Source organism: Sphaerotilus sp., from assembly GCF_034519685.1.
GTDB lineage: Bacteria > Pseudomonadota > Gammaproteobacteria > Burkholderiales > Burkholderiaceae_C > Sphaerotilus.
Map to the genome: position 1 here is coordinate 1 of NZ_JAXHOF010000001.1, position 57,298 is coordinate 57,298.

Genomic DNA, 57,298 nt, shown 5'->3' on the forward strand with positions numbered 1-57,298 from the left:
GAAACCAAGTACCTCTGCATCGCCGACGTGCTGCGTTGAGGCTGCGGCGGCTGCAAACCGCCACCCGCGGCGGCGGCGGCCGTTAGACTGCCGCGCATGCGCAGACATTTCCTCTCCTGGCTGGGCGGCTCCGCCCTCGGCACCGTGCTGGGCGGAGGGCTGGCCGCACCCGCGTTCGCCCAGAAGCCAGCCCGCACGCTGACGGTCGGCATCGTGCCGCAGCAGTCGGCCAGCGAGCTGGCGCGGCTGTGGATCCCGGTGCTGGGCGCCCTGAGCGAACGCTCGGGACTGGCGCTGCGCTTTGCCACCGCGCCGGACATCCCCGCGTTCGAGAAACGCCTGGCGGCCGGCACCTACGATGTGGCCTACATGAATCCCTACCACTACAGCGTCTTCGCGCAGAAGCCGGGGTATGTGGCCTTCGCCAAGGAAAAGGGCCGTCGCCTGCGCGGGCTGGTGGTCGTGCGCAAGGACTCGGCCATCAAGGACATGCGGGAGCTGGCCGGACAGCAGATCGCCTTTCCAGCGCCAGCGTCCTTCGCCGCCACCGTGCTGGTGCGCGCCGAGTTCGAGCGCACGGGCGTGCCGATCAAGCCCGTGTTCGTGAAATCGCATGAATCGGTCTATCTGAACGTGGTGCAGCGCCAGTTCGAGGCCGGCGGCGGCATCACGCGCACCCTGCAGACGATGGACGCCCCCGTGCGGGACGAGTTGCGCGTGCTCTGGCAGACCAAGGACTACACGCCGCACACCTTCGCCGCCCATCCGCGGGTCGCGGCGGCCGACCTGCAAGCCCTGCGGTCGGCCATGTTCACCGCCGACAGCGACCCCCGCGCCCGCAGCGGGCTGGAAGGCCTGGGCTTCAAGGGCTTCGATCCTGCGCAGGACGCCGAATGGAACGACGTGCGCGCACTCGGCATCGACACGCTGGCCGCCCTCCTCAGGGAATGACGCACAGGATGACCTGGAGTTTCCGGCTCAAGACGATCGTCGGCATTGCGCTGATCGAGGGGGTGCTGCTGGCCATCCTGGTCTATACCGGCGTGCGCTTCATCTCGACCACCGCCGAGACAGAGTTCGAACAGCGCTCGCAGGCCACGGTCAAGGCGTTTTCGGTCGTCGCCAAGGACGCGCTGATCGCCAGTGACCTGGCCGCCCTCAACGCCCTGGTGCGCGAGATGCTCACCTACCCGGGCGTGGTGTTCGCCCGCGTGCGCGATGAATCCCAGCAGACCCTCGCCCAGGCCGGCGATGCCCAGCGGCTGCTGACCGCCGAGGCCGCCAGCACCGGGCTCGACAAGGTGCAGGACGGCGTCTACCGCCTGAGCAACGACATCGTCGTCGACGGCCAGAACTTCGGGCGGGTCGAGATCGGACTGTCTGCCACCGATGTCCAGAGCCTCAAGACCACCGCCAGCCGCTACGGGCTCGGCCTGGCGGCGCTGGAGATGCTGCTGGTGGGCCTGTTCTCCTGGGCACTGGGCGCCTACCTGACCCGCCAGCTGGGCGAGCTGGCCAATGCCGCCAAGCAGGTGGCCAGCGGCGATCTGGGCTACCAGATGCCGGTGCGCGGACAGGACGAGCTGGCCGACACCGCCCGGGCCTTCAACCGCATGTCGCTGCGCCTGGGCGACAACTACACGGAACTGCAGCGCAGCGAGCAAGGCATGCGCCTCGTGCTGGAGAACATCCAGGACGGCATCCTGACGCTCGACCGCAACCTGCGGATCCTGACCATGAGCCCGGCCGCCCAGCGCATCCTGCACCGGCAGGTCTCGCAGTCCGAAGGCACCTTGCTGGCCGAGTGCTTCACCCCGCGCGCCTGGTCGCAGCTGTGCGACACGCTGGTGCTGGACGACGCTGCACTGCTCGGCGAGCCGCTGGTGCTCGACGGCGTGCTGCCGGACGGGGTGCTGGTGCCGCTGGAGGTGCGGCTGACCCGGATCGAGGGCCCTGGCGCCGCCACGCTGCTGGTCGTCCTGCGTGATGTGAGCGAGCGGCTGGAATCCGAGCGGGCGCTGCGCCTGCGCAGCCGGATCATCGACGCGATCGGCATCGGCGTGCTCATCGCGGACGCCCGCAAGCCCGACCAGCCGATCCTCTACACCAACGTCGCCTTCGAGCGCATGACCGGCTGGCGCTTCGAGGAAGTGGTGGGCCGCAACTGCCGCTTCCTGCAAGGCCCGGACACGGACCGCGCCGAGATCGCCCGCCTGCGGGTCGCGATCGACCAGGGACGCGACATCGAAGTGCTGCTGCGCAACTACACCAAGGACGGCCGACCGTTCTGGAACGCGCTGCGGGTGATGGCGATCTACGACGCCGAGGGGCAGCTGTCGCATTTCTTCGCGCTGCAGGAGGACGTGAGCGCGCGGATCGACTCCCAGCAGCAGATCGCGCGCAGCGAGGCCCAGCTGCGCCGCGTGCTCAACGCGACCCACGACGGCATCATCGTGATCGACGAGCGCGGCACCATCGAGACCTTCAACACCGGGGCCGAGCAGATGTTCGGCTACGAGGCCAGCGAGGTGCTGGGGCGCAACGTTTCCCTGATCGTGCCGCAACCCCACCAGCGCCAGCACGACGCCTACCTGTCGCGCTATCTGCAGACCGGCGAGTCTCGCATCATGGGCACCGAACGCGAATTCGAGGCCCAGCGCAAGGACGGCGCGGTGGTCTGGATCGCACTGCGCATCGGGCCGCTGGACGAGGCGGGGGCGCCGCCGGTGTCGGCCGACGGCCGCCGGCGCTTCATCGGCGTCATCCACGACATCACCGACCGCAAGCGCGCCGAGATCGAGCTGCGCCACGCCAAGGAAGCCGCCGAGGACGCCGCCAGCGCCAAGTCCGAGTTCCTGGCCAACATGAGCCACGAGATCCGCACGCCGATGCATGGCGTGCTGGGCGCCATCGAGATGCTGCAGGACACGCCGCTCAGCGGCCAGCAGGAGCGCTTCCTGGAGACCGCGCGGACCTCCGCCTCGCTGCTGCTGGGCGTGATCGACGAGATCCTCGATTTCTCGCGCCTGGAGGCCGGCAAGCTGCGCATCGAGGCACTCGATTTCGACCTGCGCCGCACGGTGGAGGACGTCACCGCCATGCTCGCCCAGCGCGCGCACGCCAAGAAGCTGGAGCTGGCCTGCTACATCGCGCCGGGCGTGCCCGAGATGGTACGCAGCGACCCGATCCGGCTGCGGCAGATCCTGGTCAATCTGGTCGGCAACGCCATCAAGTTCACCGAACGTGGCGAGGTCGTCGTCAGCGTCGGCGTGGCGCCGGAGGAGGCGGGCGGGCTGGTGCTGCGCTTCGAGGTGCGCGACACCGGCATCGGCATCGCCAAGGACAAGCAGCCCACGCTGTTCCAGCCCTTCACGCAGGCCGACAGCTCGACCAGCCGTCGTTTCGGCGGCAGCGGCCTGGGGCTGAGCATCGCGCGGCGGCTGGTGGAGCTGATGCACGGTCGCATCGGGCTGGACAGCGAGGAGGGCCAGGGCTCGCGCTTCTGGTTCACGCTGCCGATGCTGCTGTCCGGTCAGTCGCTGCGCACGCCGGACAGCCGCAATTTTCCGGGCACGCGGGTGCTGGTGGTCGACGACAACGCCACCAACCGCATCATCCTGCACCGCTACCTGAGTTCCTGGAGCAGCCAGTCGAGCAGCGCCGCCAGTGGCGAGGAGGCCCTGGCCAAGCTGCAGGATGCCGCCATTTCAGGTCGCCCCTACGAGGTCGCCCTGCTCGACCTGAACATGCCCGGCATGGACGGCTACACGCTGGTGCGGCGCATCCAGTCCGATCCGGCGCTGGCCGTGATGCCGCTGATCATGCTCAGCTCGTCCGTGCAGGACCCGGAGCGCATGGCGGGCCTGCGGGTCGACATCTGGCTGGACAAGCCGGTGCGGCAGTCGGACCTGCACGACGCGATCTCCACGGTGCTGCACCGCGATGTGCCGGTGCCGCAGATGCCCGATCGGCGGGTCGCGGTGCAGTTCAACGGCGAGCGCGTGCTGCTGGTCGAGGACAACCCGATCACCCAGGAGGTCGGCGCCGAGATGCTGCGCAAGCGCGGCCTGGCGGTGACGCTGGCAGAGGACGGCATCAAGGCCGTGCGGACGATCCAGGAGCAGTCCTTCGACGCGGTGCTGATGGACATCCAGATGCCGGGGATGGACGGATACGCCGCGACGCGGGCCGTGCGCGAGTGGGAGCTGCTGAACAGCCACCCGCGCACGCCGATCATCGCCCTGACGGCGCACGCCCTCCCCAGCGACCGCCAGAAATGCCTGGCCGCCGGGATGGACGACTACCTCGTCAAGCCCTACAGCACGGAAGCGGTCAGCACGGTCATCGCACGCTGGCTGATGCCACCGGGCAAGCTCGCCGCCAGCAGCGCGCATCCCGGGGCCGCGGCCAACCCGTCCGCCCCGACCCCTGACACCGCGTCCAGCCTGATCGACCCGGAACGCTATGCCCAGGTCTGCGCCATCATGGGCAACGCCATGGCGACGCTGCTCGACAAGGTGCTGGAGACGCTGGACAGCGAGATCGCGCAAACCCGTGCAGCGGCCGCGGCGGGTCAGGCGGATACTGTGCGCGAGCTGCTGCACCGCCTGAAGAACACCGCTGGCGACATCGGTGCCATGCATCTGCACGAACTGGCGGCACAATTCGAACGCGACATCACAAGGGAGAACGCGCCAATGCCCGACATCGGCCCACTGGAATCCGCCTGCACGGCCACCATGGCGGCCGTGCGCCGCTTGATCCACGAATTGCCCCCGTCTTGATGCCCATGAGCTTTCCTGCCCAGACCGCCGTGCCCGGCGCCAGCGGCACCCACGGCGCCCGCATCCTGATCGTCGACGACGAAGGGGTCACGCGGATGATGATCCGCCGCGTGCTGGAAGACTACGGCTACCGCGTGCTCGAAGCCCAGGACGGCCAGACCGCCACCCTGCTGTGCGACAGCGAGTCGCCCGATCTCGTGCTGATGGATGTGCGCATGCCGGTGATGAACGGCTTCGACGCCTGCCGCAGCATCCGCCGCTCGCTGCGCAGTGGCCACACCCCCGTGCTGATGCTGACCGCGCTCGACGACGTCATGGCCGTCACGCTGGCCTTCGAGGCGGGCGCCACCGACTTCGTCACCAAGCCTATCAACTGGGCCTTGCTGGCACAGCGTGTCCGCTATGCGCTGCGCACCAGCCTCACCGAGCGGGAGCTGCGCGAAAGCCAGCTCGCACTCGCGCGGGCGCAGAAGATCGCGCGGCTCGGCCAGTGGCGGCTCGACTTCGACACCGGCCGTGTCCACTGTTCACGCGAGCTGCGCGACATGCTGGGCCTGACCACGCCGGACCAGCTCTCGGTGCGCGAGGTGCTGGCCAGCGTCTTCGTCGAGGACCGTGCGCGTCTGCACCGCTTCACGCGCGACCTGCGGCTGACGCAGCGCGAGCGCGAGGTGGAAATCCGCGTCAACGGCCCCGCTGCGCCGGCGAAGTTCCTGTTCCTGTCGGGCGACGTGATGCTGGACGAGGCGGGCAAGCCCTGCGCGATCTTCGGCGTGGCCCAGGATGTCTCGGAGCGTCGCCACGCCGAGGCCCGCCTGAGCTACTACGCCCATTTCGACGAGCTGACCGGGCTGCCGAACCGGGTGCTGTTCCGGGACCGGGTGAGCACAGCCGTGACCGCGGCCATGCAGGGCGGCCGCCCGTTCGCGGTCATGAACATCGAGGTCGACGTGCTGCAACGCACGCAGGCCTCGGTGGCACAGGCCGCCAGCGACCGCATCCTCAAGGCCGTGGCCCTGCGCCTGGCCTCGGTGCTGCGCGACCGGGACTCGCTCTGCCGGCTGGAGGGCGACAGCTTCGCCCTGCTCGTCACCGACGTGGAAAACGAGCTGGAGGTGGCGGCCAGCGCCAAGCGGCTGGTCGATGCGTTCGCGGTGCCGCTGCCGGTGGACGACTGGGAGCTGCTCGCCGCGGTGCACATCGGCGTCGCGCTCTACCCCTCGGACGGGCAGGAAGTGGACACGCTGCTGCAGCACTCCGGTGCTGCCCGCAGCCGGGCCCGCGAGACCACCGGATCGGGCTACCACTTCTACACCGCCGACATGCACGACCGCGTGATCAACCGGCTGAACACGGAGGTGGCGCTCTACCGCGGGCTGGAGCGGGGCGAGTTCGAGCTGCACTACCAGCCCAAGGTCGATCTGCGCTCCGGGCAGGTGACGGGTGTGGAGGCCCTGCTGCGCTGGAACCGGCCGGGCATGGGGCTGCAGATGCCGGACCAGTTCATCGACATCCTGGAGCAGACCGGGCTGATCATGGAAGCTGGCGACTGGGTGCTGCGCGAGGCGTGTGCGGCCATCCGGTCGATGCCGCTGTCGCTGGCGGTGAACATTTCGCCACGGCAGTTCCTGCACCCGAACCTGGCCGACCGGCTGATCCGCATGCTCGACGAGATCCAGTTTCCGGCCGACCGGCTGGAGCTGGAGATCACCGAGCAGATCGTCGTCGAGGACGAGGAGCGCGCCATCGCCACGCTGCACGACCTGGCCAGCCGTGGCATCCGGGTGGCACTGGACGACTACGGCACCGGCTTCTCGTCGCTGCAACGGCTGAAACGCCTGCCGCTGCACACGCTCAAGATCGACAAGTATTTCGTCATCTCGCTCGTGAACAGCAAGGCGGATGCGGCCATCGTCCGTTCGACGATCGACCTCTGCCACCAGCTCGACATCCATGTCGTTGCCGAGGGGGTGGAGGACGATGTCGCCATGGGCATGCTGCGCGACTACGGCTGCGACGTGGCACAGGGCTATGGCATCTGCCGGCCCCTGTCGAAGCCACGCCTCGTCGAGTGGATGGCCAACGCGACCGTCGCGTCGCTGACCGGCACGGGGCACCACACCTTCCGCCCGGTGTGGTGAGCCGTACCGGAGGCGGGACCGGGCCGTGCTGCGTCAGTCGTCGTTGGCAACCGGCGCGCTGCCCCGCTCCAGCCGATCGGCAAATCCCTGCCGCCCCAGACCACGGCGCGCAGCCGCAGCCGACAGCGCCAGCTTGAGCAGCTCCTCGGGCTGGCGGCTGTCGGTCGGGTAGTTCGCCAGCCCGGTCGACACGGTCACCACCGCGGTCTGTGCACTCACCATGAACGGCTCGCGCAGCAGCTGCGACAGTTTCTGCGCGACGCGGTCGCCGTCCTGCGGCGCTTCCAGCCAGGTCAGCACCACGGCAAACGCGTCCGGCGCCAGCGCGGACACCACATCGCTCGCCCGCAGTCCCGTGCGCAGCCGCACCGCGAGCTTGCGCCGCAGAGCCTGTGCAGCGGCCACGCCAAGACGGGCCTCCGTGCTCGCGAGCCCCTCCACCCGCAGCACCAGCAGCGCCATCGGCGCCGGTTCGCGCTCGCGCAGCGCGCACAGCTGGTGCAGCAGCTCCATCAGCTGGACACGGTTGGGCAGCCCGGTCGCCAGATCGATCGACCAGGCGCGGCGCAGTTCCTGCTCCTGGCGTTTGCGCTCGATCGCCAGACACAGGCTGCGGCCGATGGATTCATCGTCGGACTGCTCGGACGGCAGCACATCCTGCACCCCCGCCCGCAGCAGGCTGAGCATCAGCTCGCGCGACGGCCTCGGCGTGCGCACCACCACCGCTGCCGCCAGCACGGCCTGCGTCCACGCCGCCCAGTACGGCAGCGTCTTCGCCTGCGCCTCGTCGGTGCAGGAAATCAGGATCGCCTCGGGCGTGGACTCCGCCAGTGCCGCCTGTGCCAGCTCCAAGGTCGGACACAGGCGCCAGACACAACGCCCGAAACGGGAATCCGAGGCCTGAGGCGCATCGGCACCGACGTGGAGGACAGAGATGAAAGCACTCATGAAACGCTCGGAAGTGGTGCCGGGATCATGCAATAAACCTGTCTGTACCAAGGTTGGAATTGGCAGGCATAGCCCGTGCAATACCGCACAGACCATGCGAGAAACAGGGAGATTCTCGCAATTTCGGACGTGGATAGTTCACAACCGGCGAAAAACCGCTGGATGCCCCCTGGGGTGTCTTGCCTGCCCATGACAAGGCCGGTACGATCGCCGCCTTTGCCTTGACCCACGACAACATGACCCTCGACTGGATTCACTTCACCCCTGGGGCCGCACTGGCCGGAGGCGCCCTGATCGGCTTGGCTTCCGCCCTGTATCTGCTGGGCAATGGCCGCATTGCAGGCATCGCGGGTCTGGTCGGAGAGCCGCTGTCCGCCCTGCTGCGTGGTCGCCCGCTGGCCGTGCACGCCACCCGGCTGCTGTTCCTGCTGGGTCTGCTGCTGTCACCGTGGCTGTGGCAGCTGGCCGCGGAACTGCCGGCACGCCAGGCGGGCACCTCCACCGTCGGTCTGGTCATCGCGGGACTGCTGGTGGGCTTCGGCTCGCGGCTGGGCAACGGCTGCACCAGCGGTCACGGCGTGTGCGGGCTGAGCCGGCTGTCGGGTCGCTCGCTGGTCAATGTGCTGGTGTTCATGGCGGCGGGCTTCGCCACCGTGGCCGTCACCCGCCACCTGCTGGGATGAGCGCCATGTCCAACATCACCCCCCTGCGCGCCGTGTCCGCGCTCCTGGCCGGACTGGTCTTCGGCATCGGCCTGATCGCCGCCGGCATGACGCAGCCGCTCAAGGTACAAGCTTTCCTCGACCTCGGCGGCGCCTGGGATCCCAGCCTGGCGCTGGTGATGGGCGCGGCCGTGGCGGTCGGCCTCGTCAGCTTCGCCTGGGCCCGCAAGCGTGGCAAGACTCTGGACGGCGAGACCATCGACTGGCCCCGCGCCACGCAGATCGACGGCCCGCTGGTGCTGGGGGGTGTGCTGTTTGGCGTGGGCTGGGGCATCGGCGGCTTCTGCCCGGGGCCGGCGATCGTCGCGCTGGGCAGCGGCTGGGGCGATGCGGGCATCTTCGTGGCGGCCATGCTGGTCGGCATGGCCGCGCACGACCGGTTCAAGCGCTGACCGTCCTCAAGCGCTGACGGCAGCCGCCTGCACCGGCTGCGGGGACGGCGTCTGGATGCGGTCCAGCGCCGCTTCCAGCGCGGCCACGCTGCGGTCGATGTGGTGCAGCTTCTCCAATCCGAACAGGCCGATGCGGAAGCTGCGGAAATCCGCCGGCTCGTCGCACTGCAGCGGCACGCCCGAGGCGGTCTGCAGGCCCTGCGCAATGAACTTCTTCGCCGACTGCAGGTCCGGATCGGTCGTGTAGCTCACCACCACGCCCGGCGCCTGGAAGCCTTCGGCCGCCACGCTCGGGAAACCTCGGCGCACCATCAGCTCGCGCACACGCCGGCCGAGTTCGAGCTGCTGTGCCTTGAGGTACGCGAAGCCGTCAGCGCGGGTTTCTTCCATGGCCTCCAGGCACTTGGTCAGCGCGTCGGTCGGCATGGTGGTGTGGTAGATGTGGCCGCCGCCTTCGTAGGTCTCCATGATCTGGAGCCACTTCTTCAGGTCGCAGGCAAAGCTGGTGCTGGTCGTGCCATCAATGCGCGCACGCGCCAGCTCGCTCAGCATCACGAACGCGCAGCACGGCGAGCCGCTCCAGCCCTTCTGCGGCGCGCTGATCAGCACGTCCACGCCGGTCGCCGCCATGTCCACCCACATCGCACCCGACGCGATGCAGTCCAGCACGAACAGGCCGCCGACGGCATGCACCGCGTCTGCCACCGCCTTCAGGTAACCATCCGGCAGGATCATGCCGCTGGCGGTTTCGACGTGCGGCGCGAAGACGACGCCGGGGCGGAACTCGGCGATCGCCGCCACCACCTCGTCGATCGGGGCCGGGGCGAACGGCGCCTGCGCACCGCTGGCGACCTGGCGAGCCTTCAGCACGCGGGTCTCGGACGGGATGCCGCCCATGTCGAAGATCTGCGACCAGCGGAAGCTGAACCAGCCGTTGCGGATCACCAGCACACGCTGCTGCGTGGCGAACTGGCGGGCGACGGCCTCCATGCCGAACGAGCCGCTGCCGGGCACGACGATGGCCGAGCGGGCGGTGTACGCCTCCTTGAGCACGCCGGCGATGCCGCGCATGACGCCCTGGAAGCGCTGCGACATGTGGTTGAGGGCGCGGTCGGTGTAGACGACCGAGTATTCGAGCAGGCCGTCGGGATCGACGTGGGGCAGCAGACCGGGCATGGGACAGGCTCCGTGAAGAGGGGGTATGTTGTTTGAAAATGCTTTTCTGAGCGAGGAAGCATTCAACCACAGCGACCCGCCGACTCGCCATGGCAATGACCCCGACCCCGTCGCGGCCCGTCTGGCTCAGCCCTTCTTCGCCACCAGCGTCAGGATGTCGTAGCTCGCCACCAGCTCCCCGTGCTGGTTGCTGACCTCCACGTCCCACGCCACCACCCCCTGCCCCACACCGCTCGGATCGACCCGGTTGCGGTCGATCTTGCGCTTGCAGGTCAGCCGCGCGCGGATCGTGTCGCCGATGGCCACCGGCTTGACGAAGCGCAGCGTGTCCAGCCCGTAGTTGGCCAGCACCGGCCCCGGCGCGGGCGAGACGAACAGCCCGGCGGCGGCCGACAGCACGAAGTAGCCGTGTGCGATGCGCTGGCCGAACTGCGTTTCCTTGGCCGCGATCTCGTCGAAGTGCATGTAGAAGTAGTCGCCCGAGATGCCGCCGAAGTTGACGATGTCGGCCTCGCCCACCGTGCGACGGTGGGTCAGCAGCGACTCGCCGATCTGCAGATCCTCGAAATGGCGCCGGAACGGATGCACCTCGGTCTCGATCACCCGGGCGCCCCGCACATGCTCGCCCGTGACCGCCGCCAGCATCGTCGGCGAGCCCTGCACCGCCGTGCGCTGCAAGTAATGCTTCACCGCGCGCACGCCGCCGAGTTCCTCGCCGCCGCCGGCGCGGCCCGGGCCACCGTGCTTGAGCACCGGCAGCGGCGAGCCGTGGCCGGTCGATTCCACCGCCGATTCGCGGTCGAGGATGTGCAGCCGGCCGTGCAGCGCCGCCGCTTCCGGGATCACGCGGGCGGCGACCTGCGGATCGCGCGTCACCAGCGTGGCCACCAGCGAGCCGCGGCCGCGTGCGGCCAGTGCCACCGCCTCGTCCAGCCCGTCGTAGGCCATCAGCGTGCTGACCGGGCCGAACGCCTCAACATCGTGGACCGCGTCGTGCGCCATCGGCTGACGGCACAGCAGCAGGGTCGGCGCGAAGAAGGCGCCGCCCGCCGTGCCCTCGCCCACCGGCCGGACCGCGTCCACGCCGCCGCAGACCAGCTCGGCGCCGTCCGCCAGCAGCATCGCCACGCGCTCGGCCACGTCGGCCTGCTGCGCATGCGAGGCCAGCGCGCCCATGCGCACGCCCTCGACCGACGGGTCACCCACGACCACCTTGGCCAGCCGCGCCTTCAGCCGCTCGGCGACGGCCTCCAGGTGCTGCCGGGGCACGATGGCGCGGCGGATGGCGGTGCATTTCTGCCCCGCCTTGACCGTCATCTCGCGGGCGACTTCCTTGACGAAGAGGTCGAACTCCTCGTCGTCCGGTGTCACGTCCGGGGCCAGGATGGCGCAGTTGAGCGAGTCGGCCTCGGCGTTGAACGGGACCGCGTGCCGGACCAGGTTCGGATGGACACGCAGCCGCGCCGCCGTGTCGGCCGAGCCGGTGAAGGTCACCACGTCCTGCCCGTTCAGGCGGTCGAGCAGGTCGCCCGTGCCGCCGATGACCAGTTGCAGCGCGCCGTCCGGCAGGATCCCCGACTCGACGATCAGCCGCACCGCCGCTTCGGTGACGTAGCTGGTCGCCGTGGCCGGCTTGCCGATGCAGGGCATGCCGGCGAGGAAGCTCGGCGCGAACTTCTCCAGCAGGCCCCAGACGGGGAAGTTGAACGCGTTGATGTGCACCGCCACCCCGCGCCGCGGCACCAGGATGTGCGTGCCGGCAAAGCCGCCCTTCTTGCCCAGCGGGATGGCCGGGCCTTCGTGGACGACATTGCCCGAGGGCAGCTCGTTGCTGCCGAGGCTGGCGTAGGCGAACAGCGTGCCCGCGCCACCCTCGATGTCGATCAACGAGTCGGCCCGCGTCGCCCCGGTGTGCGCGGAGACAGCGTAGAGCGGCTCCTTGCGTTCCATCAGGAACTTGGCAAGCGCCTTCAGCCGCTGCGCGCGCTGCTGGAAATCCAGCGCCAGCAGGTTCGGCAGACCGACCCGGCGGGCGTGGTCCACCGCCTCGGCGAAGTCGATCGCCTCGGCGTGGGTGGTCGCGACGACGTGACCGTCGAGGGCGCTGCGCAGGGGCTGGGCGGGGGACTCGCCGACCCAGCGGCCGGCGATGTGGCTTTGCAATGTCACGGTCATGTGCGGTTCCGGCGCCTTCGACTTACTTGACGATCGACCAGGCGCCGTTCTCGATCTTGACCATCACGCGGGCGCGCTGGTCGAGGCCGAGGTGGTCCTTGGCCGACATGTTGAAGATGCCGTGCGCGCCGGGCACCTCCCTGACCGACTCCAGCGCATCACGCAGCGCAGCGCGGAACTCCGGCGTGCCGGGCTTGGCCTTCTTCAGCGCGGCGGGAACGGCTGCGGCCATCAGCACGCCGGTGTCCCAGGCATGGGCGCCGAAGGTGGAGACGGTGCCCTTGCCATACGCTGCCTCATAGGCACTGACATAGGCCATGGCCGACTTCTTCACCGGATGGCCGTCCGGCAGTTGTGCGGCCACCAGCACCGGGCCGGCGGGCAGGAAGGTGCCTTCGACATCCTTGCCGCCGACGCGCAGGAAGTCGGCATTGGCGACGCCGTGGGTCTGGTAGAACTTGCCGGTGTAGCCACGCTCCTTGAGCGCCTTCTGCGGCAGCGCGGCCGGCGTGCCCGAGCCGGCCACCAGCACCGCATCCGGCTGTGCCGACATCAGCTTGAGCACCTGCCCGGTGACCGAGGTGTCGTTGCGGGCATAGCGCTCGCTGGCGACGATCTTGAGCCGCTTCAGCTCGGCGGCCTTGGTGAACTCCTGGAACCAGCCTTCGCCGTAGGCGTCCGCGAAGCCGATGAAGGCCACCGTCTTCACGCCGCTGTTGGCCATGTGCTCGGCGATCGCCAGCGACATCTGGATGTCGTTCTGCGGCGTCTTGAAGACCCAGCGCTTCTTGGCGTCCTGCGGCTCGACGATGCGGGCGGAAGCCGCCATCGAGATCATCGGCGTCTGCGCTTCAGACACGGCGTCGATCATCGCCAGCGAGTTCGGCGTAGTGGTCGAGCCGAGGATGATGTCGACCTTGTGCTCGGTGATGAGCTTGCGGGTGTTGGCCACCGCCGCCGTCGTGTCCGAGGCGTCGTCGAGCACGATGTAGTTGACCTTCTCGCCCGCGATGGTCTTGGGCATCAGCGCGACGGTGTTCTTCTCGGGGATGCCGAGCGAGGCGGCCGGGCCAGTGGCCGACACGGTGACGCCGACGGTGATATCGGCCAGGGCGGCGGCGCTGGTGAGTGCAGCGGCCAGCAGGGTCAGGATCTTGTTGAGCTTCATCGGGATGTCTCCTCTTTGGGTCGGGGTCGGGGTCAGGATCGGGGTGAAACTGGGGCCAGGGAAATCTGGTGGAGTCCACCAAAGAACAGGTCCGCCACGATCGGCGCCATCTGGTCGTAGCCCAGCCGCCCGTCGGGCTTCAGCCAGGTGAACATCCAGTTGATCATGCCGAACAGCAGCATCGAGACGGGGGTGGCGAGGTGGGCGTCCTTGAACTCGGGGCGCAGCTCGACCAGCGTGCGCGCGAAGCCGTCCACCACCTGCCGCTCCATCACCAGCACGCGCGCACGGTCCTCGGGCTCCAGGAAGCGCACATCCTCGGTCAGCACGCGGTGGGCGTGCTGGGCGTGGGCGTATTCCTCGACGAAGCGGACGATGAGCCGGTGCAGACGCGGCTCGGCGGGCAGGCCTTCGGCCTCGATGCCCCGCACCAGCTCGGCCAGCCGGGCCACATGCCCCTCGGCGATCTGCACCAGCAGCGCGTACTTGTCGCGGTAGTAGTGGTAGAGCGTCGGCTTGGACAGCCCGCAGGCTTCGGCGAGCTGGTTCATGGACGTGGCCGGGTAGCCGCGCTGCGAGAACAGCTCGGCGGCGTGCGCGAGGATCATCTCGCGCTGGTCATCGTAGGCAGGGGATCGTGTGCGGGCCACAGGGGTCGGTTCAGCGTTCGTCGTAGGAAAGCACGACCCGCTCCGTCAAGGGATGCGACTGGCAGGTCAGCACGAAGCCGGCAGCCACCTCGCTGGCATCGAGCGCGAAGTTGCGGTCCATCCGCACCTTGCCCTCCAGCACCTTGGCCCGGCAGGTGCAGCATACCCCCGACTTGCACGAGAACGGCACGTCCAGCCCGGCCGCGGCGGCCGCGTCCAGGATGCTCGGATCGGTCTTGCGGAAGGCGATCTCGCGCTTCAGGCCGTCGCGGATGATGACGACGCTGGCGTTGTCCGCGTCTTCCGGGCGGACCTCGTGGACCGGCGCCTCGCCCGGCTTGGCCGCCGGCACGCCGAAGCGCTCGACATGGATGCGCTCGGCCGCGACGCCCGCCGTCTTCAGCGCAGTTTCCACATCGTCGTTGAAGCTGTACGGCCCGCAGACGAAGACCTCGTCGATCGACGCCGCCGGCACCAGCACGCGCAGGAAGGTCGCGAGCTTGTCGGCGTCGAGCCGGCCGGTGTTGAGCGGCGTGTCGGTGTGCTCGTCGGAGAAGACGTTGTGCAGCACCAGCCGGGTCAGGTAGCGGTTCTTCAAGTCCTCGATCTCCTCCTTGAACATCGTGGACTTCTGGCTGCGGTTGCCGTAGATGAGCGTGAAGGTGCTGCCCGGCTCGCGGGCCAGCACGCTCTTCATCAGCGACAGGATCGGCGTGATGCCGCTGCCGCCGGCGATGCCGACCACATGGCGGCGCGCCGAAGCGTCCAGCGGCACCGTGAAATGGCCCTGCGGCGGGAAGACCTGCAGCGTGTCGCCCGGCTGCAGCCGCTCATTGACCCAAGTCGAGAACACGCCGCCCGGCACCTTGCGCACGCCCACGCGCAGCGCGGCGTCGTCCAGCCCCGCGCAGATCGAGTACGAGCGGCGCAGGTCCTGGCCGTCGATGTCGCCGCGCAGCGTCAGGTACTGGCCGGGCTGGAAACGGAAGGTCTCGCGCAGGTCGTCGGGCACGTCGAAGGAAACCAGCACGGCTTCTTCGGTGTCGGCTTGCACGGCGCGCACGCGCAGCGGGTGGAAATGCAGGCTCATGGCGTTCTCGGATGGCTCAGATCGGCTTGAAGTGTTCGAAAGGCTCGCGGCAGCTCAGGCAGCGGTAGAGCGCCTTGCACGCGGTCGAGCCGAAGGCGGACAGGCGCTCGGTCTGCGCACTGCCGCAACGGGGACAGGCGATGGCCGCGGCCGCCGTGCGGCGCACCAGCCGGATCGGCACGTCCGCACCAGCGGCGACCGGGCCGGGTGGCGCGATGCCGTATTCGCGCAGCTTGCGGCGGCCGTCCTCGCTGATCCAGTCGGTGGTCCAGGCCGGCGCACGCTGCAGCGACAGCCGCACCGGGCCGAGGCCGGCAGCGACGAGCGCAGCGCGGGCGTCCTGCTCGATCTGCTCGGTGGCGGGGCAGCCGGAGTAGGTCGGCGTGAGCACGACCTCCAGCACGCCGTCCTCGCCGCGCCGCACGTCGCGCACGATGCCGAGGTCGCACAGCGAGATCGCCGGCACCTCCGGATCGGGCACCCCATGCAGCACCGCCCAGGCGCGGGCGATGTCGCCGCAGGCGTCGAGCACCGGCGTGCTCACCACGCGCCCCCGGGGAAGCTGCGCTGCAGGGACTGCATCTCGGCCAGGATGAAGCCCATGTGCTCGCTGTGGACACCGCGCTTGCCGGTGGTCAGGAAGGTGGAGGCCTTGGGCGCCTGCAGGCCGGCTTCCGCCAGCAGCGCCAGCATCTCGGCCTCCCAGTCCTCGCGCAGATCCGACCAGCGCGGCCCCAGCCCGCAGGCGGCGGCGGCCTCGTCCACTGCATCGGCGTCGAACAGCTCGCGGCCGTAGCGCCAGAGCGTGTCCACGGCGGCGGCCATGCGGCGGTGCGACTCGTCGGTGCCGTCACCCAGGCGCACGACCCAGTCGCCGGCGTGCTGCTCGTGGTAGCGGGCTTCCTTGACCGCCTTGCCAGCGATCGCGGCCAGCTCGGTGTCGCTGGAGGCGGCCAGCCGCGTCCACATCAGGCGCAGGAAGGTGGCGACCATCGCGTTGCGCAGGACCGTGAAGGCGAAGTCGCCGCGGGGCAGCTCGACCAGCGTCGGGTTCAGGTAATCACGCTCGTCACGCAGGAAGGCGAGCTGGTCCTCATCGAGTGCTGCGGCGCCACGCTCGGCACCGAGCTGACCGGCGCGCGTCAGCAATGCCCGCGACTGGCCGATCAGGTCGAGTGCCATGTTGGTCAGCGCGATGTCCTCTTCGAGGATGGGCGCGTGGCCGCACCACTCGCCCAGGCGCTGGCCCAGGATCAGGCAGGTGTCGCCCAGGCGCAGCAGGTACTGCACGGACGGGTCGCGGCTGGGTTGCACGGAGGCAGCAGTCATGTCGAAATCCTCTGGCTCAGGTCGCGGTGGGTCATGGTCACATGTGGTCCACGGACTCGGGCAGCACGTAGAAGGTCGGGTGGCGGTAGACCTTGTCCTCCATCGGATCGAAGTACATGTCCTTGTCGCCGGGATCGCTGGCCGTGATCTGGTCCGAAGGCACCACCCAGATGCTCGATCCTTCCTGACGCCGCGTGTAGACCTCGCGGGCCATCTGGATCGCCAGCTTGGCGTCGGGGGCGTGCAGGCTGCCGCAGTGCTTGTGGTCGAGTCCGGCCTTGCTGCGGACAAAGACTTCCCACAGAGGCCATTCGTTCTGAGTTGTCGTGGTCATGCGGATGCCTTCAGAGGTTGAGATTGCTTGCGGGCATGGGCCAGCGCGGCCTCGCGGACCCAGGCGCCATCGTCCCAGGCCTTGACGCGCATGCCCAGTCGCTCGCGGTTGCAAGGGCCGTCGCCGCCGACCACGCGCCAGAACTCGGCCCAGTCGATCGGGCCATGGTCGTGGTGACCCCGTTCGGCGTTCCATTTCAGATCGGGGTCCGGCAGCGTCACGCCGAGCACCTCGGCCTGCGGCACGGTGGCGTCGATGAACTTCTGGCGCAGGTCGTCGTTCGAGATGCGCTTGATGCCCCAGCGCATCGACTGCGCCGAGTTGGGCGACTGGTCGTCCGGCGGGCCGAACATCATGATCGACGGCCACCACCAGCGGATCACCGCGTCCTGCACCATGGCCTTCTGGGCCTCGGTGCCGTTCTGCATCATCACCAGCAGGCTGTCGTAGCCCTGGCGCTGGTGGAAGCTCTCCTCGCGGCAGATGCGCACCATCGCCCGCGCATACGGCGCATACGAGCAGCGGCAGATCGGCACCTGGTTCATGATCGCCGCCCCGTCCACCAGCCAGCCGATCACGCCGATGTCGGCCCAGGTCAGCGTCGGGTAGTTGAAGATCGAGCTGTACTTGGCCTTGCCGGTGTGCAGCGCGTCGAGCAGCTGGTCGCGGCTGGTGCCCAGCGTCTCGGCGGCGGCGTAGAGGTAGAGGCCGTGGCCGCCCTCGTCCTGCACCTTGGCCATCAGGATCGCCTTGCGCTTCAAGGTCGGGGCGCGGGTGATCCAGTTGCCCTCGGGCAGCATGCCGACGATCTCGGAATGGGCATGCTGGCTGATCTGGCGCACCAGCGTCTTGCGGTAGTGCGCGGGCATCCAGTCCTTGGCCTCGATGAAGCCACCATCGTCGATGCGGGCGTCGAAGCGCGCTTCGAGCTGCGCTTCCTCGACCGAGCGGACCGCCTTCGGGCTGCCTTCCTCGCGGCCCATCGTGTCCATCGCTTGTGTGTACATGGGGGGTTCCTTTCAGCAGGGGATTCAGCGCTTGCGCTGGTCGATGACGCGGCGGGCCTTGCCGACCAGCGTGCGCTCGATCGAATCGGTGGGCAGCACCTCGACCTTGGTCGAGATGCCCACCAGCGTCTTGATGCGGTGCGTGACCCACGCGACCACCTCCTGGTGGTCCTGCGGCGACAGCACCACGCCCGGCTGCAGCTCGCAGCGCACGCCCACCTTGTCCAGCGGGCCGTCGCGGCTGACCTGGATCTGGTACTGGCCCGAGAGCTGCGGGTGGGCGAGCACGATCTCCTCGATCTGGGTCGGGAAGACATTGACGCCCCGGATGATGAGCATGTCGTCGCTGCGGCCGACGATCTTGCCGATGCGGCGGAACGAGCGCGACGTGGGCGGCAGCAGGCGCGTCAGGTCGCGGGTGCGGTAGCGGATGACCGGCAGCGCTTCCTTGGTCAGCGTCGTGAACACCAGCTCGCCCTCCGAGCCGTCGGGCAGCACCTCGCCCGTCTCCGGGTCGATGATCTCGGGGTAGAAATGGTCCTCCCAGATCACCGGGCCGTCCTTGGACTCGATGCACTCGCTGGCGACACCCGGCCCCATCACCTCGGACAGGCCGTAGATGTCCACCGCGTCGATGCCCGCCTTGCCCTCGATCTCGCGGCGCATGGCTTCGGTCCACGGCTCCGCGCCGAAGATGCCGACCTTCAGCGATGACGCCACCGGGTCGAGCCCCTGGCGCACGAACTCCTCGACGATCACCTGCATGTAGCTGGGAGTGACCATGATGATGTCGGGCTTGAAATCGGTGATGAGCTGGACCTGCTTCTCGGTCTGGCCGCCGGACATCGGGATCACCGTGCAGCCGAGCCGCTCGGCACCGTAGTGCGCACCCAGGCCGCCGGTGAATAGGCCGTAGCCGTAGGCGACGTGGACGATGTCGCCCGCCCGGCCACCCGCGGCGCGGATCGAACGCGCCACCAGGTCCGCCCAGCGGTCGATGTCGCCCTTGGTGTAGCCGACCACCGTGGGCTTGCCGGTCGTGCCCGACGAAGCGTGGACGCGGGCCACCTGCGTGCGCGGCACGGCGAACAGACCGAACGGGTAGTTGTCGCGCAGATCCTTCTTGGTCGTGAACGGAAACTTCGCGAGGTCAGCCAGCGATTTCAGGTCGCTCGGGTGCACGCCCTTGGCGTCGAACGCGGCGCGGTAGTGCGGCACGTTGTCGTAGGCGTGCTGCAGCGTCCAGCGCAGGCGGTCGAGCTGCAGCGCGGCGACTTCGTCGCGGCTGGCGGTTTCGATCGGTTCCAGATCGCCGGGGGCGGGTTGGCGCACGGGCATGGGCAGGGTCTCCTCAGACGGCGGGCGGCACGGTCGGCCGACCCTTCATGCGGTACGAACGGCCGCGGAACACCGCGATGCGCTCGCCGCGCTGGTTGGTCACGTTCACGTCGTACACGCCGGTGCGCCCGGCGAGCGAGACTTCCTCGGCGACGGCGGTGAGCACGTCGCCCTCGCGGCCGGGCGCCACGAAGTCCACCGACAGGCCCGAGGCCACGGTGAGTTCGTTGTACGAGTTGCAGGCGTAGGCGAAGGCCGAGTCCGCCAGCGTCGTGATCAGCCCGCCGTGGCAGATGGCGAAGCCGTTGAGCATGTCGGGGCGCACGGTCATCGTCATCGTGGCGCGGCCCGGGGCGATCTGCGTGACGCGGATGCCGAGCGACTGGCAGGCCAGGTCGTTGGCCATCATCCCGGTGCCGACGTGGTCGGCGGTGTCTTGTGGGGTCATGTCGGAGGGGTGTTCCAGCAATCGGTTCAGCGGTCGGTGAAGGTCGGGGCGCGCTTGGCCATGAACGCGGCCACGCCTTCCTGGTAATCGTGTGCGGCGCCGAAGTGGCGCTGCAGCGTGCATTCGGCGTCGAGGGCTTCGGAGAGGTCCATGCCCTGCGCGGCGTCCATCGCCTGCCGGGTGGCGACCAGCGCGGCGGTCGGCATCGCGGCGAGCCGCTGCGCCAGCGCCTGTGCGTCGGCCTGCAGCGCAGCATCGTCCACACAGCGCCAGATCAGCCCGAGCCGCTCGGCCTCCGCCGCCGGCAGCTTGTCGCCCAGCAGCGCCAGCCCGAGCGCCTGCGCCCGCCCGACCAGCCGCGGCAGCAGCCAAGTCCCGGCCGTGTCCGGCACGAGACCGATCTTGGTGAAGGCCTGGATGAAGCTCGCCGAGCGCCCCGCCAGCACCAGGTCACAGGCCAGCGCCAGATTGGCGCCCGCCCCCGCCGCCACGCCATTGACCGCCGCGATCACCGGCACCGGCATCGAGCGCAGCCGCAGCACCAGCGGGCGGTAGTAATGTTCGATCACATGGCCGAGATCCTTCGGCGCAGCGCCCGGCGTCAGGTCCGGGGCCACGACCGGGTCCGACAGATCCTGCCCGGAGCAGAACGCCCGCCCAGCCCCCGTCAGCACCACGCAGCGCACACCCGCATCCGCCGCGGCTTCGTCCAGCGCGGTGAACAGCTCGCGGTGCAGCGCCGTGGTGAAGCTGTTGAGCGCCGCCGGGCGGTTCAGCGTCAGCGTCAGCACCGCGCTTTCGCGCACCTGGAGCAACAAGGGTTCAGACACGGGACATTCCTTTATTGACCGACCGTTCGGTAGAGAATAGATTGTTTTGATTCACCTCAACACCCAGGAAATCCCGAACATGCCCTGCTACAGCCTCGAAGGCGTCACCCCCGTCGTGGACCCCAGCGCCTACGTCCACCCCACCGCCGTGCTGATCGGCGACGTGATCGTCGGCCCGGACTGCTACATCGGCCCCTGCGCCAGCCTGCGCGGCGATTTCGGGCGCATCGTGCTGCACCGGGGCGTGAATGTGCAGGACACCTGCGTCATCCACGGCTTCCCGAACCAAGACACTCTCGTCGAGGAAAACGGCCACATCGGCCACGGCGCGGTGCTGCACAGCTGCACCGTGCGGCGCGACGCGCTGGTCGGCATGAACGCGGTGGTGATGGACGAGGCGGAGGTGGGCGAGGCGGCGATCGTGGCGGCGTGTGCCTTCGTGCCGGCGGGCAAGAAGGTGGCGCCGCGCACGCTGGTGGTCGGCTCGCCCGCGCGCAAGCTGCGCGACCTGACGGACGACGAGGTGGCATGGAAGCTCGAAGGCACGCAGGTCTACCAGGAACTGAGCCGCCGGTGCATGGCGTCGATGGTGGAGGTCGCGCCGCTGACCGAGATCGAGGCGGATCGGCCGCGGCTGCAGGGGGCGGTGGTGCAGTCGCTGATCGCGACGAAGCGGGGGTAAGCGGAACGGGAACGCGCCGCCGCCGCCGCCGGCCAAGCCGACTGATCGCCTCGATTCGTGCGGTTTTTCGCACGGCGTGCGGGGCCGTGGTCTGCGGCCGACCCGGCCTTTTGCACTTACAGTGGCGCCGCGCCGTCGCGTTCTGCTGTCCCGTTCCGCTGTCCCATGACCAATCCATTCTTCGAAAAGCCGATCCTCAATTCCCCGTATGCCTACCCGGGGCGGCACTGGGAACTGGATGCCAGCGGACAGCCCACCCAGCGCATCGTCGAGAGCCGGCGCGTCGCCGAGTTCTTCACCCCGATCCCGAAGGCCAAGAAGCGCAAGACCGCACAACAGTCCGACCTGATGTTCGACGACGGGCTGTCGACTCAGGCCCAGGGCTATGCCCACACGGGGTTGCTCAACGGGCTGCGCGCCGAGGTGGACAAGTGGCGCTCGCTGAAGAACCCGAACGACTGGCAGGTCACCCCCGTCACCCAGCGCCTGCTGCAGCACTGGCGCCACCATGCGTTCAGCGCCGTGCGGCCGTTCTTCTGCCAGATTGAAGCGGTCGAGACCGTCATCTGGCTGACCGAGGTGGCGCCGAAGCGCGGCACGGTCGGTGCGATGTACCTGACGCATCTGCAGGATGCCGGTGCGGAGGCCAATCCTGGATTGGTGCGACTGGCGCTGAAGCTGGCCACGGGCGCTGGCAAGACGACGGTGATGGCGATGCTGATCGCCTGGCAGACGCTCAACGCGGTGAGCGGGGCCAACCCGGCGGGCCGAGGCCGGAAGAGCCGGATGTTCACGCACGGGTTCCTCGTCGTGGCGCCGGGGCTGACCGTCAAGGAACGGTTGCGGGTACTGCAGCCCAACGACCCCGACAGCTACTTCAAGACGCGCGAGCTGGTGCCCGGCGACCTGATGGCGGACCTGGGCAAGGCCAGGATCGTCATCACGAACTACCACGCGTTCAAGCTGCGCGAACGGCTGGAACTGGCCAAGGGCGGCCGGCTGTTGCTGCAGGGGCGCGGAGGTGCCGCCCTGGACACGCTGGAGACCGAAGGCCAGATGATCCAGCGCGTGATGCCGGATCTGGCGAACCTGTCGAACATCCTCGTCATCAACGACGAGGCCCACCACTGCTACCGTGCCAAGGCCACCGCAGAGGACGACGACCTCAAGGGCGAAGACAAGAAGGCCGCCGACGAGAACAACGAAGCGGCCCGGATGTGGATCTCCGGGCTGGAGGCGGTGCAGCGGCGCATCGGCATCACGCAGGTGGTCGATCTGTCGGCCACTCCGTTCTTCCTGTCCGGGTCGGGCTACCGGGAAGGCACCCTGTTTCCGTGGACGATGTGCGACTTCTCGCTGATGGACGCGATCGAGTGCGGCATCGTCAAGCTGCCGCGCGTGCCGGTGGCGGACAACATCCCCGGGGCCGAGGTGCCGAAGTTCCGCAACCTGTGGGAGCACATCGGCAAGCGCATGCCGAAGAAGGGCCGAGGGGCTGGAGCCAAGTGGCTCGATCCGGAAAGCCTGCCGGTGGAGTTGCAGACGGCCCTGGATGCGCTGTACGGGCACTACGAAAAGACCTATGACGCCTGGCAGGCGGCGGGCATCCGCGTGCCGCCCTGCTTCATCGTGGTCTGCAACAACACGGCCAGCTCGAAGCTGGTCTACGACTTCATCTCGGGGTTCGATCGACCCAACGAGGACGGCACGAGCACGCCGGTGCCGGGCCGGCTGCCGCTGTTCCGCAACACGGACGAGCACGGCAACCCGCTGGGCCGCCCGCGCACGCTGCTGATCGACAGCGAGCAGCTCGAATCCGGCGAGGCGCTGGACGACACCTTCCGCACGGCGGCTGCGGCGGAGATCGCGCAGTTCCGTCAGGAGGTGCTGGCGCGTGGCGGGTCGCTGGCCGAGGAGGTCCGCGCCGGCAAAGGCTTCGACGATGCGCGGCTGCTGCGCGAGGTGATGAACACGGTCGGCAAGGTCGGGCGGCTGGGCGAGTCGATCCGCTGCGTGGTGTCGGTGTCGATGCTGACCGAGGGCTGGGACGCCAGCACGGTGACGCATGTGCTGGGCGTGCGCGCCTTCGGCACACAACTGCTGTGCGAGCAGGTGATCGGGCGGGCGCTGCGGCGGCAGTCCTACGACCTGAACGAGGACGGGCTGTTCGATGTCGAATACGCCGACGTGCTGGGCATTCCGTTCGACTTCACGGCCAAGCCCGTGGTGGCCAAGCCGGCGCCGCCGCGCGAGACCGTGCAGGTGCGGGCACTGGAGGAGCGCAGCCACCTGGCCATCGAGTTCCCGCGGGTGCAGGGCTACCGGGTCGAGCTGCCCGATGAGCGGCTGACTGCGCAGTTCACGGCCGACTCGCTGCTGCGGCTGACCCCGGATCTGGTCGGGCCGTCACACACCCAGAACGCTGGCATCGTCGGCGAGACCGTCGATCTGAGCCTGGTGCACCTGAAGGACATGCGGCGCTCCACGCTGCTGATGCACCTGACCAAGCGGCTGCTGTACGCCAAGTGGCGTGACGCGAATGGCGAGCCGAAGCTGGCCCTGTTCAGCCAGCTCAAGCGCATCACGAAGGAGTGGCTCGACCACCATTTCGAATGTGTCGGCGACACCTACCCCTGGCAACTGATGTACCAGGAGCTGGCCGACCTCGCCTGCGAGCGCATCACCGAGGCGATCACCCGCGCCGAGATGGGCAACAAGCCGATCATGGCGATCCTCGACCCGTACAACCCGACCGGCTCGACGATGCACGTCAACTTCAACACCTCGAAGCTGGAGCGCTGGGACACGGCGGGGCCGCCGCCGAAGTGCCACCTGAACTGGGCGGTGCTGGACAGCGACTGGGAGGCCGAGTTCTGCCGGGTCGCCGAGGCGCACCCGAAGGTGCTGGCCTACGTGAAGAACCACAACCTCGGGCTGGAGGTGCCATACCGGTGCGGCTCGGAGCTGCGTCGCTACCGGCCTGACTTCGTCGTGCGGGTCGATGACGGGCACGGCGCGGCCGATCCGCTGAACCTCGTCGTCGAGATCAAGGGCTACCGGGGCGAGGACGCCAAGGACAAGAAGCTGACGATGGAGACCTACTGGATTCCGGGCGTCAACCGCGTGGGCACGCACGGGCGCTGGGCGTTTGCCGAGTTCACGGACGTGTGGCAGATCCAGAGCGACTTCTCGGCCAAGGTGAGCGAGCAGTTCGAGCAGATGCTCGACACGGCCTGCCTGCCTGCGTGAAGTGGCTCGCGGCCAGTGATCCCTTCTGAGAACCTTTTGCGTCACGCATGACATCAATGGCGTACATTAACCCCCTTATCCGCCCCTTGGCAGTAAGCCCTCTCACCCATCCCGAGAGTGTGCCGACCCCCTGGGGCTTTTCCATTTCCGGGGTGACTGCATGAGTGGCGCCCGCATTGCGATCCTGATCGATGGGGGCTTTTTCCTGAAGCGCCTGCCGCATCTGGTGGCTGCGAATCGCTGCGACTCACCGCTCAAGATCGCGGCCTGCATCCGTCACCTGTGCCGCAACCACATCAAGATGCTCACCGGGCATCAGGGCGAGCGGTGGCAACAGCACCTCTACCGCATCTACTATTACGACGCGGTGCCGTATGACGGCAAGGCCCACCACCCGATCGACAACCGGCCGATCGACTACAGCAAGACCCCTGTGGCCCAGGAGCGGCATGCGTTGTTCGATCTCCTGCGCAAGGAGCGGAAGTTGGCGTTGCGGCTGGGCAAGGTGGCCAGGGACCATGACTGGACGCTCTCGCCCCGGCTGACCAAGCGGGCACTGAAGTCGCGTGTGGCGGTGCGGGCACTGGACGGGCTGACGGTGGCGCCCGGCGGCGCGGACTTGCCCACGACGTTGACGCTGACGCCCGAGCAGGTGCGCCAGCTCGTCGAGCTGCGCGACTTCTGGACGCAGGAGGTCCATGGCGGTGCCGTGAGCCTGGGCTTGAAGCAGAAGGGGGTGGACATGCGCATCGGGCTGGACATCTCGACCCTGACCTTCAAGGACCAGGTGGACACCATCGTGCTGGTGGCGGGTGACAGCGATTTCGTGCCGGCCGCCAAGCTGGCGCGGCGTGAGGGGGTTGAATTCATCCTTGACCCGCTGTGGCAGCAGGTGAACGCCGATCTGTTCGAGCACATCGATGGGCTGCAATCGGGCCTGAAGAAGCCTGGGGCTGCCGCAGAGGCGGTTGCCGAGCTGGCTCCGCCGCTGCCTGCTGCGCCCGATGCGGCTGACCACTGACCGAATGCCCGACGCGCACCGACCAAGAAGACATTCCGGAATCGACATGCCCTCCAAGAAAAATACGGCTTCCTCTGCCTCGCTCACCGTCGAAGCCTTCAAGCACGACGACGCGACCCGCCGCAACATCCCCACCGCCGAATACCAGTCGGTGATGAAGCGCGATGAGCAGAACCCGATCCGCGTGGCGTATGCGCGGCGCAACCGGGATCTGGACCCGCAACTGGTCTGGCGCGGCAAGGATGCGCAGGATGAATCGGATCTGATCGTCTCGGCGCCGCCGCTCTATATCCAGGAGAAGGTTCACCCGAAGGTGCTGATCGACGACCTGAAGCGGCAGACGGAGCGGGCGGCGGCCGAGAAGCTGGATGCGCAGGCGGCGGCGTTTGGTGGGTCCACGGTGGACATGTTTGCCGATTTCAACGGACTGCCGAGCGAGGAGGCGCGCACGGAGTTCTACCAGCACGATGCGCATTGGCAGAACCGGATGATCCTGGGCGACAGTCTGGGGGTGATGGCGTCGCTGGCGGAGCGGGAGGGGTTGAAGGGCAAGGTGCAGTGCATCTATTTCGATCCGCCTTACGGGATCAAATTCAACTCGAATTTCCAGTGGAGCACGACCAGCCGCGACGTGAAGGACGGCAACGCGGAGCACATCACCCGCGAGCCGGAGCAGGTGAAGGCGTTCCGGGACACGTGGCGGGATGGCATTCATTCGTACCTGACTTATTTGCGCGACCGGCTGACGGTGGCGCGTGAGCTGCTGACAGACTCCGGGTCGATCTTCGTGCAGATCGGGGATGAGAATGTGCATCGGGTTCGGGCGGTGATGGATGAGGTTTTCGGGGACGATAATTCTTGCGGGCAAATAACTGTTTTGAAGACTGCCGGACAGACCTCTGAATTAATTGCAGGTACCGCAGACTATATACTTTGGTTTGCCAAGCAAAAATCTTCAGTTAAATTTCGAACCCCATTTTTAGAAAAAGGACTAAGCGCAGACAAATCAGGCGTTTATCGATGGGTCAGGCTGGAAGATGGTTTGAGCCGACCAATGACCGAGTCAGAGCGAGCTGCAGGATTAACCGCTTCAGTATTCAGCACAGACAATCTTACATCACAGCGCCCTCCCGGTAATTTTCCTGTAACTTTTTTTGGAAAAATATTCCAATCCGGCAAGGGTTACTGGAAAACAGGTGAAATCGGGATGGCTCGCCTGATAAAGGCAAATCGTATTGCCCAAGCGGCCAACAGCCTCCGATATGTTAGATATCTTGATGATTTTCGTGCTCAAGCAATAGGCAATGTCTGGAGTGACACCGGGACCGGTAGCTTTACAGATGAAAAACTCTATGTGGTTCAATCTGGGACAAAACTTGTTCAACGGTGTATTTTGATGGTTACCGACCCAGGGGATTTAGTCCTTGATCCGACCTGCGGTTCGGGAACGACGGCTTATGTGGCGGAGCAATGGGGTAGGCGGTGGATCACGATTGATACTTCTCGGGTGGCGCTGGCCTTGGCTCGGGCGCGGATCATGGGCGCACGGTATCCGTATTACCTGCTGGCCGACAGCAAGGAAGGCCAGCTCAAGGAAGCCGAGGTCACCCGCAGCGCCCCCGCCACCACCCCGACCCGCGGCAACATCAACCACGGCTTCGTCTGCGAGCGCGTCCCGCACATCACCCTCAAATCCATCGCCAACAACCCCGAGATCGACGACATCTGGCAACGCCACCAGACCGAGCTGGAACCCCTGCGCGCCCGACTCAATGCCCTGCTCGGCAAGACCTGGCCCGAATGGGACATCCCCCGCGACGCCGACCCCCGCTGGCCCGACGACGCCAAGACCACCCACGCCCGCTGGTGGCAACAGCGCATCGCCCGCCAGAAGGACATCGACGCCTCGATCGCCGCCCGCGCCGAATTCGAGTTCCTGCACGACAAGCCCTACGAAGACAAGAAGCGGGTCCGCGTCGCCGGCCCCTTCACCGTCGAGAGCCTGTCCCCCCACCGTATCCTCACCGTGGACGAGGACGACGAACTCATCGACGGCGCCGCCGAACAGGAAGCCCGCTACCGCGCCGAGCGCGAGGGCCGCGATTTTGTCGCCATCATCCTGGAGAACCTGAAGACCGCCGGCGTCCAGCAGGCGGACAAGCACGCCCGGATCGTCTTCACCGCCCTCACCCCGTGGCCCGGCGAATACGTCTGCGCCGAAGGCCGCTACATCGACGCCACCGGCCAGGACAAGCGCGCCGCCATCTTCATCGGCCCCGAGTTCGGCACCGTCTCGCGCCCCGACCTCGTCTCGGCCGCCCGCGAGGCCGGCGACGGCGGCTTCGACGTGCTCATCACCTGCGCGTTCAACTACGACGCCCACTCGGCCGACTTCGGCAAGCTCGGCCGCATCCCCGTGCTCAAGGCCCGCATGAACGCCGACCTGCACATGGCCGAAGACCTCAAGAACACCGGCAAGGGCAACCTGTTCGTCATCTTCGGCGAACCGGACATCGACATCCTCGACGCCCCCGGCGACCGCCTGCAGGTCAAGGTCAACGGCGTCGATATCTTCCACCCCGGCACGGGAGAAGTCCGCAGCGACGGCCCCGACGGCATCGCCTGCTGGTTCATCGACACCGACTACAACGAAGAAAGCTTCTTCGTCCGCCACGCCTACTTCCTCGGCGCGGGCGACCCGTACAAGGCGCTCAAGACCACGCTGAAGGCCGAGATCGACGCCGACGCATGGGCCACGCTCAACAGCGACACCTCGCGGCCGTTTGCGCGGCCGAAGTCGGGGCGGATCGCGGTGAAGGTCATCAATCATCTGGGGGATGAGGTGATGAAGGTGTTCAGGGTGCGCGCATGACAGCGTTGCGCGCTATGGTTCACGCACTGGCGCATGCCGGCATTGGTTGAATGGGTGAACGACATGACGACAAGCTATCCGCTGCGACAGATCGAGATTGATGGTTTTCGCGGTTTTCGCAATTTCACGCTGCCAGATCTTGGCGGCGTGAACGTGCTCGTGGGCGGGAACAATTCGGGCAAGACGAGCGTGCTGGAGGCGATTTCCATATTGAGTTCGCCGATTGAGCCTGAATCATGGTTGAAAATGATTCATCTGCGAGACCCAGGAGGCATTGATGAATCAAAGATGCATTCTCTTCGATGGTGTTTCCATCGAGCAGTGCCCTTTGATGATACTGACGACCTAGTTACAGCAAAATGCGAGTTTCGCGTCAAGGGCGCATTCCATCTGGAGAGATTGATCGTCGATCTGAAAGAGTTCTACGGAGAACCTGACGAGTCAGAACTTAACAGACTCGGGCGGTCCATGCGAGCCATGAATTTCGACAGGTCTGAGATTGGCTGGCGTGGAGCAGATTTAACTCATGAGTCTCATTGGTCGCAGCTCATTCCGGACAATGTAATTTGTCCGCCAGTTTCATTGAGAATCTGGAATGATCTGCCTGCGATGAGATACGCGAAAGCCCGCAAATTTACTCCACCCGGATTGGTATGTGAGGCGCTGTACCCCTACTCATACCAAATGAATTCATTGCAGGTCAAGAAGATTTCCAGGCTGAAGTCATCTGATGGCGCCGAGTCCGATGTGGATTTGCTTCGGCAATTTGACCCGGATGTTTTGGACATTGATATTCGATCAAACTCAGGCTATCGTCCCGCAATATACCTCTCACATCGGCGACTAGGTAATGTGCCGCTGTCCATTTTTGGCGATGCCATGCGGCGATCTGTTTTGCTTTCATCAACGCTAAGCGGGTTGCCTCCAGGAGGCGTGTTGTTGCTCGATGAAGCTGAGGCTGGAATCCATGCTGGAGCGCAACCTGAATTTTTTAGATGGTTGATCACTGCCGCGCAGCAAAAGCAGGTTCAGGTTTTCCTGACCACGCATAGCCTTGAGGCCGTTGATGCGCTGCTGTCTGGATTGCCCGAGGCTGCTACGGAGGACAGTCTGGTGGTCTTCAAGCTGGAGCGCGACGATCAACAAGGCGTGCATGCCAAACGGCTGGCTGGGGATCTGCTTCATCGGCTGCGATTCAATCGTGGCCTGGATATCCGGTGAGTCAACGCATGCGCCGCTTTGGTTATCTGGTCGTCGAAGGCCCCCATGATGTCGAATTCTGCTATCGGCTGTTGAGTCACGCGAAGCTGGAGCGCATCCAGAAGCTGGGCAAGCTTGATCCGTTCTTCAAGCCGCTGATCCCGAACAGCTTTCCCCACGACGACGATTTGCAGAAACGGATGCCCATCCCGTTGTTCCTGCAAAACGATCAGTTCACGATCGGCCTGCACAGCGCCATCGGTGAAACCAACCTCGTGTCCACGCTGGAGGAAACGCTGAGTGTCTTGCCTGTGGCTTCCTTCTGTGGTGTGGGGATGCTGCTGGATGCGGACAGTGCCATATCGCCAGCGCAGCGGTACGAATCCCTCCGCCAGCGCGTGAGGGAGAAAACCAGACTGGAGTTGCCGGACGGTGCCGGGCAGGTGCGGACATCCAGTTCGGTTCGGCTGGGTGCATTCGTGCTGCCAGACAACGCCAGCCCCGGAACGCTGGAAGATCTGCTGCTCGAAAGTGCCGCCACGCAATACGCAAAGCTCTTGCCACTGGCTCAACAGTACGTACGTATTCAGCCCCCCGGCATTGACAACATCGTCAAGCCGGTGAAGTCCGGGTAGCGCGCGGAGCGAGCGAGGCGGAGAGTGCTGGGATGGACCAACCCGAAGCCCCTGGCCGTGAGGCCACCGCAGTGCCGAACAAGCCCGAGACGCTGGAGCAATGCCACGCGGTGATCGAGCAGATGGGGCAGGAGCTGGCGAAGCTGCGCGAGCAGGTCAGTGCGCTGCTGGACAAGAAGCTGAACTCACGCAACTCGTCGAAGCCGCCATCGTCGGACGGGCCGGGGGACAGCGGCAACCGGGCACAACGCCGGACCAGCGGCCGGGTGCGGGGCGCGCAGCCTGGGCACAAGGGCACGTACCGGGCGCTGCTGGCGGAGTCCGAGGTGGACGTGATCCACGACTGCCCGCCGCCTGCGGCATGCGAGTGTGGCGGTCCGGTGGCGGCGGGGCGGCCGATACGGCACCAGGTGTTCGACGTGCCGGCACAGGTGAAGGCCGAGGTGCAGGAGTACCGGCTGTACCACGGGGTGTGCGGGCACTGCCGCAAGACACACGCATCGGTGTTGCCGGCGGGGGTGCCGCGCGGACAGATCGGGCCGAGGGCGCTGGCCCTGGTGGGGCTGCTGGGCACGGCGTACCACCTGACGCAGCCCAAGATCCGGGATCTGCTGGCGCAGGTGCTGGGGGTGCGGTTCAGCGTGGGGGCGATCTCGCAGGCGCACGGGCTGGTGGCGCAGGCGTTGAAGGAGCCGGTGCAGGCGGCGGTGAAGACGCTGGCCGCAGCGCCGGTGGTGCATGTGGACGAGACCAGCTACGCGCGAGAAGGCGCGGGGCGGCACTGGGTGTGGACGGTGACGCAGCCCAAGCTGGTGGTGTACCAGCTCTGGTCTTCGCGGGCGCGCTACGTGGCCAAGGAGATGCTGGGCGAGAGCCCGAAGGCCAAGCTGGTCACGGACCGCTATGCGGTGTACGACTGGGTGGACGCCGCGCAGCGGCAGGTGTGCTGGGCGCACCTGCTGCGGGACTTCACGCGCATCAGTCAACGTGCGGGGCAGGCCGGACGGATCGGGCGCCGACTGCTGGGGCTGGGCTATGTGCTGTTCCGGCGCTGGCACCGCAAGGACCAGCAGGTCGCCGCGCAGATGGCGCAGGTGCAGCACCACGTGCGCCGGGCGCTGGAGCGCGGCATCGCCGGCGCCTGCCAGCGCACCGCACTGACCTGCGCCAACGTGCTCAAGCTCTGGCCGGCGCTGTGGACGTTCGTGAGCGACGCGGCCGTGCCGCCGACCAACAACGCCGCCGAGCAGGCGCTGCGCACCATCGTGCTCAAGCGCAAGATCTCGGGGCTGACGAGATCACGCCGGGGCGAGGAGTTCATCGCCCGGGGCTACACGGTGGTGGAGAGCTGCAAGCGCCAGGGCCGTGATGCGCTGGCGTATCTGCGTCAGGCGATGCAGGCGCACTTCACCGGTGGTCTGGCGCCCTCGCTGGTGCCCTCGGGCTGAGTGCGTGGCCGCAGGCTCGGTCCTGCGGTCCTTCAGGTCATCTTCGAACTCGCGCTGCGTCCTTCTCGACGCGGCGTGCCCAGGGCTTTGCGGGTGTCAATACCGGGGGGCTGAATACGTACCAACAGTACGTGCAGGCAGCCGAAGTCAGCGCCAAACTGAAGTCCGATCACCTCACGGATTTCCGCAAGCCGTCCGGTCGCCAGAAGGCGATTGTCGGCGCCATGTCCAGCATTTTCCGCCCCGGCAAGGCCGTGCAAACCTCCATACAAGACAACGACTGGGTGCGCGGTGCCGCCTTGAAACTGCCACGCATCCGCGAAGTGCAGCGCTTCCTGACCGAACTGTTCGACCTGCCGCTGCCGACCCCATGACCGACTTCCGCATCGCCGACACCTTCACCGCCAGCCTCGCCCGCCTCACCAGCGACGAGCAGAAAGCCGTCAAGACCACCGCCTTCGACCTGCAGCTCAACCCGGTCAACACCGGCATGAGCCTGCACAAGCTCGACCAGGCGCGGGACAAGAACTTCTGGTCCGTGCGGGTGACGAGCGACATCCGCCTGATCGTGCATCGCACGGCGGGCAGCTTCATGCTCTGCTACGTCGATCACCACGACAAGGCGTATGAATGGGCCTCGCGTCGCCGGCTGGAAACCCACCCGAAGACCGGCGCGGCGCAGTGGGTCGAGGTGCGCGAGCGGGTCGAGGAAATCGTGGTCCGCCCGATACCCGCCAAGGGCACCCGGACCAAGCCAGCCAAGCCCGCGCTGTTCGCGGGTGTGTCCGCCGACGAACTGCTGACCTACGGCGTGCCACAGGATCTGGTGCCCTCCGTGCTGCTGGCCAACGAGGACACGCTGCTCGCCCTGGCGGACCACCTGCCGGCCGAGGCGGCCGAGGCGCTGCTGGAACTGGCCACCGGCGGCAAGCCACAGCGGCCGCCCGTGCTGGCACAGGACGCCGACCCGTTCAGCCACCCGGACGCGCAGCGCCGCTTCCGCGTGATGCGCACCGAAGAGGAACTGGTGCTCGCGCTGGAGTTCCCCTGGGAGAAGTGGACGACCTTCCTCCACCCCGCGCAACGCGACCTCGTCGAACGAGACTTCAAGGGACCGGCGCGTGTCGGCGGCTCGGCGGGCACCGGCAAGACCATCGTCGCGCTCCACCGGGCGGTGTCGCTGGCCAAGCGCCATCCGGACGCGCGGGTGCTGCTGACGACGTTTTCCGAGCCGCTGGCGCGTGCGTTGCACGGCAAGCTGCGCCTGCTGATCCGCAGCGAGCCCCGTCTCGCGGAGCGGCTCGAAGTCGACGCGATCGACGACGTGGGACGGCGTCTGTACACCCAGCAGTTTGGCAAGCCCCGCATGGCCAGCACGGCGGACATCCAGTCCATCGTGACCGCCGCCACGGCCAGCGTGGCGGGGCACCGCTTCCAGGCAGCCTTCGTCCAGAGCGAGTGGCTCGACATCGTCGATGCGTGGGGCGTGGACCGCTGGGAAGGCTACCGCGACTTCAAGCGCCTGGGCCGGCGCACACGGCTCTCGGAAGGCCAGCGCGCGACGCTGTGGACCCTCTTCGAGCAGATCGACGCCCGCCTGAAATCCAGCGGACTGGTGACCCGCTCGGCCCTGTTCAACCGGCTGGCGGCCCAGGTGGCCACGCTGCCGCACCCGCTGTTCGACTTCGTCGTCGTGGACGAAGCGCAGGACATCGACGTGGCGCAACTGCGCTTCCTCGCCGCCGTGGGCGGTGGGCGGACCAACAGCCTGTTCTTCGCCGGTGACCTGGGCCAGCGCATCTTCCAGACCCCGTTTTCATGGAAGGCGCTGGGGGTGGACGTGCGCGGCCGGTCCAGGACGCTGCAGATCAACTACCGCACGTCCCACCAGATCCGCGCGCAGGCCGATCGACTGCTGGGCCCGGAAGTGTCCGACGTGGACGGCAACGCCGAATCACGCGAAGGCACGGTGTCCGCGTTCAATGGCCCGCCGCCATCGATCCAGTCCTGCACGGAGCACGCGCAAGAACAGCAGGTCGTGGCGACATGGCTCCGCACCCGCATCGCCGAAGGCATCGCCCCGCACGAGCTGGCCGTCATCGTCCGCTCGGAGGCGCAGGTGCCCGATGCCGTGGCCGCCGTCGGCGCCGCAGGCCAGGCGGCCAAGGTGCTGGATGCGCGCGTGGACACGGCGACGGGCCAGGTGTCCGTCGGCACGATGCACCTCGCCAAGGGGCTGGAATTCCGAGGCGTGGTGGTGATGGCCTGCAACGATGCGGTGGTGCCGCTGCAGGAACGCCTGGGCGCGGTCACGGACCCCGCCGATCTCGATGAGGTGTTCCACACCGAGCGGCACCTGCTCTATGTGGCGTGTACCCGGGCCCGCGATCACCTGCTGGTGACCGGTGTCGAGCCGGTGTCGGAGTTTCTGGATGACCTGATCGGGTGAGACGGCGACCGCTCCACACGCGGTCGCCTATTGCACCCTGCGCAGCCACGCCCGACCGACCGCCCACTCCAGCACCACCGCCCCCGCCATCAGCCCGGCCCCCAGCAGCAGCACCCGCACCGGCGACCAGCCCTGCACCGCCCACCAGAACCCGCCCAGCGCCAGCATCCGGAACGCCCACAGCACGACCTCGCGCACGACGATCCGGTCCGCCAGTGCGCCCTCCAGGTCGAGCAGGCGCTGGTTGAGCACTTGCTCGCTGGCGGCCCAGAAGGGTTGCACGGCGGCCAATGTCAGCAGATGAACGACGTAGAGCGCCGGATGCGCGACGCTGGCGCCAAGCAGCAGGTGGGCCGCGACCATGCCGATGGCCGCCAGCGCCATCCAGCGCAGACGGTTGCCAGCATGCCGGTGGCCGCGCAGCGCGAACAGCGCCAGGCAGCCGAACACCGTCGCGGCGCTGGCCGTCCAGCCGTAGTGGCTCACGACACCGAGCGCCTGCACCGCGCCACTGGCCCCGAGCACCATGCCCACGCCCATCAGCCCCGACTCCAGCCCGTACAGCGGCAGGCAGCGCACGAACCCGGGCTGCCGCACCACGGCCATCGGACGCTCCCAATGGATGGCCGGCGTGCTCGGCAACCGCCGCGGCGCCCAGACCGCTGCCACCAGCGCCAGCGCGGCATAGCTGGCGTAGACCGCCGCCGCGCGCTCACCGGTCATCGACAGGAACAGCGTGACGGTCAGCGTGGCGCACAGCCCGGCGAAGACGGTCCAGACGGTGGTGTGGGCTGCGTAGGGGTCGCGGTCGGTGTCGGCCAGCAGGCTCAGCTCCAGCCACAGCCGCGCGCCCCAGGTCAGCCCGATGAACGCGCCAATCGCCACCGCCAGCCACAGCGGCCCCTCCTGCGCCTGCAGCAGCACCAGAGCGGGGAGCAGGAAACCGGCGCGGATCAGGTGCACCGGCTGCAACGACCAGCGCCGACCCAGCGCGAAGGCGCCGACGATGCACACCATCGTGGCCGTCAGCATCACCGCCGTGAACACGACGGCCATCGTCCAGCCACGCTGCGCGAACACCAGCACACCGGCGAAGCCGATCAGCGTCGAGAAGGCGCCCTGGCAGACGATGAAGGGAAGAAGGCGGTGTTCCAGCGGCGTGGCCATGAATCCTCAAGGGCATCGACTACACGTCAACATCACGACCCCAAACTTCGGAGTCCAAGATGCAAGTGTCCCGTTTTCTGAGGCGCCATGCCCGGGTGTCGCTGCCGCTGGCCACCGCCTGCTTCACGGCGATCCCGGCCGCAGCCGAGTCCCAGGTGGCCGCACTGCCGCTGTGGGAGATCGGTGGTGTCGGCGTGGGGGTGTCTCAACAGGCCTATCCGGGCTCGGACCAGCAGGTGACCCGCGGCCTGGCGCTGCCCTACCTGGTCTATCGAGGCCAGTTCCTGCGCGCAGACCGCGAGACGGCCGGCCTGCGGGCCTTCAAGACGCCCAATGCCGAACTCGACATCGGTGTGTCGGGCTCGTTCGGCGCACGCTCCGATGACATCGAGGCGCGGCGTGGCATGCCAGACCTCGGCACCCTGGTGGAGTTCGGCCCCCGGATCAAGTGGAACCTCGGTGCGGGACCGGGTGGTGGTGCCTGGCGACTGGACCTGCCGCTGCGCGGCGTGTTCGACCTCAACGCGCGCGGGCACTCCCGTGGCATCGCCTTCGAGCCACGGCTCGTGTTCCAACGGCGGTCCAGCACCGGCTGGGGCTACACGACGAGCGTGAGCGCCATCGTCGCCGACCAGCGTCTGGCCCGGACCTTCTACGGCGTCGACCCGGTCCACGCGCTGGCAGGACGGCCGGCCTACGAGGCCCGGAGCGGTCTGGTGGCATGGCGCCTGTCGGCTTCGCTGTCGCGCAGCCTGTCGCGTGACTGGCGCATCCTCGGCTTCGGGCGCCTGGACACGGTCAGCGGAGCGGCCAACGAACACAGCCCGCTGGTCAAGCGCACCCATGGCGCCAGCGTCGGCCTGGGGCTGTCCTACACCTGGATGCGATCCGACGAGACTGCGAGCGATTGAGGCGCACTTGCCACTTGCATGTGCCATCGTGGGGACAGTGAGGGACCGTGATTCGCCGGTTTGGCCTGCCCGGAGAGACTCGAACTCCCGACCCCCGGCTTAGAAGGCCGGTGCTCTATCCAGTTGAGCTACGGGCAGTGTGCAGATGGCAGCGACTGGCGATCTGGCGATGTGAAGTTCTTGGTCGGGGCGAAAGGATTCGAACCTTCGACCCTCTGGTCCCAAACCAGATGCGCTACCAGGCTGCGCTACGCCCCGACAAGAGCCTTAGATCATAGCCTACTTTTGGCGGGTTCAGATCAATTCGCGCAATTCGTGCCGGCGCGGCAGATCGGGGCCGCGGCGGGTGCAGGTGATGGCCGCGGCATTGGCAGCGAAGTCGGCCACGCGGCGGACTTCGTCGAGCGTGATGGCAGCCAGACCCGCAGGGCTCAGCCGGCCGAGTTCCGCCAGCGCGACCAGCGTGGCGGCCTGGAAGGTGTCGCCCGCGCCGACCGTGTCCTGCACCTGCACCTTGGGCGCCGACACCTCGCACTGCCCTTCGCGGGTCCACGCCAGCGCGCCCTTGCCGCCGCGCGTCATCATCACCAGCGACACGCCCGCCGCCAGCCAGCGTGCGGCCAGGTCGGCCGGATCCAGTTCCGGATAGAGCCGCTCGAAGTCCTCGTCGCTGAGCTTGAGCAGGTGCGTGCGCGCCGACATCCATTCGATGTTGTCGCGCCACGCCTCCAGCGACGGCTCGACGTTCAGGCGCACGTTCGGGTCGTACGAGATCACGGTCGTGGCGTGGCGCTGCTCGACCAGGGTGCGGATGGTGGACGCGATCGGCTCGACCACGCAGCCGAACGAGCCGAAGTGGATCGCGGCGACCTCGGCCGGCAGGCGGGCGAGGTGTTCGGGCAGCAGCTGGCGGTCTGCGCCGCCGGTGCCGTAGAAGCGGTAGCTGGGCACGCCGTTGGCATCGACACCGACCAGGCTCAGTGTGGTGGGGGCGTCGTTCAGGATGACGGCTTCGGTCGAGATGCCCTCGTCGACCACGCTGCGCAGGATGCGCTCGCCGAGAAAGTCGCGCGAGACCGCCCCCAGGAACACCGCCGACTGGCCCATGCGCTGCACACCGGCCGCCACGTTCAGCGGCGACCCCCCCACCACGGCATCCAGCCGCAGACCCGTGGGCGTCGGGCCATCCTGGAACACATCCAGCAGGGATTCCCCGCAAATGACGATCGGCAACGGCAGGTTCGCGGGATCAGCTCGCATGTTGGTTCACTCGGTCAACAGATTTCGGGGTCGCGATCGTCTCATCCCTTGGCGGTGGTGACACTAGGGAAATCACTAAATCAAGCTAGTTGATTTAATTAGTCGAGCCGCTACCATTCGTTCCGCAGGTTCAGCACAAACGGACCTCACCTCACCACCTGGCTCGTTCCATGGGCCGCCCTTTTCTTCCGGAGACAAAACATGTCGCGTCTTTCCACCCTGGGCTTCGCCGCCGCTCTCGCCTGCTTCGCCACCTCGACGATGGCTGCGCAGCCGGTCATCGGCCTGATCACCAAGACCGAAACCAACCCGTTCTTCGTCAAGATGAAGCAAGGTGCGGAAGCCGAAGCCAAGAAGCTGGGCGCCAAGCTGCTGTCGGCCTCCGGCAAGCAGGACGGTGACACCGCCGGCCAGATCACCGCGATGGAGAACATGGTTGCCGCCGGCGCCAAGACCATCCTGATCACCTCGTCGGGTGACGCCATCGTCCCGACGATCAAGAAGATCAAGGCCCAGGGCGTGCAGGTCATCGCCCTGGACAGCCCGGTGGCAGAAGCCGACGCCCTGTTCGCCACCAACAACTACAAGGCCGGCGAGCTGATCGGCGCCTACGCCAAGGCCACGCTGGGCGGCAAGAAGCCCGTCATCGCCACGCTGGACCTGTTCCCCGGCCACCCGGTCGGTGCGCAGCGCCACAACGGCTTCCTGGCCGGCTACGGCCTGAAGACCCTGCCGGCCGAGAGCAACGAGCTGGCCCAGCCGGCGGAAGTGGTCTGCATGGCCGACTCCTTCGGCGACGCCGCCAAGGGCCAGACCGGCATGGAAAACTGCCTGCAGAAGAACGCCGACATCAACGTCGTGTACGCCATCAATGAACCCGCTGCCGCCGGTGCCTACAAGGCGCTGAAGGCCGCTGGCAAGGAAAAGGATGTCGTGATCCTGGGCGTGGACGGCATGTGCTCGAACGGCGTGGGCAACGTCGAGAAGGGCGTGATCGCCGCGACCTCCATGCAGTACCCGCTGAAGATGGCCGCGATGGGCGTGGCCGCCGGTGTCAAGTACGCCAAGGACGGCAAGCGTCAAAGCGGCTACACCGACACCGGTGTGGACCTGGTGGCGAGCAAGCCCGTTGCCGGCGTCAAGAGCATCGACACCAAGACGGCACGCGCGCAGTGCTGGGGTGACTGATCCGGCGCAAGCCCGGATCCCTCTGGATCTTTGACCGCACAGGGGTGGTCATGCGATCGCCCCTCCTTCTGGAAGCCCCGTCACCACGGGGCTTTCCTTTCTCGACGGACGCCACCAGCGAGCCCCACCCATGAATTCGCTCACCGCCAAGCTGCCCCCGATCGGGACACTGGGCCCGGCCATCGCACTGTTCCTGGCCTGTGCCTTCTTTTCCTTCCAGCACGAACGCTTTCTCACGCTGCAGAATTTTTCCCTGATCCTGCAGCAGGTCATGGTGGTGGCCACGATCGCCATCGGCCAGACCCTGATCATCCTCACCGCCGGCATCGACCTTTCATGCGGCATGGTGATGGCACTCGGCTCCATCGTGATGACCAAGCTCGCCGCCGACTTCGGTCTGAGCGCGCCCGTGGCCATCCTGTGCGGTGTGGCCGTGACGACCCTGTTCGGCCTGGCCAACGGTCTGCTCGTCACCCGCGTCAAGCTGCCACCCTTCATCGTCACGCTCGGCACGCTGAACATCGCCTTCGCGATCACCCAGCTGTATTCCGGAGCGCAGACGGTCACTGACATCCCCGACGGCATGAACCTGCTGGGCGAGACCTTCGGCCTGGGCGGCGCGCGCATCGCGTACGGCTCGGTGCTGGTGGTGGCCCTGTACATCGCCACCTGGCTCTGGCTGCGCGAAACCGCACCCGGTCGCCACGTCTACGCGGTGGGCAACAACCCGGAAGCCACCCGCCTGACGGGCATCCCGACCGACCGCGTGCTGCTGGGCGTCTACGCGCTGGCGGGCATGTTCTACGGCATCGCCTCGATGCTGGCCGTGGCACGCACCGGCGCCGGTGACCCGAACGCCGGCCAGACCGAGAACCTGGACGCCATCACCGCCGTGGTGCTGGGCGGCACCAGTCTGTTCGGTGGTCGCGGCATCCTGCTGGGCACGCTGGTGGGCGCGCTGATCGTCGGCGTGTTCCGCAACGGCCTCACGCTGATGGGTGTGTCGTCGGTCTACCAGATCCTGGTGACCGGCATCCTGGTGATCCTGGCCGTGGCCACGGATCAGATGTCTCGCAAGGGGGGCCGCTGACATGAGCGCTCAAGCACAAATCGTCATGAAAGCCACCGGCCTGGTGAAACGCTATGGCCAGGTGACCGCGCTGGACGGCGCCGACTTCGAACTGCGTGCCGGGGAAATCCTGGCCGTGATCGGCGACAACGGCGCGGGCAAGTCCTCGCTGATCAAGTGCCTGTCGGGCGCGACCATTCCCGATGAAGGCACGATCGAGCTGGACGGCAAGCCGATCCACTTCAAGAGCCCGATCGACGCCCGCCGCGTCGGCATCGAGACGGTGTACCAGGACCTGGCCGTGGCGCCGGCCATGACCATCGCCGAGAACCTCTTCCTGGGCCGCGAGATCCTCCGCCCCGGTTTTGCCGGCAGCGTGCTGCGCATGATCGACAAGAAGAAGATGCTCGAACAAAGCATCGCCCGGATGAACGACCTCAAGGTCGGCATCCGCTCGATGACGCAGGCGGTGGAGACGCTCTCGGGCGGCCAGCGCCAGTGCGTGGCGGTGGCGCGTGCGGCGGCGTTTGCCGAGCATGTGGTGATCCTGGACGAGCCGACGGCGGCGCTGGGCGTCAAGGAGGGCAACATGGTGCTGGAGCTGATCCGCCGGGTGCGCGACAAGGGCCTGCCGGTGATCCTGATCTCGCACAACATGCCGCACGTCTTCGAGATCGCCGACCGCATCCACGTCGCCCGCCTGGGCAAGCGCGGCGCCGTGCTGAACCCGAAGAAGGTCAGCATGAGCGACACCGTGGCGGTCATGACGGGCGCCATGCCTACCGACCAGATCCCGGCCGAGTGGCTGGCCTGAATCAGCCACAGGAGAACACGACATGCTCAAGGGGATCGATCCTCTGCTGACACCGCAACTGCTGCAGGTGCTGGCGGAGATGGGGCACGGCGACGAGATCATCGTGGCGGATGCCAACTTCACCGCCGCCAGCCTGAGCGTCGGCCCGGACGGTCGGCGCAAGCCGCTGATCCATCTGCCCGGCGCCGGCATCCGCCGCACCGCGCAGGCCGTGCTCAGCCTGCTGCCGCTGGACGCGGCGGTATCGCAGCCGATCGCGTACATGAAGGTCTGCGACACGCCCGACGGCTACCGCAGCCGCCTGCAGCGTGACGTGATCGACCTGATCGAGACCGACGGGCATGCACGGTCCGACCAGTGCGAGGCGATCGAGCGCTTCGCGTTCTACGACCGGGTGCGCCAGGCGTTTGCGATCGTGCTGACGGGTGACCTGCAGCCCTATGGCAACTTCGTGTTCAAGAAGGGCGTGATCGGCGAGGCGCTGGTGCCCTGACCGGCAAGCTGCCCCACCCAGACAGAAGGAAAAGGCCGGCATCTCGCCGGCCTTTTTCATGTGGGTTCGCTCACGAAGCCCTCGGCGTCAGGCACCCTTGAGCTTGCCCACCACGAACAGCAGCACGGCCGCGCCGATCACCGACGCGATGTAGCCCACGGGCTGCCCCTGTGCGTACAGACCCAGCATCTGCCCCGCAAACCCGGCGACGAACGAGCCGGCGATGCCGAGCAGCGTGGTCAGGATGAACCCCAGCGCCTGCGTGCCGGGGATGATCCACCGGGCCACGAGGCCGATCAGAAAGCCCACGATCACCATCCAGACAAAACTCATCATCAGTCATCTCCTCAGATGTGACCCGCCCCACGGCGGTACCGCACTGTAGGAGAAAAACGTGATCTTTGTCACCAGAGCGTGCGCAGCCTATTGATTCATCTGCGCCCAGACCTTGTCGAGCCGCTTGACGCTGACCGGCTGCGGCGTGCGCAATTCCTGCGCGAACAGGCTCACGCGCAACTCTTCGAGCAACCAGCGGTACTCGGTCAGGCGGCTGTCGTCGGTGCCCTTGAGGTCGGCGAGGCGGCGGGTGTAGCGCGTCTCCAACGGGCGCAGCTCGGTCAGGCGCTGCGCGTCGCGGACCGGGTCGGCGCGCCACTTGTCCAGCCGCAGCACGACCGCCTTGAGGTAACGCGGCAGGTGGTGGAGCTGCGACCAGTGCGTCTGCGCGATGAAGCGCTTGGGCACGAGGCGCTGCAACTGGCCGGTGATGTCGTCGGCCACGTCCTTGGGCACGCGGCTGTCCTTGAGCTTGCGCAGCGCGGCGGCGTAGTCGATCAGGATGGCACCGGCCGTGCGCGCCACCTCCTGGGCGATCAGGTTCAGGCGCGGGCGGCCTTCGTCCAGGCGGCGCTGGAACGCCGCCGCGTCGGTCGGCAGCGGATCGGCGAGGAAGGCCCGCGTCAGCGCCACGTCGATGACCTGGTCGCGCAGCTCCTCCTGCGTGCCCAGCGGCATGTAGGCCACCGACATCTTCTGCAGGTCGGGGATGTTCTTTTCCAGGTACTTCAGCGGCTCCTTGATGTTCAGCGCCACCAGCCGGCGCAGGCCGCTGCGGTGCTTCGCGGCAGCGGCGTCCGGTTCGTCGAACACCTCGATCTCGACGTGCGCGCCGCAGTCGATCAGCGCCGGGAAGCCGATCAGCGTCTGGCCCGCCTTGCGGATCTCCATCAGCTCGGGGAGTTCGCCGAAGGTCCAGGTCGTGTAGCGGGCGGGGGCGGCGCTCGGTGCGGTGCCCCCTCCCCGGCCCTCCCCCGCTGGGGGAGGGAGAGAAGACGGCAATACCCGTGCGCCTTGCGCAGCCCCGGTCTTGCCCCCTCCCCCAGCGGGGGAGGGTTGGGGTGGGGGCTCCGCACGCGCAGCCACCTTCAACCCCGCCAGCGCCTGAAACGCCGTCCGCGCCTGCCCCCCCAGCTCCGCCTTCAGCGCCGCAAGGTTGCGCCCCATGCCGAGCTGCCGCCCGTGTTCGTCCACGACGCGGAAGTTCATGAACAGGTGCGGCGCCACCATCTCCAGCTTGAAATCGTTGCGCTGCACGGCGATCTGCGTGCGCTCGCGCACCGCCTTGAGCAGCACATCGACCAGGTTGCCCTGCGCGAACGGGTTCAGCTCGACAAACTCCGCCACGTAGTCCGGCAGCGGCACCAGCCGCGAGCGCGGGCGCTGGTGCAGGCTCTTGACCAGCGCCAGCACCTTCGCCTCCAGCATCCCCGGCACCAGCCACTCGCAGCGCTCCTCGCTGACCTGGTTGAGCGCATAGATCGGCACCGTCACCGTCACGCCGTCCTTGGCGTCACCGGGGCTGTGCAGGTACTCGGTCGTGCAGTCGATGCCGCCGAGCCGCAGCGTCTTCGGGAAGGCCGCCGTCGTGATGCCGGCCGCCTCGTGGCGCATCAGCTCGTCGCGGGTCAGGTGCAGCAGCTTCGGGCCCGAGTGCTCGGGCTTGCTCTCCTGGCGGTACCAGCGCTCGAAGCTCGCGCCGCTGACCACGTCGCGCGGCAGTTGCGCGTCGTAGTAGGCGTGGATCAGCTCGTCGTCCACCAGCACGTCCTGGCGGCGCGACTTGTGCTCCAGCTCCTCGACCTGGCGGATCATCTTCTGGTTGTGGGCGAGGAAGGGCAGCTTCGTCTCCCACTCGCCGTTGACCAGCGCCTCGCGGATGAAGATCTCGCGCGCGGCCGGCGCGTCCACGTTGCCGAAGTTCACGCGGCGGTTGGCGTAGACGACGATGCCGTAGAGCGTCGCCCGCTCCAGCGCGATGACCTCGGCGGCCTTCTTCTCCCAGTGCGGCTCCAGCAACTGGGTCTTCAGCAGGTGGCCGGCGATCGGCGGAATCCACGCCGGGTCGATCGCCGCCAGCCCGCGCCCGAACAACCGGGTCGTGTCCACCAGTTCGGCCGCCACCAGCCAGCGGCCTGGCTTCTTGCTCAGGTGCGCACCCGGGTGGCGCCAGAACTTGATGCCACGCGCGCCGAGGTACCACTCGTCGTCCTCCGCCTTCAGCCCGATGTTGCCGAGCAGGCCGGCCAGCATCGACAGGTGGACCTGGTCATACGTGGCCGGCGCGCCGTTGAGCCGCCAGCCGTGTTCGGCGACGACGGTGTGGAGCTGGCTGTGGATGTCGCGCCATTCGCGCACGCGGCGCGGGCTGACGAAGCTCTCGCGCAGGCGCTGCTCCTGCTGGCGGTTGCTGAGCTTGTGGGTGTCGATCTTCTGGCCGGCCTTGGCGGCGTCGGCGTGGCCGTGCTGGCCGCGGCCCTCCTCGATCCACTTCCACAGCTTCAGGTAGCCCATGAACTCCGAGCGCTCGTCGTCGAACTTCTTGTGCTTCTCGTCGGCGGCCTGCTGCGCCTCCATCGGCCGGTCGCGCACGTCCTGCACGCTCAGCGCCGACGCGATGATGACCACCTCGCTCAGCGCCTCGCGGTTGCGTGCCTCCAGGATCATGCGGCCCACCCGCGGGTCGAGCGGCAGCCGCGCCAGCTCCTGGCCGATCGGCGTCAGCTCGTTCTGCTCATCCACCGCGCCAAGTTCGCCCAGCAGCGCGTAGCCGTCGGCGATCGCCTTGCGCGGCGGCGGCTCCAGGAAGGGGAAGTCCTCGACCAGCCCGAGGTGCAGCGCCTTCATGCGCAGGATCACCCCGGCCAGCGAGGAGCGCAGGATTTCCGGGTCGGTGAAGCGCGGGCGGCCGAGGAAGTCCTTCTCGTCGTAGAGCCGGATGCAGATGCCGTTGGCCACCCGGCCGCAGCGGCCGGCGCGCTGGTTGGCCGCCGCCTGCGAGATCGGCTCGATCTGGAGCTGCTCGACCTTGTTGCGGTAGCTGTAGCGCTTGACGCGGGCGTGGCCGGTGTCGATCACGTAGCGGATGCCGGGCACGGTCAGCGAGGTTTCCGCGACGTTGGTGGCCAGCACGATGCGCTTGCCGCCGCCGGTCTCGAAGACACGGTCCTGCTCCTGCTGCGACAGCCGGGCGAACAGCGGCAGGATGTCGGCGTGGCGGTGCAGCGGCTGGTGGCTGAGGTGCTTGCGCAGGTGGTCGGCGGCCTCGCGGATCTCGCGCTCGCCGGGCAGGAAGACGAGGATGTCGCCCGAGCCGCTGCGCCAGAGTTCATCCACCGCGTCGGCGATGGCGTCGTTGAGGTCGAACTCCTTGGTCTCCTCGAACGCCTTCCAGCGCTGCTCCACCGGGAAGGTGCGCCCGCTGACCAGGATCACCGGCGCCGGGCCGTGGCGCGAGGCGAAGTGCTGGGCGAAGCGGTCGGCGTCGATGGTGGCCGAGGTGACGACGATCTTCAGGTCGGGCCGGCGCGGCAGGATCTGGCGCAGGTAGCCGAGCAGGAAGTCGATGTTGAGGCTGCGCTCGTGGGCCTCGTCGATGATGAGGGTGTCGTAGGCCTTGAGCAGCGGGTCGGACTGCGTCTCGGCGAGCAGGATGCCGTCGGTCATCAGCTTGACCGAGGCGCCGGGCTGCAGCCGGTCCTGGAAGCGCACCTTGTAGCCGACCACCTCGCCGAGCGGCGATTTCAGCTCGTCGGCGATGCGCTTGGCGACCGAGCTGGCGGCGATGCGGCGGGGTTGCGTGTGGCCGATCAGGCCCGAGCCGCCCGCGCCCAGGCCACGGCCGAGTTCGAGCGCAATCTTGGGCAGCTGCGTGGTCTTGCCGGAGCCGGTCTCGCCGCAGACGATGATGACCTGGTGCTCGGCGAGCGCACGGGCGATCTCCTCGCGGCGTGCCGACACCGGCAGCGTGTCGGGGTAGGTGATCGGCGGGACGGGATTGGCGGGGCGGCGCGAGGCCGGCGGCTCCGAAGAGCGTGGGGGGCGAGAAGGACGGTTCACAGGGCGCGGATTATCCCCCTGCCCCACCCGACCCGTTCAATCGCGCGCAACCCCAGGTCAGGCGCCGGATTCCGGCATCTCCGCGTATTCCATGATGTTGAGCACGGCGCCCTGCGGATCCTGCAGCACGGCGAAGCGCCCGATGCCCGGCACATCCGTCGGCTCGATCAGCACCCGCCCGCCCAGCGCCGCACACTCGCCGGCCGTCTCGTCGGCGTTGTCCACCGTCACATACGGGCACCAGTTCGGCGGCATGCTGGAAGGCGCCGTCGGCGGAATCGCCATGATGCCGCCGATGGCCGTGTCGCCCACCTTGAGGACGCGGTACGGGCCTTGCGGCATGGGCATCGTCTCGACGGTCCAGCCGAAGAGCTGGTGGTAGAAGTCCGCCGATCGGGCGGGATCGGTGGTCATCAGCTCAGTCCAGCTGATCGCACCGTGGGTCTTGAAGGCATCCATGCGGGTCTCCTGGCGGGGGTTGGTGCCAAGCATCGTGCGACGACGGCTTTACAGCGTCAAGGTGAGAAAACCAGCGCCGGGCGCCGATCCGAGGTCCACCCGGTCGCACCCGCAGAACCCCGCCAGCGCCGTCAAGGCCTCGGCCAACGCCGGGCGAAACCCGTCCAGGTCCAGATCGGACCGTGCGGCCTCGACATGCAGGCTCAGCACCTCGAACCGCCGCTCGCGCCGATGGGCCTTACAGTCCACCCGCCCCACGAACCGGTCCCCGAACAGGATCGGCAGACAGAAATACCCGTACACCCGCTTCGGCGCTGCCGTGTAGCACTCCAGCCGGTAGTCCAGTCCGAACAGGCCGAGCAGCCGCTCCCGGTGGATCACCGCGTTGTCGAATGGGGAAAGCAGCCGAACTGCCCGGTGGGAGGTGGGCGCCGCACTGTCGAGTGCGGCCAGCGCGGCCGCATCGGCATACGCATCCGGCAGCACCGCCTCCTCCAGCCGCACCAGCGACCGGTCGGCCAGCCGCTCGTCCACAGCCCGGCGCATCGCGTCCCGGATGGCCGGCCCCGTGCGCAGGTGCAGCAGTTGTGTCCAGGTCACGACGCCGTGCGCCCGCACCACCGTGTCCAGCCAGTGCCGCGCGCACTCGTCCAGCGTCGGCTCGCGCAGATCCAGCCCGCTCGGCAGCACCCGCTCGGCCAGGTCGTAGACCTTCTCCATGCCGTAGCGCTCGCGCACCATCAGGTCGCCCTGCATGAAGAGCCGGTCCAGCGCGTGCTTGAGCGGCCCGGCGTTCCACCAGCCGCCCTGGCCACCGTTCACGCCCGAGGGCTGGCCCAGGCTGCGCAGCGTCAGCGGCCCATCCACGCGCACCCGGTCCAGGAGCTGGCGCATCACCGCGGCGTCTGTCCGACCGGCGTGCCAGGTATGCCCCTCGCGCACCGACGCCATCAGCGGCAAGGAAAACCGGTAATCGCGCATCGGCAGACAGGACGCGGCATGGAACCAGTGCTCGAACACCGACCCGTCGCGCAGCAGCGTGTTCAGGTGTTCCGGCGCATACCCCGGCACCCGGCTCCACAGCACATGGTGGTGCGCCCGCTCGATCACGGCCAGGGTATCGATCTGCACATACCCCAGATGCTCGATGGCGCGCAATGCACCCGCGGCACCCTGCCCGAACACGGGCGATGGCCCCAGCCCTTGAGGTTGCAGGGCCAGTGGTCTCAACAGTGCTGGCGGTGTTTTCATGGCGTACTCCCTGAATGGGCCACATTCTGGGCGACATTTTTCTTCGCCCACCCCGTCCGGAACGGTCGGCATGTGCTCAGGCACAATCCCGACCCCATGAGCCTTGTTTTCCCGCACACCTTCGTTCCCTGGTTCCGCTCGGTCGCGCCGCACATCCACGCCTACCACGGCAAGACCTTCGTGATCGGCATGGCGGGCGAGCTGATCGCCGCCGGCAAGCTCAATGCGTTTGTCCAGGATCTGTCGCTGCTGCACGCGATGGGCATCAAGCTGGTGCTGGTCCACGGTTTTCGACCGCAGGTGAACGAGCAGCTGCGCGCCAAGGGCCACGCCTCGCGCTTCAGCCACGGCAAGCGCATCACCGACCCCGTCGCGCTCGACTGCGCGCAGGAAGCGGCCGGTCAATTGCGTTTCGAGATCGAGGCCGCGTTTTCGCAGGGACTGCCGAATACCCCGATGGCCAATGCCACGGTGCGGGTCGTGTCCGGCAATTTCCTCACCGCCCGCCCGGTGGGCATCGTCGATGGCGTGGACTTCATGCACAGCGGCGTCGTGCGCAAGGTCGATTCGGCCACGATCCGCCGCGCCATCGACATCGGCGCACTGGTGCTGCTGTCGCCGTTCGGTTTTTCACCGACCGGCGAGGCGTTCAACCTGACGATGGAGGAAGTCGCCACGGCCACGGCCATCGCGCTGCAGGCCGACAAGCTGCTGTTCATGACCGAGCTGCCCGGCATCCGCGAAGACCTGGACGACCCGGACAGCGCCATCGACACCGAACTGGCGCTGGCCGATGCCCGCCGCCTGCTGGCACGCCTGCCCGAACCAACCCAGCCCAGCGACCCGGCTTTCTACCTGCAGCATTGCGTGCGCGCCTGCGAGGGCGGGGTCGAGCGCTCGCACATCCTGCCGTTCGCCGGCGATGGCGCAGTGCTGATGGAGATCTTCACCCACGACGGCGTCGGCACCATGGTGGTCGACGAGAAACTCGAAAGCCTGCACGAGGCCACCGCCGACGACGTGGGCGGCATCCTGCAGCTGATCGAGCCCTTCGAGCGCGACGGCACGCTGGTCAAGCGCAGCCGCACCGAGATCGAGCGCGACATCACCACCTACACCGTCATCGAGCACGACGGCATCATCTTCGGCTGCGCGGCGCTCTACGCCTACCCGGAAGCCCGGACCGCCGAAATGGCTGCGCTGACCATCTCGCCCCAGGTCCAGGGCCAGGGCGACGGCGAGCGCATCCTCAAGCGCATCGAGCAGCGCGCCCGTGCGATGGGCCTCGACAGCATCTTCGTGCTCACCACGCGCACGATGCACTGGTTCGTCAAGCGCGGCTTCCAGCAGGTCGACCCCGACTGGCTGCCGGAAGCCCGCAAACGCAAATACAACTGGGACCGGCGCTCGCAGGTGCTGGTCAAGAAACTCGGCTGATCGGCCGCAAGAATCCCTCCTCGAAAGGAACACTTCCATGGCACGCACCATTCAATGCATCCTGCTGAAAAAGGAAGCCGAAGGCTTGGACTACCCGACCTATCCCGGCGAACTGGGCAAGCGCATCTACCAGAACGTCAGCAAGGAAGCCTGGGCGCAATGGCTCAAGCACCAGACCATGCTGGTCAATGAAAACCGCCTGAATCTGGCCGATGCGCGCGCGCGCCAGTATCTGGCACGCCAGATGGAGAACTATTTCTTCGGATCCGGCGCCGACCAGCCGCAAGGATATGTGCCGCCGTCGGCTTGATGCGTGATTTCCCGGGTTGTTTCGGCACTGGACAGAAGGATCGGATTGTTTCTAGAATCCAGCCCGGATCAACCGTTGGGGAATTACACATGACCACCTACCAAGAACTCATTGCGCAAAAGGCCGAACTCGACCGACTGCAGTCCGAACTGGACAGGCAGATTGCCGAAACCCTGCGCAACGAACGCGCAGCCGTCATCAACCAGATCAAGACGATGATGGCTGAAAATGGCCTCACCGCCGCAGACCTGAGCGCCGGAAAACCCGGCCGCCCGCCCAAGATCGGCATCGCCGAACCCGGCACGACCCGCAAGGTCGCCGCCAAGTACCGCGACCCGAACACCGGCGAAACCTGGTCGGGCCGTGGCCTGAAGCCGAAGTGGCTGGCCGCCGCGATCGAGAACGGCCACAGCCTGACCGACTTCGCGGTCTGATCTTCGCTTCCTTCACCGCCTCGCTTTGCAAAAACCACCTTCGGGTGGTTTTGTTTTTTCATTTCGGGCAAAATCCACCGCCCGGCCCCCTTCGTCCCGATTTCGCCTCGATTGCGCCCCGATCCGCAGACCACGACTTCAGTCGGTTGAGTTCGTCTCAGGTCCAGTCCAGGCATTGGCTTAAGAATTGAGGACGGCATCCGGATTGACAGCCCGCAGGCCGTTGCCTATGCTCACGTAAGTGACTTTTCTCACACTCCCATACCAGATGCAAGGTTTGTACTCGGTGCTACGCAACTCGATCCTGTCTGTACTCGCCGCCTGCGCGCTGGGTTGGACAACGCTGCCAGCCCACGCGGCACCGGACTCGGTCGATCCGATCAGTCGCTTCCTGCAAGACCGGTTCACCGCTGACAACGCCTCCGGCACCCCGGTGCGCGCCAGCGATGACCTGCTGGGCGGCGTTCGCGAGACTGCGTCGGAACTGGTGTTGTCGGCGATGCAGTTCCTGGGCGTGCGCTACCGGTTCGGCGGCACCAGTGAGGCCACAGGCTTCGATTGCAGCGGGTTTACCCGGCATGTCTTCGAAAACAGCGTCGGGCTGCTGCTGCCGCGCCGATCCTCAGAACAGGCCAATGCCCCCGGGCTGCTCTCGATTCGCCAGGATGATCTCAAACCCGGTGATCTCGTGTTTTTCAACACGATGCGCAGCGCGTTTTCCCATGTCGGCATCTATGTTGGCGAGGGCAAATTCATCCACGCACCGCGCACCGGCAGCACCGTCCGTGTGGAAGACATGCGCCAGGACTACTGGACCCGCCGCTTCGATGGCGCCCGCCGTGTTCCACAATTGAGCACTGGCACACCGGCGCGCAACCTCAACACATCGAATCTCGGGAACTGAACGGACTGAACCTCTTCGCGCCAGACCTTGCGACCGCTGAACACCGCCTGAAACAGGCACAATGCAGCGGCCATGTCGGAACGAAACATCATTGCCATTGTCGACCAGCGCAGTGCCTCGGCCCCCCCGGCCACGCTGCCCCGGATACCTGAGCTGCCCGCTGCGCCCACGGGCCTGCTGAGCGACGGACGGGGACGCCCGCTGCATGACCTGCGAATATCGGTGACGGACCGTTGCAACTTCCGCTGCAGCTACTGCATGCCCAAGGAAGTATTCGACAAGCACCACCAGTTTCTGCCGCAATCTGCCTTGCTCAGTTTCGAGGAAATCCTGCGGCTGGCACGCCTGTTCGTGGCCCATGGGGTGCACAAGATTCGCCTGACGGGCGGTGAGCCGCTGCTGCGCAAGCACCTGGAGCGCCTGATCGAGATGCTGGCCACGCTGCGCACGCCGGACGGCACCGCGCTGGACCTGACCTTGACGACGAACGGCTCCGTGCTGGCACGCAAGGCGGCGGCCCTGAAGGCTGCGGGTCTGCAGCGCGTGACCATCAGCCTGGACGCGATGGATGACGCCATCTTCCGCCGCATGAACGATGTCGATTTTCCGGTAGCCGACGTGCTGGCCGGGATTGATGCCGCGGTGGCCGCAGGCCTGGGGCCGATCAAGGTCAACATGGTCGTCAAGCGCGGCACCAACGAGCAGGAAATCGTGCCCATGGCGCGCCATTTCCGCGACCACTATGGCGGTCAGGTGGTGCTGCGCTTCATCGAGTACATGGACGTCGGCGCGACGAATGGCTGGCGCATGGACGAAGTCCTGCCCTCGGCGGATGTGCAGCGCCTGATCGCGCAGCATTTCCCCCTCGATGCACTGGAGCCCAGCCAGCCCGGAGAAACCGCCGAACGCTGGCGCTACCGGGACGGACGGGGCGAGGTCGGCTTCATCTCCAGCGTGACGCAAGCCTTCTGCGGAGACTGCAACCGGGCCCGCTTGTCCACCGAAGGTCAGCTGTACCTGTGCCTGTTCGCGCAGCACGGCCACGATCTGCGCAGCCTGCTGCGGCAACCCCACCCGGACGGCCGCCCCTACCGGGACGACGAAATCGCTGCCGCGATCGGGCTGATCTGGACACAGCGCGACGACCGCTACTCCCAGCTCCGCGCCAGCCAGCCCATGGACAGCGCCAGCCCGTCCGGCCGGCGCATCGAGATGAGCTACATCGGCGGCTGATCGGAGGCTGATCGGCGGTCGGCGTCAGCGCACGAGCAGGCAGACCGCCCGGGCCTCGATCGATTCGCCACGGCCGACCGGACCCAGCCGCTCTGCCGTCTTCGCCTTCACGTTGACGCAGTCCACCGCGATCTCCAGCGCCTGCGCGATCGCCTCGCGCATGGCGGGGATGTGGGGGGCCATCTTCGGCGCCTGGGCGACGATCGTGCTGTCCACATTGACGATGGACCAGCCCTGCGCCCGCACACGCCGTGCCGCTTCGGTCAGCAGGCGCCGCGAATCCGCGCCCTTGAACTCGGCCGCGGTGTCCGGGAAATGGCTGCCGATGTCCCCCAGACCCGCCGCACCGAACAGCGCATCGGTGATCGCGTGCAGCAAGGCATCGGCATCGGAGTGGCCCAGCAGCCCCAGCGCATGGGGAATGGTCACGCCGCCGAGCACCAGCGGGCGCCCCGCCACCAGGGCATGGGTATCCCAGCCCTCCCCGATCCGCATTGCCGCCAGGTTCATGCCGACACCGCCGAGCCGCTGCCGTAACTCGGCTTGTCCTTGTCGATGGTAGGGTGCATGTCGTCCATCCACAGCACATGGTCGGCATAGCACTGCAGGTCGGTGGACAGGTTCGACATCGCGCCGTGCAGCCAGAACTCCTTGTGCAGCTCGGACTTGATGTAGGTGATCGCGTCCTCGAAATCCCCGTCACCGGCCGAGAGGATCAGCCGGTCATACACCCCTTGTGCCGCCAGCTTGATGATGAGCGTGGCGATGCCCACATCCACGCCCTTCTGCACCGAGCGGTGAAAAGCGTGCGAGCAGCTCGGGCAAGTGGTGTTCAGATCCTTGATGGTGTAGAGCTGCACGCGCATCTTCGGACCGCGCGGGGGAGCCGACTTGAGCCAGCTGTGGAAGGCGTTCTGGCTTTCGGTGGCCGCATCCGGCGTCGAGTTCAGGTAGTAGGACTCGTAGATCGGGCCGCCGTTGAGGCGGGTCATTTCAGCCTTGAGCTTGAGGTAGTCGAAGGGGCGGTTGCGGCCATAGTTGAACAGGTAGGCCCCGTCCACGATCCATACGGTTTTCATGGTGTTGTTGTCCGAAAATAGGAAGAAATCGAGTCAGGAAGGAAAGTCAAGCAAGGAAGACACGGCAACCGCGGCATCCCGCGGTCAGGGGATTCCATTTAAGCCGTTCATCAGCCGCTCGGCGAGGACAAAGTCCTCGGGCCAAGTGACTTTCAGATTGGCGAGATCCCCGTGTATCAGTTTTGGCTGGTGCCCGAGCGCTTCGATGGCGCTGGACTCGTCCGTGACGCTGTCACCCGCAAAGCGCAGGGCGGGCAGCAGCAAGCCGGCACGGAACATCTGGGGCGTCTGCGCGGCCCACTTGCCGGTGCGGTCGACCGTCGACGACACCCGCCCTCCCTCGGCCTGCTTGAGCGTGTCGGCCAGCGGCAGCGCCAGCAGACCGCCCACTTCGTCGTCCAGACAGGCATCGATCAGGCGATCGACCCAGGCCGGCTGCAACAGGCATCGGGCTGCATCATGCACCAGAACCCAATCGTGTGGCTGAACACCCCGGGCCTGCAATTCCAGCAGCCCGTTGGCGACACTTTCCGCGCGCGTGGCGCCACCACAGTGGGCGACCCAGGCCCGCTCACCGACATGCGCAGGCGCAGCCGCCGCAAACTGCGTGTCCCCCGGCGACAGCACGACCAGCGTGGCGTCCAGGCGCGCCACCTGCGCCAGCGCCGCCAGCGTGTGGGCCACCATGGCCTGGCCGGCGACGGTCTGGTATTGCTTGGGGCCACCGGCGCCGGCGCGCAGGCCGACGCCCGCACAGGGCACAAGGGCGTAACAACGGGAAAGGGTTCCAATCTGCATGGCCCCGATTGTCGCCGCTCATGGGCCGAGGCCTAGAATCGCCGCCGACTTTGCCGCCGACTCCGCCGCCTGACCGACTTCCTCCATGCAGCTTCCCAAGATCGCCTCCGGCCACCGATTCACCGTGCCACGCCCGCTCGGTTCCGCCGACGCCTTGCTGCTGGCCCGGTTCGCTCAACAGCACAAGGCCGCCGGACACGTACTCGGCGTGGTCACGGCCGAGCCGGCCGACGTGCAGCGCCTGCCGGACGAGCTGGCCTTCTTTGCGCCCGAGCTGCGCGTGGCGGTGTTCCCGGACTGGGAGACGCTGCCCTACGACACCTTCAGCCCGCACCAGGACCTGATCTCCGAGCGGCTGGCCACGCTCTGGCGCATCCGCTCGGGCGAGGTCGATGTCGTGCTGCTGCCGGCGACCACCGCGCTGACGCGGCTGGCGCCGCCGTCGTTCATGGCCGGCTACACCTTCCATTTCCGGCAGAAGCAGAAGCTCGACGAGGCCAAGCTGAAGGCGCAGCTCACGCTGGCCGGCTACCAGCACGTCAGCCAGGTCGTCTCGCACGGGGAATACGCCGTGCGCGGCGGGCTGATCGACCTGTTCCCGATGGGCTCGCTGGTGCCCTACCGGGTGGACCTGTTCGACAACGAGGTCGACTCGATCCGCGTCTTCGACCCCGACAGCCAGCGCAGCCTGTACCCCGTGCCCGAGGTGCGGCTGCTGCCGGGCCGCGAGTTCCCGATCGACGAGCGTGCGCGCCAGGACTTCCGGGCCCGCTGGCGCGAGCGCATGGACGGCGACCCGAGCAAGGCGCGCCTGTACAAGGACATCGCCCAGGGCATCGTCGGCGGCGGCATCGAATACTTCCTGCCGCTGTTCTTCGACGAGACGGCCAGCATCTTCGACTACCTCGGCGACAAGGCCGTGCTCGCGCTGCACGGCGAGGTCAACGGGGCGCTGGAGCGCTTCTGGACCGAGACCCGCGAGCGTCACCGCTTCCTGCAGCACGACCCCGAGCGGCCCATCCTGCCGCCGGAAGACCTCTACCTGCGCATGGAGGAGTTCTTCACCCGCTGCAACGCGCATGCGCAACTCTCGATCCGTGGCAACGAAGCGGTGGACTGGGCACGCCCGCTGCCCGACCTGTCGATCGAGCGCGGTGGCCAGGATCCGCTGCGCAAGCTGGAAGACCACCTCGCCCGCACCGCGCGCAGCCACGGCGAGGCGCGCTCACCCACCCGCGTGCTGATCGTGGCCGAGAGCGCCGGCCGCCGCGAGAGCATCCTGGAGCTGCTGCGCGACCACCGGCTGGAGCCCGCGTCGGTCGAGTCGCTGGCCGCCTTCCTCGCCAGCGACCACCGCTACGCGATCACCACCTCGCCGCTGGCCTCGGGCTTCTTCTGGACCGAGGAACACCTCCAGCTCGTCACCGAGACCGAGCTGTTCGACAGCACCCCGACCACGCGCCGCCGCCGTCGCCAGGAGGCCACCAGCGATGTCGACGCGCTCATCAAGGACTTGTCCGAGCTGAAGGTCGGCGACCCCGTGGTCCACGCCAACCACGGCATCGGCCGCTACCAGGGCCTGATCGGCATCGACCTCGGCGAAGGCCCGACCGAGTTCCTGCACCTCGAATACGCCGACAAGGCCACGCTGTACGTGCCCGTGTCGCAGCTGCACCTCATCAGCCGCTACACCGGCGTCAGCGCGGACGAGGCACCGCTGCACAAGCTCGGCTCGGGCCAGTGGGAGAAGGCCAAGCGCAAGGCCGCCGAGCAGGTGCGCGACGCCGCGGCCGAACTGCTCAACCTCTACGCCCGCCGTGCCGCCCGCGAAGGGCACGCCTTCCGCTATTCGGCACAGGACTATGAGGCCTTCGCCACCAGCTTCGGCTTCGAGGAGACCGCCGACCAGAACGCCGCGATCCACGCCGTGATCCAGGACATGATCAGCCCACGCCCGATGGACCGGCTGGTCTGCGGCGATGTGGGCTTCGGCAAGACGGAGGTGGCGCTGCGGGCGGCGTTTGTCGCGGTGATGGGCGGCAAGCAGGTTGCCTTGCTCGCCCCGACCACGCTGCTGGCCGAGCAGCACCACCAGACACTGGTCGACCGCTTCGCGCAGTGGCCGGTGAAGATCGCCGAGATGAGCCGCTTCCGCTCGCCCAAGGAGGTGAAGGCGGCGATGGAAGGGTTGGCGGCCGGCACCATCGACATCGTGGTCGGCACGCACAAGCTGCTCAGCCCGGACACGAAGTTCAAGAACCTCGGCCTGCTCATCATCGACGAGGAACACCGCTTCGGCGTGCGCCACAAGGAGCAGATGAAGGCGATGCGGGCCGAGGTCGACGTGCTGACGCTGACCGCGACACCGATCCCGCGCACGCTGGGCATGGCGCTCGAAGGCCTGCGCGACCTGTCGGTGATCGCCACCGCGCCGCAGCGCCGGCTGGCGATCAAGACCTTCGTGCGCAACGAGAGCAAGGGCGTGATCCGGGAGGCGGTGCTGCGCGAGTTCCAGCGCGGCGGGCAGGTCTACTTCCTGCACAACGAGGTCGACACGATCGAGAACCGCCGCCAGTCGCTGCAGGAGCTGATCCCCGAGGCGCGCATCGGTGTCGCCCACGGCCAGATGCCCGAGCGCGAGCTGGAGCGGGTGATGCGCGACTTCGTGGCGCAGCGCCACAACCTGCTGCTGTGCTCGACCATCATCGAGACCGGCATCGACGTGCCGACGGCCAACACCATCCTGATGGCGCGGGCCGACAAGTTCGGCCTGGCCCAGCTGCACCAGCTGCGCGGGCGTGTCGGCCGCAGCCACCACCAGGCCTATGCCTACTTGCTGGTGCCCGACATCGAGGGCCTGACCAAGCAGGCGCAGCAGCGGCTCGACGCCATCCAGAGCATGGAGGAACTCGGCTCGGGCTTCTACCTGGCCATGCACGACCTGGAGATCCGTGGCGCGGGCGAAGTGCTGGGCGACCACCAGAGCGGCAACATGATGGAGGTCGGCTTCCAGCTCTACAACGACATGCTGTCGGAGGCCGTGCGGGCGCTGAAGGCGGGCAAGGAGCCGGATCTGCTGTCGCCCACCGGCTTCTTCGGCGGGACCACCGAGGTCAATCTGCACGCCCCCGCCCTGCTGCCGGACAGCTACTGCCCGGACGTGCAGGTGCGCCTGAACCTCTACAAGCGCCTGGCCACGGCCGACAAGGGCGACAGGATCGACACGATGCTGGAGGAATGCGTGGACCGCTTCGGCAAGCTGCCGGCGCAGGGCCAGGCGCTGTTCGACCTGCACCGCCTGCGCGTGCAGGCCAAGCCGTATGGCGTCAGCAAGATCGACGCGGGGCCGGCGGTGATCAACATCCATTTCCGTCCCAACCCGCCGATCGACCCGATGCGCATCATCGAGCTGGTGCAGAAGAACCGGAATGTGAAGCTCGCCGGCAACGACAAGCTGCGCATCGAGCGGGCCTATCCGGACGCGAAGGACCGGGCGCAGTATGTGCGGGATGTGCTGCGGGCCTTGGGAACACCGCTGACCACCCACTGACCACCCACTCACCCCCTCGGAGCTTTACGCCGCAGCAACGCGGAGGGACTGGGCGTTCACATGGCCTCGGCAGAATCAAGGGTATTCCACTACTCTTGGTGCAGTCCAGGACTGCCACGCCACACACCATGCAGATCCAGCGCCAATGGGCCACGCCTCTCACCATCGGAACCTTCCTGCTGATGGCCGTCACCGGCGGCCTGATGTTCTTCCACCTCGACCAGGGGCTGAACAAGCTGGCCCATGAATGGCTGGGCTGGGCGATGGTCGCTGCGGTGCTGCTGCATGTGGTGCCGAACTGGCCGGCGTTCAGGCGCCACCTGGGTCAGCCGGCCGGCCGTGTGCTGATCGGCGTGTTCGCCCTGCTGCTGGCCTTGTCCTTCTTCAGTGTCGGGTCGCAGAAGAGCGAACCCGGCTTCGCGCCACCGCTGCGGGCCATGGCGCAGGTGCCGCTGTCG

At 67.4% G+C, this 57,298-nt stretch carries 48 protein-coding genes and 2 tRNA genes (1 of these 50 cut by a window edge); 26 read left to right on the top strand and 24 right to left on the bottom strand.

The window, feature by feature from the left end; all coding sequences use genetic code 11:
• The first annotated feature begins 96 nt into the window (after positions 1 to 96).
• From U5O44_RS00005 to U5O44_RS00015, 3 genes are read left to right on the top strand one after another with little or no spacing between them, the layout of a single operon-like run.
• Positions 97 to 951 carry a phosphate/phosphite/phosphonate ABC transporter substrate-binding protein gene (locus U5O44_RS00005; RefSeq protein WP_322586416.1) on the top strand — a complete coding sequence of 285 codons (855 nt, stop codon included), beginning with the start codon at positions 97 to 99 and terminating at the stop codon, positions 949 to 951.
• Between the two features lie 8 nt (positions 952 to 959).
• Positions 960 to 4,784, top strand: a complete 3,825-nt coding sequence (locus tag U5O44_RS00010; RefSeq protein ID WP_322586417.1) for a PAS domain S-box protein — start codon at positions 960 to 962, stop codon at positions 4,782 to 4,784.
• A gap of 5 nt (positions 4,785 to 4,789) precedes the next feature.
• On the top strand, positions 4,790 to 6,925 hold the full coding sequence (locus U5O44_RS00015) for a two-component system response regulator (RefSeq protein WP_322586418.1): 2,136 nt from the start codon (positions 4,790 to 4,792) through the stop codon (positions 6,923 to 6,925).
• A 33-nt stretch (positions 6,926 to 6,958) separates the two neighbouring features.
• Here the strand turns inward: U5O44_RS00015 and U5O44_RS00020 are convergent, their stop codons facing one another.
• Positions 6,959 to 7,873, bottom strand: a complete 915-nt coding sequence (locus U5O44_RS00020) for a GGDEF domain-containing protein (protein ID WP_322586419.1) — start codon at positions 7,871 to 7,873, stop codon at positions 6,959 to 6,961.
• Positions 7,874 to 8,109: 236 nt separating this feature from the next.
• Here U5O44_RS00020 and U5O44_RS00025 point away from each other — a divergent pair, with 236 nt between their 5' ends.
• Together U5O44_RS00025 and U5O44_RS00030 are read left to right on the top strand one after the other, a co-directional pair.
• Entirely contained in the window at positions 8,110 to 8,556 is a 447-nt protein-coding gene (locus tag U5O44_RS00025; protein WP_322586505.1) for a YeeE/YedE family protein, read from the top strand.
• A 5-nt stretch (positions 8,557 to 8,561) separates the two neighbouring features.
• A complete protein-coding gene (locus tag U5O44_RS00030) occupies positions 8,562 to 8,987 on the top strand; it encodes a DUF6691 family protein (protein ID WP_322586420.1) in 426 nt (141 codons plus the stop codon).
• A 6-nt stretch (positions 8,988 to 8,993) separates the two neighbouring features.
• On the opposite strand, the gene U5O44_RS00035 is transcribed toward U5O44_RS00030, so the two are convergent.
• The 12 genes from U5O44_RS00035 to U5O44_RS00090 form a co-directional block, all read right to left on the bottom strand.
• A complete protein-coding gene (locus U5O44_RS00035) occupies positions 8,994 to 10,163 on the bottom strand; it encodes a pyridoxal-phosphate-dependent aminotransferase family protein (RefSeq protein ID WP_322586421.1) in 1,170 nt (389 codons plus the stop codon).
• Positions 10,164 to 10,289: 126 nt separating this feature from the next.
• Positions 10,290 to 12,338, bottom strand: coding sequence for a phenylacetic acid degradation bifunctional protein PaaZ (gene paaZ, locus U5O44_RS00040; protein ID WP_322586422.1), 2,049 nt, complete (start codon positions 12,336 to 12,338; stop codon positions 10,290 to 10,292).
• A 22-nt stretch (positions 12,339 to 12,360) separates the two neighbouring features.
• A complete protein-coding gene (locus U5O44_RS00045; protein WP_322586423.1) occupies positions 12,361 to 13,506 on the bottom strand; it encodes an ABC transporter substrate-binding protein in 1,146 nt (381 codons plus the stop codon).
• Positions 13,507 to 13,538: 32 nt separating this feature from the next.
• Positions 13,539 to 14,156, bottom strand: coding sequence for a TetR/AcrR family transcriptional regulator (locus U5O44_RS00050; protein ID WP_322586424.1), 618 nt, complete (start codon positions 14,154 to 14,156; stop codon positions 13,539 to 13,541).
• Positions 14,157 to 14,166: 10 nt separating this feature from the next.
• A complete protein-coding gene (gene paaE, locus U5O44_RS00055; RefSeq protein WP_322586425.1) occupies positions 14,167 to 15,246 on the bottom strand; it encodes a 1,2-phenylacetyl-CoA epoxidase subunit PaaE in 1,080 nt (359 codons plus the stop codon).
• Positions 15,247 to 15,262: 16 nt separating this feature from the next.
• The gene (gene paaD, locus U5O44_RS00060; protein WP_322586426.1) at positions 15,263 to 15,790 is read right to left on the bottom strand and encodes a 1,2-phenylacetyl-CoA epoxidase subunit PaaD; all 528 of its coding nucleotides are present in this window, start codon (positions 15,788 to 15,790) and stop codon (positions 15,263 to 15,265) included.
• Entirely contained in the window at positions 15,787 to 16,575 is a 789-nt protein-coding gene (gene paaC, locus U5O44_RS00065; RefSeq protein WP_322586427.1) for a 1,2-phenylacetyl-CoA epoxidase subunit PaaC, read from the bottom strand. Before paaC ends, paaD begins: the two co-directional genes overlap by 4 nt.
• A 37-nt stretch (positions 16,576 to 16,612) precedes the next feature.
• On the bottom strand, positions 16,613 to 16,909 hold the full coding sequence (paaB, locus tag U5O44_RS00070; RefSeq protein ID WP_322586428.1) for a 1,2-phenylacetyl-CoA epoxidase subunit PaaB: 297 nt from the start codon (positions 16,907 to 16,909) through the stop codon (positions 16,613 to 16,615).
• Positions 16,906 to 17,916 (bottom strand): 1,2-phenylacetyl-CoA epoxidase subunit PaaA, encoded by a 1,011-nt coding sequence (gene paaA, locus U5O44_RS00075; RefSeq protein ID WP_322586429.1) that lies wholly within the window; start codon positions 17,914 to 17,916, stop codon positions 16,906 to 16,908. Before paaA ends, paaB begins: the two co-directional genes overlap by 4 nt.
• A 24-nt stretch (positions 17,917 to 17,940) precedes the next feature.
• Positions 17,941 to 19,254, bottom strand: coding sequence for a phenylacetate--CoA ligase PaaK (gene paaK / locus U5O44_RS00080; RefSeq protein WP_322586430.1), 1,314 nt, complete (start codon positions 19,252 to 19,254; stop codon positions 17,941 to 17,943).
• Between the two features lie 13 nt (positions 19,255 to 19,267).
• Positions 19,268 to 19,702, bottom strand: coding sequence for a hydroxyphenylacetyl-CoA thioesterase PaaI (gene paaI, locus U5O44_RS00085; RefSeq protein WP_322586431.1), 435 nt, complete (start codon positions 19,700 to 19,702; stop codon positions 19,268 to 19,270).
• 26 nt (positions 19,703 to 19,728) lie between these two features.
• Positions 19,729 to 20,532, bottom strand: a complete 804-nt coding sequence (locus tag U5O44_RS00090) for an enoyl-CoA hydratase-related protein (RefSeq protein ID WP_322586432.1) — start codon at positions 20,530 to 20,532, stop codon at positions 19,729 to 19,731.
• 79 nt (positions 20,533 to 20,611) lie between these two features.
• Between U5O44_RS00090 and U5O44_RS00095 the strand changes: the two genes are divergently transcribed.
• The 9 genes from U5O44_RS00095 to U5O44_RS00135 all read left to right on the top strand — a co-directional run bounded on the left by U5O44_RS00095 (position 20,612) and on the right by U5O44_RS00135 (position 34,088).
• On the top strand, positions 20,612 to 21,214 hold the full coding sequence (locus U5O44_RS00095) for a phenylacetic acid degradation protein PaaY (RefSeq protein WP_322586433.1): 603 nt from the start codon (positions 20,612 to 20,614) through the stop codon (positions 21,212 to 21,214).
• Between the two features lie 165 nt (positions 21,215 to 21,379).
• Positions 21,380 to 24,463 (top strand): BPTD_3080 family restriction endonuclease, encoded by a 3,084-nt coding sequence (locus tag U5O44_RS00100; protein ID WP_322586434.1) that lies wholly within the window; start codon positions 21,380 to 21,382, stop codon positions 24,461 to 24,463.
• Positions 24,464 to 24,623: 160 nt separating this feature from the next.
• On the top strand, positions 24,624 to 25,484 hold the full coding sequence (locus U5O44_RS00105) for an NYN domain-containing protein (RefSeq protein ID WP_322586435.1): 861 nt from the start codon (positions 24,624 to 24,626) through the stop codon (positions 25,482 to 25,484).
• A gap of 46 nt (positions 25,485 to 25,530) precedes the next feature.
• The gene (locus U5O44_RS00110; protein WP_322586436.1) at positions 25,531 to 28,356 is read left to right on the top strand and encodes a site-specific DNA-methyltransferase; all 2,826 of its coding nucleotides are present in this window, start codon (positions 25,531 to 25,533) and stop codon (positions 28,354 to 28,356) included.
• A gap of 63 nt (positions 28,357 to 28,419) precedes the next feature.
• On the top strand, positions 28,420 to 29,577 hold the full coding sequence (locus U5O44_RS00115; protein ID WP_322586437.1) for an AAA family ATPase: 1,158 nt from the start codon (positions 28,420 to 28,422) through the stop codon (positions 29,575 to 29,577).
• Positions 29,574 to 30,191 carry a DUF3226 domain-containing protein gene (locus tag U5O44_RS00120; RefSeq protein ID WP_322586438.1) on the top strand — a complete coding sequence of 206 codons (618 nt, stop codon included), beginning with the start codon at positions 29,574 to 29,576 and terminating at the stop codon, positions 30,189 to 30,191. Before U5O44_RS00115 ends, U5O44_RS00120 begins: the two co-directional genes overlap by 4 nt.
• Before the next feature lie 32 nt (positions 30,192 to 30,223).
• On the top strand, positions 30,224 to 31,639 hold the full coding sequence (tnpC, locus tag U5O44_RS00125; protein WP_322586439.1) for an IS66 family transposase: 1,416 nt from the start codon (positions 30,224 to 30,226) through the stop codon (positions 31,637 to 31,639).
• 131 nt (positions 31,640 to 31,770) lie between these two features.
• A complete protein-coding gene (locus U5O44_RS00130) occupies positions 31,771 to 32,013 on the top strand; it encodes a hypothetical protein (protein ID WP_322586440.1) in 243 nt (80 codons plus the stop codon).
• On the top strand, positions 32,010 to 34,088 hold the full coding sequence (locus tag U5O44_RS00135; RefSeq protein ID WP_322586441.1) for a 3'-5' exonuclease: 2,079 nt from the start codon (positions 32,010 to 32,012) through the stop codon (positions 34,086 to 34,088). The genes U5O44_RS00130 and U5O44_RS00135 overlap by 4 nt, the downstream gene beginning before the upstream one ends.
• 27 nt (positions 34,089 to 34,115) lie before the next feature.
• Here the strand turns inward: U5O44_RS00135 and U5O44_RS00140 are convergent, their stop codons facing one another.
• Positions 34,116 to 35,255 carry a hypothetical protein gene (locus U5O44_RS00140; RefSeq protein ID WP_322586442.1) on the bottom strand — a complete coding sequence of 380 codons (1,140 nt, stop codon included), beginning with the start codon at positions 35,253 to 35,255 and terminating at the stop codon, positions 34,116 to 34,118.
• 59 nt (positions 35,256 to 35,314) lie between these two features.
• Between U5O44_RS00140 and U5O44_RS00145 the strand changes: the two genes are divergently transcribed.
• A complete protein-coding gene (locus U5O44_RS00145; protein ID WP_322586443.1) occupies positions 35,315 to 36,166 on the top strand; it encodes a MipA/OmpV family protein in 852 nt (283 codons plus the stop codon).
• 61 nt (positions 36,167 to 36,227) lie between these two features.
• Here the strand turns inward: U5O44_RS00145 and U5O44_RS00150 are convergent.
• The 3 genes from U5O44_RS00150 to U5O44_RS00160 form a co-directional block, all read right to left on the bottom strand.
• Positions 36,228 to 36,304 (bottom strand) — tRNA-Arg (locus U5O44_RS00150).
• Positions 36,305 to 36,347: 43 nt separating this feature from the next.
• Positions 36,348 to 36,424: transfer RNA gene (locus U5O44_RS00155), tRNA-Pro, on the bottom strand.
• Between the two features lie 36 nt (positions 36,425 to 36,460).
• Positions 36,461 to 37,426 carry a carbohydrate kinase family protein gene (locus U5O44_RS00160; protein WP_322586444.1) on the bottom strand — a complete coding sequence of 322 codons (966 nt, stop codon included), beginning with the start codon at positions 37,424 to 37,426 and terminating at the stop codon, positions 36,461 to 36,463.
• 201 nt (positions 37,427 to 37,627) lie between these two features.
• On the opposite strand from U5O44_RS00160, the gene U5O44_RS00165 reads away from it, so the two are divergent.
• The 4 genes from U5O44_RS00165 to U5O44_RS00180 all read left to right on the top strand — a co-directional run bounded on the left by U5O44_RS00165 (position 37,628) and on the right by U5O44_RS00180 (position 40,990).
• Complete coding sequence (locus U5O44_RS00165) at positions 37,628 to 38,614, top strand: substrate-binding domain-containing protein (RefSeq protein WP_322586445.1); 987 nt, start codon at positions 37,628 to 37,630, stop codon at positions 38,612 to 38,614.
• A gap of 130 nt (positions 38,615 to 38,744) precedes the next feature.
• Positions 38,745 to 39,704, top strand: a complete 960-nt coding sequence (locus tag U5O44_RS00170) for an ABC transporter permease (protein ID WP_322586446.1) — start codon at positions 38,745 to 38,747, stop codon at positions 39,702 to 39,704.
• 1 nt (position 39,705) lies between these two features.
• Positions 39,706 to 40,497 (top strand): ATP-binding cassette domain-containing protein, encoded by a 792-nt coding sequence (locus tag U5O44_RS00175; RefSeq protein ID WP_322586447.1) that lies wholly within the window; start codon positions 39,706 to 39,708, stop codon positions 40,495 to 40,497.
• Between the two features lie 22 nt (positions 40,498 to 40,519).
• Positions 40,520 to 40,990 carry an RbsD/FucU family protein gene (locus U5O44_RS00180; protein WP_322586448.1) on the top strand — a complete coding sequence of 157 codons (471 nt, stop codon included), beginning with the start codon at positions 40,520 to 40,522 and terminating at the stop codon, positions 40,988 to 40,990.
• Between the two features lie 87 nt (positions 40,991 to 41,077).
• On the opposite strand, the gene U5O44_RS00185 is transcribed toward U5O44_RS00180, so the two are convergent.
• From U5O44_RS00185 to U5O44_RS00200, 4 genes are all read right to left on the bottom strand, one after another.
• Positions 41,078 to 41,323 carry a GlsB/YeaQ/YmgE family stress response membrane protein gene (locus tag U5O44_RS00185; RefSeq protein ID WP_322586449.1) on the bottom strand — a complete coding sequence of 82 codons (246 nt, stop codon included), beginning with the start codon at positions 41,321 to 41,323 and terminating at the stop codon, positions 41,078 to 41,080.
• A 90-nt stretch (positions 41,324 to 41,413) separates the two neighbouring features.
• A complete protein-coding gene (gene hrpA / locus U5O44_RS00190; RefSeq protein WP_322586450.1) occupies positions 41,414 to 45,385 on the bottom strand; it encodes an ATP-dependent RNA helicase HrpA in 3,972 nt (1,323 codons plus the stop codon).
• Between the two features lie 57 nt (positions 45,386 to 45,442).
• The gene (locus U5O44_RS00195; protein ID WP_322586451.1) at positions 45,443 to 45,844 is read right to left on the bottom strand and encodes a VOC family protein; all 402 of its coding nucleotides are present in this window, start codon (positions 45,842 to 45,844) and stop codon (positions 45,443 to 45,445) included.
• A 48-nt stretch (positions 45,845 to 45,892) separates the two neighbouring features.
• Positions 45,893 to 47,095: a winged helix-turn-helix domain-containing protein gene (locus U5O44_RS00200; protein ID WP_322586452.1), complete on the bottom strand. Its 1,203-nt coding sequence runs from the start codon at positions 47,093 to 47,095 to the stop codon at positions 45,893 to 45,895.
• Positions 47,096 to 47,191: 96 nt separating this feature from the next.
• Between U5O44_RS00200 and argA the strand changes: the two genes are divergently transcribed.
• The 5 genes from argA to moaA all read left to right on the top strand — a co-directional run bounded on the left by argA (position 47,192) and on the right by moaA (position 51,413).
• Positions 47,192 to 48,532: an amino-acid N-acetyltransferase gene (argA, locus tag U5O44_RS00205; RefSeq protein ID WP_322586453.1), complete on the top strand. Its 1,341-nt coding sequence runs from the start codon at positions 47,192 to 47,194 to the stop codon at positions 48,530 to 48,532.
• Between the two features lie 37 nt (positions 48,533 to 48,569).
• Complete coding sequence (locus tag U5O44_RS00210) at positions 48,570 to 48,842, top strand: oxidative damage protection protein (protein ID WP_322586454.1); 273 nt, start codon at positions 48,570 to 48,572, stop codon at positions 48,840 to 48,842.
• 89 nt (positions 48,843 to 48,931) lie between these two features.
• Positions 48,932 to 49,276 carry an H-NS histone family protein gene (locus U5O44_RS00215; RefSeq protein ID WP_322586455.1) on the top strand — a complete coding sequence of 115 codons (345 nt, stop codon included), beginning with the start codon at positions 48,932 to 48,934 and terminating at the stop codon, positions 49,274 to 49,276.
• Between the two features lie 268 nt (positions 49,277 to 49,544).
• Positions 49,545 to 50,180, top strand: a complete 636-nt coding sequence (locus tag U5O44_RS00220; protein WP_322586456.1) for a C40 family peptidase — start codon at positions 49,545 to 49,547, stop codon at positions 50,178 to 50,180.
• A gap of 72 nt (positions 50,181 to 50,252) precedes the next feature.
• Positions 50,253 to 51,413 carry a GTP 3',8-cyclase MoaA gene (gene moaA, locus U5O44_RS00225; protein ID WP_322586457.1) on the top strand — a complete coding sequence of 387 codons (1,161 nt, stop codon included), beginning with the start codon at positions 50,253 to 50,255 and terminating at the stop codon, positions 51,411 to 51,413.
• A gap of 24 nt (positions 51,414 to 51,437) precedes the next feature.
• On the opposite strand, the gene ispF is transcribed toward moaA, so the two are convergent.
• From ispF to ispD, 3 genes are all read right to left on the bottom strand, one after another.
• On the bottom strand, positions 51,438 to 51,923 hold the full coding sequence (gene ispF / locus U5O44_RS00230; RefSeq protein ID WP_322586458.1) for a 2-C-methyl-D-erythritol 2,4-cyclodiphosphate synthase: 486 nt from the start codon (positions 51,921 to 51,923) through the stop codon (positions 51,438 to 51,440).
• Entirely contained in the window at positions 51,920 to 52,492 is a 573-nt protein-coding gene (locus tag U5O44_RS00235) for an NYN domain-containing protein (RefSeq protein ID WP_322586459.1), read from the bottom strand. Before U5O44_RS00235 ends, ispF begins: the two co-directional genes overlap by 4 nt.
• An 84-nt stretch (positions 52,493 to 52,576) precedes the next feature.
• Entirely contained in the window at positions 52,577 to 53,290 is a 714-nt protein-coding gene (ispD, locus tag U5O44_RS00240) for a 2-C-methyl-D-erythritol 4-phosphate cytidylyltransferase (RefSeq protein ID WP_322586460.1), read from the bottom strand.
• Positions 53,291 to 53,375: 85 nt separating this feature from the next.
• Between ispD and mfd the strand changes: the two genes are divergently transcribed.
• Both mfd and U5O44_RS00250 read left to right on the top strand, forming a co-directional pair.
• On the top strand, positions 53,376 to 56,840 hold the full coding sequence (mfd, locus tag U5O44_RS00245) for a transcription-repair coupling factor (protein WP_322586461.1): 3,465 nt from the start codon (positions 53,376 to 53,378) through the stop codon (positions 56,838 to 56,840).
• A 128-nt stretch (positions 56,841 to 56,968) separates the two neighbouring features.
• Positions 56,969 to 57,298, top strand: the 5' portion of a protein-coding gene (locus U5O44_RS00250) for a DUF4405 domain-containing protein (protein WP_322586462.1). It continues 168 nt past the right edge of the window; 330 of the gene's 498 nt are visible here — the first part of the coding sequence; the start codon lies at positions 56,969 to 56,971; its stop codon lies off the right edge, out of view.

Excerpts from the sequence above, each read along its gene's own strand:
- U5O44_RS00005 (WP_322586416.1), top strand. The coding sequence starts at position 97 with ATGCGCAGACATTTCCTCTCCTGGCTGGGCGGCTCCGCCCTCGGCACC.
- U5O44_RS00010 (WP_322586417.1), top strand. The coding sequence starts at position 960 with ATGACCTGGAGTTTCCGGCTCAAGACGATCGTCGGCATTGCGCTGATC.
- U5O44_RS00015 (WP_322586418.1), top strand. The coding sequence starts at position 4,790 with ATGAGCTTTCCTGCCCAGACCGCCGTGCCCGGCGCCAGCGGCACCCAC.
- U5O44_RS00020 (WP_322586419.1), bottom strand. The coding sequence starts at position 7,873 with ATGAGTGCTTTCATCTCTGTCCTCCACGTCGGTGCCGATGCGCCTCAG.
- U5O44_RS00025 (WP_322586505.1), top strand. The coding sequence starts at position 8,110 with ATGACCCTCGACTGGATTCACTTCACCCCTGGGGCCGCACTGGCCGGA.
- U5O44_RS00030 (WP_322586420.1), top strand. The coding sequence starts at position 8,562 with ATGTCCAACATCACCCCCCTGCGCGCCGTGTCCGCGCTCCTGGCCGGA.
- U5O44_RS00035 (WP_322586421.1), bottom strand. The coding sequence starts at position 10,163 with ATGCCCGGTCTGCTGCCCCACGTCGATCCCGACGGCCTGCTCGAATAC.
- paaZ (WP_322586422.1), bottom strand. The coding sequence starts at position 12,338 with ATGACCGTGACATTGCAAAGCCACATCGCCGGCCGCTGGGTCGGCGAG.
- U5O44_RS00045 (WP_322586423.1), bottom strand. The coding sequence starts at position 13,506 with ATGAAGCTCAACAAGATCCTGACCCTGCTGGCCGCTGCACTCACCAGC.
- paaE (WP_322586425.1), bottom strand. The coding sequence starts at position 15,246 with ATGAGCCTGCATTTCCACCCGCTGCGCGTGCGCGCCGTGCAAGCCGAC.
- paaC (WP_322586427.1), bottom strand. The coding sequence starts at position 16,575 with ATGACTGCTGCCTCCGTGCAACCCAGCCGCGACCCGTCCGTGCAGTAC.
- paaB (WP_322586428.1), bottom strand. The coding sequence starts at position 16,909 with ATGACCACGACAACTCAGAACGAATGGCCTCTGTGGGAAGTCTTTGTC.
- paaA (WP_322586429.1), bottom strand. The coding sequence starts at position 17,916 with ATGTACACACAAGCGATGGACACGATGGGCCGCGAGGAAGGCAGCCCG.
- paaK (WP_322586430.1), bottom strand. The coding sequence starts at position 19,254 with ATGCCCGTGCGCCAACCCGCCCCCGGCGATCTGGAACCGATCGAAACC.
- paaI (WP_322586431.1), bottom strand. The coding sequence starts at position 19,702 with ATGACCCCACAAGACACCGCCGACCACGTCGGCACCGGGATGATGGCC.
- U5O44_RS00095 (WP_322586433.1), top strand. The coding sequence starts at position 20,612 with ATGCCCTGCTACAGCCTCGAAGGCGTCACCCCCGTCGTGGACCCCAGC.
- U5O44_RS00100 (WP_322586434.1), top strand. The coding sequence starts at position 21,380 with ATGACCAATCCATTCTTCGAAAAGCCGATCCTCAATTCCCCGTATGCC.
- U5O44_RS00105 (WP_322586435.1), top strand. The coding sequence starts at position 24,624 with ATGAGTGGCGCCCGCATTGCGATCCTGATCGATGGGGGCTTTTTCCTG.
- U5O44_RS00110 (WP_322586436.1), top strand. The coding sequence starts at position 25,531 with ATGCCCTCCAAGAAAAATACGGCTTCCTCTGCCTCGCTCACCGTCGAA.
- U5O44_RS00115 (WP_322586437.1), top strand. The coding sequence starts at position 28,420 with ATGACGACAAGCTATCCGCTGCGACAGATCGAGATTGATGGTTTTCGC.
- tnpC (WP_322586439.1), top strand. The coding sequence starts at position 30,224 with ATGGACCAACCCGAAGCCCCTGGCCGTGAGGCCACCGCAGTGCCGAAC.
- U5O44_RS00135 (WP_322586441.1), top strand. The coding sequence starts at position 32,010 with ATGACCGACTTCCGCATCGCCGACACCTTCACCGCCAGCCTCGCCCGC.
- U5O44_RS00140 (WP_322586442.1), bottom strand. The coding sequence starts at position 35,255 with ATGGCCACGCCGCTGGAACACCGCCTTCTTCCCTTCATCGTCTGCCAG.
- U5O44_RS00145 (WP_322586443.1), top strand. The coding sequence starts at position 35,315 with ATGCAAGTGTCCCGTTTTCTGAGGCGCCATGCCCGGGTGTCGCTGCCG.
- U5O44_RS00160 (WP_322586444.1), bottom strand. The coding sequence starts at position 37,426 with ATGCGAGCTGATCCCGCGAACCTGCCGTTGCCGATCGTCATTTGCGGG.
- U5O44_RS00165 (WP_322586445.1), top strand. The coding sequence starts at position 37,628 with ATGTCGCGTCTTTCCACCCTGGGCTTCGCCGCCGCTCTCGCCTGCTTC.
- U5O44_RS00170 (WP_322586446.1), top strand. The coding sequence starts at position 38,745 with ATGAATTCGCTCACCGCCAAGCTGCCCCCGATCGGGACACTGGGCCCG.
- U5O44_RS00175 (WP_322586447.1), top strand. The coding sequence starts at position 39,706 with ATGAGCGCTCAAGCACAAATCGTCATGAAAGCCACCGGCCTGGTGAAA.
- U5O44_RS00180 (WP_322586448.1), top strand. The coding sequence starts at position 40,520 with ATGCTCAAGGGGATCGATCCTCTGCTGACACCGCAACTGCTGCAGGTG.
- U5O44_RS00185 (WP_322586449.1), bottom strand. The coding sequence starts at position 41,323 with ATGAGTTTTGTCTGGATGGTGATCGTGGGCTTTCTGATCGGCCTCGTG.
- U5O44_RS00195 (WP_322586451.1), bottom strand. The coding sequence starts at position 45,844 with ATGGATGCCTTCAAGACCCACGGTGCGATCAGCTGGACTGAGCTGATG.
- U5O44_RS00200 (WP_322586452.1), bottom strand. The coding sequence starts at position 47,095 with ATGAAAACACCGCCAGCACTGTTGAGACCACTGGCCCTGCAACCTCAA.
- argA (WP_322586453.1), top strand. The coding sequence starts at position 47,192 with ATGAGCCTTGTTTTCCCGCACACCTTCGTTCCCTGGTTCCGCTCGGTC.
- U5O44_RS00210 (WP_322586454.1), top strand. The coding sequence starts at position 48,570 with ATGGCACGCACCATTCAATGCATCCTGCTGAAAAAGGAAGCCGAAGGC.
- U5O44_RS00215 (WP_322586455.1), top strand. The coding sequence starts at position 48,932 with ATGACCACCTACCAAGAACTCATTGCGCAAAAGGCCGAACTCGACCGA.
- U5O44_RS00220 (WP_322586456.1), top strand. The coding sequence starts at position 49,545 with ATGCAAGGTTTGTACTCGGTGCTACGCAACTCGATCCTGTCTGTACTC.
- moaA (WP_322586457.1), top strand. The coding sequence starts at position 50,253 with ATGTCGGAACGAAACATCATTGCCATTGTCGACCAGCGCAGTGCCTCG.
- ispF (WP_322586458.1), bottom strand. The coding sequence starts at position 51,923 with ATGAACCTGGCGGCAATGCGGATCGGGGAGGGCTGGGATACCCATGCC.
- U5O44_RS00235 (WP_322586459.1), bottom strand. The coding sequence starts at position 52,492 with ATGAAAACCGTATGGATCGTGGACGGGGCCTACCTGTTCAACTATGGC.
- ispD (WP_322586460.1), bottom strand. The coding sequence starts at position 53,290 with ATGCAGATTGGAACCCTTTCCCGTTGTTACGCCCTTGTGCCCTGTGCG.
- mfd (WP_322586461.1), top strand. The coding sequence starts at position 53,376 with ATGCAGCTTCCCAAGATCGCCTCCGGCCACCGATTCACCGTGCCACGC.